Source organism: Arthrobacter sp. 01T425 (assembly GCF_056398725.1).
This window is the reverse complement of record NZ_JBFTPY010000013.1, coordinates 1-55,370: the sequence shown is the minus strand read 5'-3', so window position 1 is coordinate 55,370 and position 55,370 is coordinate 1. Positions and strand designations below refer to the sequence as shown.

Here is a 55,370-nt window from a genome sequence, read left to right as displayed (position 1 = left end):
GGGCCGCGAAGTCCTGGCCCCAGTGGAATTCGCCCGCGAATCCCGTCAGGGGGCTGGTGCGCAGCCCGAACGGGGACGAAGGCACCAGTGATTCAAGGGGGGCCATGAGGAAACCCACCGCGGGCCGGTGCAGCGACGCCGAGGCCACATTGAGCTCGCCCCGCACCCCTGCCCGGGTGGCCGTGTCCACCGTGCTCCGGCTAAAGGCCACGAGCGCCTGGGCATCGGCGGTGACAGCGCCGGCGCCGGGAGTCCCCGCTGGCGCGGTCGCGGCGGAGTGGGCCAGCGGGTCCAGGGCCTCCGGTCCCACGTCGCCGGAGGCAGGCATGGCGGCCGTCGGGACGGCGGTGGGCGCGCCGTAGGTCGCAAAGGCGCTCAGTCCCTGAAAGCCGCCGAATGCCAGCACGGCCAGAGACAGGCACAGGCCTCCGGACACGCAGCGCACGGCAATGGTCCGTGCCCTCGCTGACTGCTCACTCGATGAGTTTCCCCAGTGTTTTCCCACGAAATGACTCCCGCAATATGTCCGCCAGACCCCAATCTTCACGGACTTACCTCCCTATGTGACCACAGACGGCCGGGTCTGTGAACCGTCAGCGTGTTCCTTTTGCGGGACCAATCGGAGATCCGCGGATGTCCCCAGTAGCTTGCCAGCGGCGCCCCAGTAGTTCTCCGCACAATTGCAGGTGCCGCACGCCGCCGGGACGGGTAAGAATGAAGGATGCGAAATGTCCTCAGGGAATGGCAGGCGGAACTCAAACAGACGTTCACGGGGACGCGCGATTCGGTGCCCGAGTGGGTGCCGGGCCTGGCCGAGGGGGACGACGCCGGTTACCACTTGCCCGGCTCGGCCGTCTGGGCTGTGCACGGGGACATGCCAACCATCGTGGCGGGAATCCGGGCACTGCTGATGCAGGCGCTCCATCCCGGCGCGTTGGCCGGAGTCCACGATCACTCCCGTTTCCGCGAAGACCCGCTGGGCCGGCTGGCTGGCACGATCCGCTGGATCTTCACCGTGACGTATGGCTCCACGGATACGGCGAAGGCGGCGTCGGACTGGGTTCTTCGGCTGCACCGGACGGTGCGGGGAGAATTTGTGGACGGCCACGGCATCAGGCGCAGTTACGCGGCCAACGATCCCGAGCTGCTCCGGTGGGTTCACATTGCCTTTACAGACGCTTTCCTCTCTGCCCACAAGCTGTGGGGGCGGCCGATTCCTGGCGGACCTGATGCCTACGTCCGTGAGTGGGCCCAGGCCGGCCGGCTGATGGGCGTCGAGGCACCGCCGCTGAGCGAAGCGGAAATGCGGCAGCAGCTGGACCGCTGGTACGACGCCGGCGAGCTCCGCTGTGACGAACGGGTCACCGAAACGGTGGCGTTCATTCGCGACCCGCCCCTGCACCCCGCGCTCAGGCCTGGCTACCGGGTGCTGTTCGCGGCCGCAGTCGTCAGTCTTGAACCTAAGTACCGCGAGCTCCTGGGCCTGCGGACCGCGCGGCTGGGCCCGATACCGCTGCCGGTAACCCTGGCCACCCGGGTCACGCTCGGCGTGGTGCATGTGGCTCTCGGCCGGATGGGCCCGAGCGAGCAAGCTGCCCGGGCCCGGCTGCGCCGGCTGGGATACCGGGCCTGAGTCTGGGCCGGCAGGCGGCGGCGGCTTGCTGGTTCGGGGCGGGCTTGGGGGGCACGGGGCGGCTGGGGCACGGGCGGCTGGGGCACAGGGGGCTGGGGCACAGGGGGCTGGGGCACAGGGGGCTGGGGCACAGGCGGCTGGGCCTCCGAGCCGACTTGGCGGATAAAACGGTACCGGTACTGCCGGAGGACGCAGTCTTGGCCAGAACCTCACGAGAAGCTCACGAGGATAGAAATGCCCGAGACGCGAAAGGCCCGTAGACGCAAAAAGGCCCCGGTCCGAGGACCGGGGCCAACCGCGGAGAATGGGGGATTTGAACCCCCGAGGGCGTTAACCCAACACGCGTTCCAGGCGTGCGCCATAGGCCGCTAGGCGAATTCTCCAGTTGCTTCTGAATCAAAAGCAGATACTAGAATACCTGAACTTTCCGGCTTCGCCCAATTGAGCCTCCCCGCCCCGGCCTGCGGCTCCTCCGCGGGACATGCCCCGCGGCCCGCCCGAGGGCTGGACATAGCCCCAAATAGCCCACTCCTTCCCGCCAAGAATGGGCATGCCCCACACTGCCCACTCCCGCGACTGGACATGCCCCACAGCCCGCCCGAGGGCTGGACATAGCCCCAAATAGCCCACTCCTTCCCGCCAAGAATGGGCATGCCCCACGCTGCCCACTCCCGCCACTTGGACATGCCCACTGCGCCCGCCCGACCGCTGGACACAGTCCCACCGCGCCCACTCCTGCAGCCCGCAGCTGCCGCGAAAAATGGGCATGTCCCGCCGAGGATTAAGGGCCAAACCGGGCCAATTCGGGGCACACCCAATCGTCAGGTAAACTTGCTGACGGCCCCTCATGTGGCGTCATCCTGTTGAACTCCCCCAGGACCGGAAGGTAGCAAGGGTAAACGGGCTCTGGCGGGTGCATGAGGGGTCTTTTATGTCTGTGCCGATTGGTAGGGTTTATCTGTGACTGTTACTACCGCCCTCTACCGTCGATACCGCCCCGATTCGTTCGCGGACGTTATCGGGCAGGAGCACGTCACCGAGCCTCTCATGACGGCCCTGCGCAAGAACCGCGTCAACCACGCCTATCTCTTTTCGGGCCCCCGCGGCTGTGGCAAAACCACCTCCGCCCGCATCCTGGCCCGCTGCCTGAACTGCGCCGAGGGCCCCACAGACACCCCCTGCGGCAAGTGCCCCAGCTGCGTGGAACTCGCCCGCGGCGGCTCCGGCTCCCTGGACGTCATCGAGATCGACGCCGCCAGCCACGGCGGCGTGGACGACGCCCGCGACCTCCGGGAACGGGCCACCTACGCCCCCGTCCGGGACCGCTACAAGATCTTCATCATCGACGAAGCCCACATGGTCACGTCGGCCGGGTTCAACGCCCTGCTCAAGATCGTCGAAGAACCGCCGGAACACATCAAGTTCATCTTCGCCACCACGGAGCCGGACAAGGTCATCGGCACCATCCGTTCCCGCACGCACCACTACCCTTTCCGCTTGGTGCCGCCGGAGCCTCTCATGGCGTATCTGGAGCTGCTCTGCACCCAGGAGAACGTCCCCGTGGCGCCCGGGGTGCTCTCGCTCGTCATCCGCGCGGGCGGCGGTTCGGTCCGCGACTCCCTCTCCGTGCTCGACCAGCTCATGGCCGGCGCCGGACCAAACGGACTGGACTACGAACTCGCGGTCGCCCTCCTGGGCTACACGCACGCCTCCCTGCTCGATGACGTCGTCGAGGCCGTCGCGGCGTCGGATGCCGCCACGGTGTTCCGCGCTGTGGACCGCGTCATCCAGACCGGGCACGATCCCCGGCGTTTCGTCGAGGACCTGCTGGAACGCTTCCGCGACCTCATCATCGTCCAGGCCATGCCCGAAAGCGCCCAGTCCATCCTCCGCGGCATGCCGGCGGACCAGATTGCCCGGCTGCAGAACCAGGCCCACAACCTCGGGGCGGCCGAGCTCTCCCGCGCCGCTGACGTGACCAATACCGCGCTCACGGACATGACCGGGGCCACCTCTCCGCGCCTGCACCTGGAACTGCTGTGCGCCCGCATCCTGCTGCCCAGCTCCGAGCAGACCGAGCGCGGCATTGCGGCCCGGATCGACCGCGTCGAGCGGCGGTTGAACTACGCCGGGAACGACGTCGGGGCTCCCCTCGCCAGCGCCCCCGCACCTGCCACCGTTCCGCCTGCACGCACGGAGCAGGCAGCCGCGCCACAGTTGCCGGCAGCGCACGTGCCCGCCGCACCTTCGCACGCCGCGCCGGCTGCCCCGACCACCACCCCCTCCGCCCCGCGTCAGGGCGAGCAGCCGCCGGCCACAGTCTCCGCGCCCGCCCGGCAGGACGAACCCATCCGAGAACCGCTGACGGCACCACGGGTCAGCACCAGCGACTGGCCTGTGGACGAACCCGCGGCGGCCAGCCGGCCCGCCCCTGCCGCAGGTCCCGCCGCCGCGCCTCCGTCCCTGCCCGCGTCGGCGACTGCCCCAACGGTTGCCCCATCCGCCCCTGCACCGTCTGCCCCGGCGGCATCTACCCCAGCACCCTCCGTCCCCGCGCGTCCCGAGCCGGCCGAGCCCGGCCGGGCGCCTGCCGCTGTTCCCAGCCCCGCTCCCGGCTCCGCCGCCGGACCCGGAGCCGACGTGGAGGTTTTGCGCCGCGCCTGGCCCGAGATCCTGCAAACGCTCACCAAGATCAAACGCAGCACTTGGGCGCTGGTGGAACCCAACGCCCAGGTCGGCCACTTCGAAGACCACGTCCTGACCCTCGCGTTCACCACCGCCGGGCTGGCGGGCGCCTTCGGCCGGGCCGACCACGCCGAGAACCTCCGGCAGGCGATCCACAAGACCATCGGCATCGATTGCCAGATCCGGGCCGTGGCCGGCAGCAGCAACAGCCCAGCGAGCTCTGAGCCAAACCCAAAAGCGCCGCCGGCTAGCCCGGAGACCCCGGCATCGTCCGCAAGCCAGGCGACATCGGCCGACGTCGCCTGGGGCCTGAGCCCGGCTCCCCAGCAGGCCCCATCTCCGGCCAACGATGCCGCTGAAGCCGTCCCCTCGCGGGTGGCCCCGGCGCACGTTCCCGCCGCCTCAATGCCTTCGACGCAACCCACTCCGGCCCCCGCGGCCCCGGCTCAGGTCCGTGCCGCCGCGCCGGCAGCGGAACCGCAGTCACCCGCCCCCGCAGCCCAGGCGCCGGTCCGCGCAGCCGAGCCAGCAGCCGAATCGGACGGCCCTTCGGAGCCTTCCGGGTCCTACGCCGACGCCGATGACGACTGGGGACCGCCCCGGGACGAGGACGCCCCTCCGCTGGACGAGGAACCACCAATGGATTGGGACCCCTCGCCCGTAGCCACGCCGCGCCGCCCCGAGCCCGCGGCTGCCGCTACCGCTCCGGCCCGCAAGTCCCCTGCCGCGCCGGCGTCCAAAACCGTTGGTTCCCCGGCCCGGACACCGGGCGCAGACCCGGACGCGTCGGATGACGCGTGGGCCCGCGCCGTCGAGCAGTCACCCGGCGTCTGGACGGTCGGCACAGATTCGAACCTCGGCCGGTACACGAGCCCGGATGTCGAACCCGCTGCGCCCGAGCCCGAGCCGAAGCCTGTGCACTACGAGCCGGCGGCGGCACAGATCCCGGAGTACGCGGGTGTCGTGTCCGCGCCGTCCGGACTGGCCTCGGACCACCCGGCCCGGGCCGAAGTGGCTCCGGCGCCGGCGGTCGCGGAGTCTGTTGCGCCGCGTGTGGCCGCCGCTGCCGTAGCTGCCGTCGCGGAGGCTGTTGCGGTCACTGCCGCTCCCGAGGCCGCCGCCCCGGCAGGCCGGCAAAGCCTGTACCAGCGGCTGTCGAACAGTCCCGAGGCCGAGGCCGGGCGGGCGAAGGCCCCCACCCGAGCTGCCGCCGCGACCACCGTCTACGTACAGGACATCCCCAGCGCCGACGACGAAACGATCGAGGAATCGGGCGTCTTCGGCCGGGCCGCCGTCGAGCGTATTCTGGGCGGGAAACTGGTGGAGGAGCGCTCCCTGGATGGAAGCCCCCTGCCGCCCCGCTTCTAGCAGACCCCCTGCCGGCTGGCCCCGGCCCCACTCCAAAAGAACGAGGACATTGTGTACGAAGGCGCAGTTCAAGAGCTGATCGACGAGCTCGGACGCCTTCCCGGAGTGGGGCCGAAGTCAGCCCAGCGGCTGGCCTTCCACATCCTCGAGGCTGATCCCCAGGACATGAAGCGGCTTGTCGATGCCATCACCACCGTGAAGGAACGGGTCAAGTTCTGCACGGTTTGCGGGAACGTGACCGAGCAGGAACTGTGCAACATCTGCCGCGACCCGCGCCGGGATCCCACGGTGATCTGCGTCGTCGAAGAATCCAAGGACGTCCTGGCGGTGGAGCGCACGCGGTCCTTCCGCGGCAGGTACCACGTCCTGGGCGGCGCGATTAATCCGATCGCCGGGATCGGTCCGGAACAGCTCCGGATCCGTGAGCTGCTGACCCGGCTCAACGACGGTGCCATTCAGGAAATCATCATCGCCACCGACCCCAACCTCGAGGGCGAGGCCACGGCGACGTATCTGGCCCGGATGCTCAAGTCGATTGGCATCGCCGTCACCCGGCTGGCGTCCGGCCTGCCCGTGGGCGGGGACCTGGAATACGCCGACGAAGTCACGCTCGGCAGGGCCTTCGAGGGCCGCCGCAACGCCCTGAGCTGAGCTGACGGATTCGTGGCAACCACCGGCAGCGGCACCCCGGCGCCGCTCCTCACCGGGCGGTTGCTGTTGCGTCCGTTGACAGCGGACGACGCCGGCGCCCTGCTCCGGTTCCGGGCCCATCCGGCGGCCACGCGGTACCTGTCCCATGGTCCGCTCACCCCCGCGCAGAACAGCGCCCGGCTTGAGCAGACACTGTCCGCGGCGGCATCCTCCACGGCCGAGTGGTTTCACTTCGGCTGGGCGATCGAGCTCCGGGCCACCGGTGAAGTCGTTGGCGACGCCCGGACCTGGAACACGCAGGAACCCCCGGCGCCCGGCCGGATTCCCGCAGACTCAGCCAGCCTGGGCTACGTTCTTCACCCGGAGCACCACGGGCTCGGTCTCGGCCGGGAGGCCGCCGGCGCCCTGGTCGACTGGCTTTTCGGCGCCCGCGGCAGCGAGACCATTTTCGCGGGAGTCTACGAGCCCAATCTCCCGTCCCGAAGGCTACTCGAGGGCCTGGGCTTCCGGAAGGACCGCTTCTTCCCCGTCGCGGAGGACACAGCGGGAAAGCAGCTCCCGTCCTGGCGCTACCGGCTGGACCGCGGCTAGCGGACATGCCCCGCGCCCACGCCCACGCCCACGCCCACGCCCAGCGGACATGCCCCGCGCCCGCACCCAACAATGGACACAATGCCCTCACGCCCACTCCTGCCCGCCAAGAATGAGCATGTCCCGCGGCAGCACTGAGCATGTCCACTCCTGACCCGAGCTCCCCCACCCTGCCCCGGCGGACATGTCCAGCGCCCCTGCCCGGGAATGGACACAATGCCCTCATGCCCACTCCAGCCCGCCAAGAATGAGCATGTCCCGCGGAACGGGAGAGCATGTCCACTCCTGGCCCGAACTCCCCCACCCTGCCCCGGCGGACATGTCCAGCGTCCGCGCCCAGGACTGGACACAATGCCGTCAAGCCCACTCCAGGCCGCCAAGAATGAGCATGTCCCGCGGAACGGGAGAGCATGTCCACTCCTTGCCCGCAGCGATGGGCATGTCCGGTGGAGACAAAACCCGCCGTGTCTGCCATTCGGTCACAATTCAACGGCGCGGGCGGCACGGCGATAAACTGGGGTGAGAAGTTACGCCGTCGCGCCGTTTGGTTGCCTGGCCCAGAACCCCGATGATCCAGTGAGGGTGCGCGAATGAGTTTGCCCACTACCGAAGTCCAGCCCGGATCGCAGACGTTGCCCGTCTCGGCCGCCGCCACCAAGCACCTTGTCGTGAAGAAATTTGGCGGTTCCTCGGTGGCTGACGCAGAAGGCATCAAGCGCGTCGCCCGGCGGGTCGTGGATGCCCAAAACGCCGGCGACGAGGTCGTCGTGGTGGTTTCCGCCATGGGCGACACCACCGATGAGCTCCTTGACCTCGCCGGCCAGGTCACCGATTCCGCGCCCGCCCGCGAAATGGACATGCTCCTCTCCGCCGGCGAACGAATCTCCATGGCGCTGCTGGCCATGGCCATCAACAAGTTCGGCGCCTCGGCCCAGTCTTTCACCGGGTCCCAGGCCGGCATGATCACCGACGGCATCCACGGCAAGGCCCGGATCATCGACGTCGACCCGCACCGCATCCGCACCGCCCTGGACAAGGGGCACATCGCGATCGTGGCCGGGTTCCAGGGCATGAGCCACACGACGAACGAGATCACGACGCTCGGGCGCGGCGGGTCGGACACGACGGCGGTGGCCCTCGCCGCGGCGCTCGACGCCGATGTCTGCGAGATCTTCACCGACGTCGACGGCGTGTACACGGCCGATCCGCGCGTGGTCGCGTCCGCCCGAAAGATCGACCGCATCTCCAGCGAGGAAATGCTGGAACTGGCCGCGTCCGGCGCTAAGATTCTGCACCTGCGCTGTGTTGAATACGCCCGCCGCTTTGGGGTGCCCCTGCACGTCCGTTCCTCATTCAGCCAGAACGAAGGCACCTGGGTTCTGCCGGGCGCCGACGACAAGATCACGACTCAAGAGGGAGTTGCCTTGGAGCAGCCAATCATCTCCGGTGTGGCACACGATCGGTCCGAAGCCAAGGTCACGGTTGTCGGCGTACCTGACATCCCCGGCAAGGCAGCGGCGATCTTCCAGGTCATCGCGGACGCCCACTCGAACATCGACATGATCGTCCAGAACGTGTCCACCCACGGCACGGGCCGGACCGATATCTCCTTCACCCTCCCGATCGTTGAAGGCGCCGAGGCCCTGGCCGCCCTGCACGCCGCGCAGGACCGGATCGGCTTTGAGAGCATCGAATATAACGAGAAGATCGGCAAGCTTTCGCTGATCGGCGCCGGCATGCGCTCGCACCCGGGTGTGTCCGCCCGCTTCTTCGCGGCCCTCTCCGAGGCCGGCATCAACATCAACATGATCTCCACCTCGGAGATCCGGATCTCCGTGGTCACCCACGCGGATCTGCTCGACGACGCCGTCCGCGCCATCCACAGGGCCTTTGACCTCGACAGCGAGGACGAGGCCACGGTCTACGGCGGCACCGGCCGCTAGCCGCACCTGCGCATCCGGGCGGACCCCGGACCGCATAAAGACGGGGAAGGGAGCGGCACCTGCCGCTCCCTTCCCCGTCTCCGCCCGTCGTCGGCCGCTTCCCCACAACTCCGGCCGAATTCCCACGTTTCCGGCCGCGTACCACGCGGCCGCCCAGGACGCCCCCGGCACCCGGAACCGGCGAAGCGGGCCTAGTCAGACCTCTTCTTTCCCGAGATCCGTTTTCCGGACAGCGTAGTGGTGTCCGTGGTCGTCCGTCTCGACTTCGAAACCTGCCAGGTCGTCTTCCGAGGCGTGCTCGAAGTCGTCGTGCTTGTGAACTACAGGCGCCGCGGTGTCGCCTCGATTTGCGGGCCCGAACAGCAGCCTCAGTTTGTCGGTCTTTTCCATGAAAGCTCTGACAGCACGTGTCACTAGTCCCACCCCCTTTCCTCGTCCCGGATGGTTCAGGATGCTGCACAGCGGTGTGTCAGTGCCCTCATTTTACGCCCGGCAGCGGGAAATGGCCCGGGTGGGGTGGCGCTAAAAGGGACCTAGCGCAGGGATTTGTCGTCAGGGTTTCGGGGCACTACATAAGTGCTGCCGTCGGGCCGGTGCAAGGTCTCCCACTGTTCAGTTTCAGCCTGCCGCGCCGCCAGCAGCCGCCTGTTCTGGTCGGTCATCTCGTGGCCGAGTGAACTGCGGTTGGCCGGCCCGAACACCGCCCGGAACTTCCCGGTGGCCCGCATGAACCTCTCGACGGCGTTTTCCTTTGCCATGGCTATCCTTTCCTGGGAGCAAGACAATGCTCCCAGTGTACGCTAATCATTAGTGCACTAATCATTCGAAGGAGTCGGTGTGACCCAAGGAACCCCAGCAATTCAGGGCGGCCACGCCACGAACGGCCTGCCGGACGCCCAGGCAGCGCAGGACGACCTCCTGCTGGAACAGCAGCTCTGCTTCGCCCTGACGGTAGCCTCCCGCAGCGTCGTGGGCGCTTACAAGCCCGTCCTGGACAGGCTCGGCCTGACCCACCCGCAGTACCTCGTGATGTTGTGTCTGTGGGAAGCGAGCCCGCGGTCGGTCCGCGACATCAGCGACGCCCTGGCGCAGGAGCCGGCAACCATCTCGCCGCTGCTGCGCCGGCTCGAGACGGCCGGCTTCATCACCCGCCAGCGGATGGAAGGCAACGAGCGCACCCTGGATGTCCGGCTGACGCCGCGCGGCGCCGCCCTTCGGGAGCAGGCCACCGAAGTCCCGGGCATCATGATGGCCCGGCTGGGCCTGACCCGTGAACAGGTCGGTCAGCTTCACGCCACCATGATGGACCTGATCGCCGCCACACGGCCCGGCCCGGAGGACGCGCCCCGGCGGTAGACTGGGCAAAACAGAGGAGGACTGCTGATGCGCACGCAATCGGGCCGCCCGGCACTTGTCCTGGCGGCCGTCCTGATGGCCGTGGCCGGACTGGCCGCCTGCACGCCGAACGGCGGGCCCACACCTTCTCCCTCCCCCAGCACGACGTCGGGCACCCCCTCCAGCCCGTCACCCACAGCGCCGTCGGGCTCGCCGTCGCCGGAGACGGAGACGACCTCGCCGGCACCGTCCCCCTCCGCCGTCCCGCTGCCGTCCGGACCGGGCAAGGGCAACGCCGAACTCGCCATCATGGTCAAGCCGAACGAAACCGGCACCGCGGCCAACTTCACGCTGGTGTGCCAAAACGGGGTTCCGGCGGCCGAAAGTCAGCACCCCAACGCCGCCGCCGCGTGCATCGCCATCAAGAACAACCCGGCCATCCTCAGCCCCGCCCCGCCCGCCAAGAATCAGACCTGCACCCAGCAGTACGGCGGCCCGCAGGTGGCCACCGTCACCGGCGTCGTGGATGGCAGGGCGGTTCAGGCGAGCTTCAGCCTGACAAACGGCTGTGAAATCGCCGCCTGGAACGCAGCCAAAGATGTTCTGGGCTCATCCGGCGGGGCGAGCTAAGCCCTTGCACCTCCAGCAGGAAGAATGGCTGCCGCGCCAGACCGCCCACGTCCAACATGTCCGCCGCTACGCGGACCCCTACCTCGAGCGGCGCTCCGCCGGCCGGAAGCACCCGGTGGAGGACTTCCTCTTCACCTACTACACCCAGAAGCCCGGACAGCTGCTGCGCTGGCACCCGGGCGCCGGCGTCGTGCTCTCCGGCCCCGAGGCTGAGGCGCGGACCGGGTGGAAGTATTACCGCGCGGCCGACGCCGCAGAACTCGCGGCCGCCGGGCTGCCGGCGGAGTCGCCGGCGGTGACGGTCGACGTCGACGCCTTCCTGAGGGAGCGCCGGGAGGCACTGCAGTTCGCAGGGATCATCCTGGCCGGGACTGCCGCGCGGCCGGCCCAGTTCGGCTGCTTCGGGCTGCACGAGTGGGCCATGGTCTACCGGCAGGACAAGTTCGATCTCCGGCACGAGTACCTGCAGCTGCGGCTGGGGTCCGGGCGCACCGACGAGGTGGTGGAGGAGAACCGGATCCGGTGCTCGCACTTCGACGCCTTCCGCTTCTACACCCCGGACGCAGTTCCGCTGAACAGCATGGTTCCCAGCCGGGAGAACCAGCGCGCCATGGAGCAGCCGGGCTGCCTGCACGCCAACATGGACCTTTACAAGTGGGCCTACAAGCTGTCCCCGTTGCTGCCCAGCGAGCTCGTCATGGACTGTTTCGAACTCTCGTGGCGGATCCGGGCCATGGACATGCGGGCGTCGCCGTACGACTTGCAGGAGTGGGGCTATCCCGCCATCAGGATCGAAACGCCCGAGGGCAAAGCTGCGTACGTTGAGCACCAGCGGGCTTTTTCAGCCGAATCACAAGTACTGCGGCAGCGGCTGTTGCAGGAGCTCGCTCCCCTGCTCCAGTCGATGGGTTCCGGCCCTGCCCCCGAACACACGGAAGGACAGCAATGACCGCCACCCACGAGCGTCACAGCCACCACGAGATCGATCTCACCGTCCGGCTGACGGAGGCCCCGGAAGCGCCGGAGTACACCTTCCGACTGGCGGTCGACGGCGGCAGCGTCGCCCCGGCGTCCACGCTGCCGGATTCGGCGGCCGCCCTCGCGGCGGTCACGCAGCACGGCGAGGCGATCTTCTTTCCCAAGCCGGGGCCGCCGAAGATGTGCACGCAGCAGTACGGGGGTCCGCAGGTCGCCGTGGTGACCGGCTGGTTCCTGGGCCGGGAAGTCCACAGCACGTTCAGCCGCACCGATGGCTGCGAGATCGCCCGCTGGCGGGCGATGGCGCCGCTGCTGGGCGGGGTTGCGGGATCCACCGGGGCAATCTGAGCCTTCACGGCACGGACGCCCGCGGCCCCTGGGCTCTCCCGGCTCCGCCGGCCGGCCCGGGACCGGGTCCGCCCCGACCTTTCCCGCGCGCTCGGCTCTCCCGGCTCCGCCCCTGGCGGATTAAACGGCAACGGCCGGCGGTGTGAGCCGCCGGCCGATGCCGTATTTTGGTGCTGCTTCTGCCTAAATGGCGTCGCCTAGATGGCGTAGTTCGGGGCGAAGGACTGATCGCTGTTCTGCATCTTGCCCTGCTCCTCCTTCACCTTCTTGCCCTTGTCCTTCTTGTCCTTGTGGGAGTTGTCGCCATCGGCGTCGTCACCCGGACCGTCATTGGAATCCTGGTCCTCGGAGGTCGGCGGGACCACAACGGTCCCGGCCGGGGTCACCAGGACTGAGACGAACGTGGGATCGCTGGCACCGGCGAAGGTGACCCGGCCGATGTACGAACCGACCTGAAGCCCATCCCAGCTCAGCGTGACCTTGCCGGCCTTGCCGTTGGCGAGCCGGAGCGGGTTCGGGCTCAGCGAGGCCTTGCCCTCGACCTTGCCGAGCACGGCGGCGTCGACCGAGGCCTTGGTGGCCTGGTTGTTCGGGCTGGCGTACAGGTTGGCGTAGATCGTGTACTTACCCGGGGTCGGGTTGGGGATGGACACCGATTCGCTGGCCGACGACGTCGCGACCGTCAGCGGACCGTTCGGGGTCATGACGTACATGTCGAAGTCAGCCTTCGGATCCGCGGAAATGACCGAGAACTTGGCCAGCGGGGAGCCGGCCACGACTGTGACGTCCTTGACCACGTTGGAGGCATCCGGGGCGCCGGTGAACGGGCCCGGGACGAGCTCGGCGGCCGTGGAGTCGGCCTTCGAGAGACCGTCGAGGGTCATGTTGATCGGCGCGTTCGTGCCGGAGACCACCTTGATGGCACCGGAACCGCTGCCGCCCTCGGAGGTGAAGGCGACATCGGACAAGGCCACGACGGACTGCGGACGGACAGCGATCGGCGACGCCACATTCTTGTTGGCGCCCTGCCAGCTCAGCGAACCGGTCGCAAACTTGCCCAGGGGCGCGCCCTGGTTCTCAAAGGAGATCTTGAACGTGCGCTTCTCGCCGGCGGCGCGGAAGTTCAGAACAGCCGGGGTCACGCTGACCTTGATGCCGGGAACGTTGAACTGGGCCTTGTAGACCCCCGGGGTCAGGGCGGTCAGCGTGCGGGTGACCTCGATCTTCCCGGCCAGGTTGCCCAGGGCGAAGGAGGGCAGGTTCATGTCCCGCGCCTTGGTGGTTCCGTGGATGAACTCCAGGTAGTCTGCCTCGCTGGCGTCGTAGACGAGGCCCGGATCCAGCACGCGGGCCGGGTCCACCTGGCCTGCGCCGGTGGCAAAGACATCGGTGTTCTTGGATCCGTCGGCGTTCTTGACGTCGCTAGTGGTGGTCATCATCGCGGATTTGACCGCCGCCGGGGACCACGTGGGCTTCATGGCCAGGATCAGCGCGCCGAAGCCGGCTACGTGCGGGGAGGCCATTGAGGTGCCGGAAAGGAAACCGAAGTTGTCGCCTCCGGTGCCGATCGGCGAAACGCCGGCCAGCACGGCCACGCCGGGCGCCGCGACGTCGGGCTTGAGGAGGTCGGAGCCTTCAGCGAGCAGCGGGCCACGGGAAGAGAACCCGGCGATCTGCGGCTGCGCCTCGAGGGGCAGCCCGGTGGTGTCCTTGTTGACCAGGGAAACCGTGATGGCCGGATTGGCCGTGACCTTGGCCTTGATGGCCTCGGTGGCGGGCGGGTTCACGTGGACGGTGGGGACCGAGTGCTTGTCCGTGTCCAGTGAGGAGACGGACAGGTTGACGAGGATCATGCCGACGCCGCCTCCGCGCTTGACTTCGGCGCTCTTTGCGACGCGGTCCACGACGCCGCGGTCACAGACCACAACCTTGCCGGCGATTTTGGCCGGGTCAAGCGAATCGGGGCCGCACAGATTCGGGCTGGCTTTCCCTGCGGCTCCTGCGTTAGCTGCCAGCACGACGCCGGCATTGGAAACCTGGCCGTTCATGATGCTGGCGCCGCGGTATTTGCTGCCGTCGGAGAACTCGACCGTGCCCTGCAGTTCCTGCGAGAAGCTGGTGGCCGCGACCGTGGTCAGCCAGGGCGCGCCGTGGTTGACGGTGCTGGCGGTCGGGCCGGAGTTGCCGGCGGAGACCGCGACGAAGATCCCGGCCGAGGCGGCGGACAGGAATGCCAGGGAGACCGGATCGGTGGTGGTATCCGTGGCGCCGGAGATGGAGTAGTTCAGGACGTCCACGCCGTCCTCGATGGCCTTGTTGATGGCCTCGACGGACGCGGACGAGTAGCACCCACCGGAGTTGGGATCGTTGTCTTCCCAGCAGACCTTGTAAACGGAGAGCTTGGCGGCCGGCGCGATGCCGCTGGTCAGCCCGAAGCTCCTGCCGTCAACCATGGCCTCGACATTGGCGTTGCCGGCAGCCGTGCTGGCGGTGTGGGTTCCGTGGCTGGCGGCGTCGACCGGGGACAGCCGTTCGCCCGGAGCCCAGTCTTCCGGCGGGACAGTGGCCGCGAAGTCCTCGCCAAAGTAGCGGGCGCTCAGGACCTTGGAGTTGCAGGCGGTGCCGTCGAAGTCGGTGCCGACCTGGCATTCGCCCTTGAATGTTTCGCCGTCGGCTTTGAGCATCGCGATCTTGCCGTCCGGGGTGCGGTACGGCACGCCGACGACGGGATTTCCGGTGAGGGGCTTGACCTCCTGGCCGGCAAAGTAGGCGCTGGAGGGGGTGTAGCCGGTGTCAATGACGCCGACCACGACGCCCTTGCCGGCCGCGTCCTGGCCGCCGAACTTGGTGTTCCACGTGCCGTTGGGCCCGCTGAGCTTCAGGAAGTCGGCGGTGGAGTAATCGGGTGCGTTCTCCGTGTCCGGCGCGACGACGAGGACCGACGGGTCCCGGGCCAGTTTCACGGCCTGGTCCGCGGTCAGCTTGGCGCTGAAGCCGTTGAGGGCTGCGGTGAACTGGCGCTGCATCTTGACGCCCTGCTGGCCGGCCACCTGGGCCTGCTTCTGTTCCAGGTGGGCCTTGTACTGCTTGACTTCGGCCTTGGTGGCATCCAGTTTCTTGCCGGAGGCAGGCTTGGTGGCCGGCAGGCCGGCCGTCCCGCCGTCGTAAGTCGCGGAAGGCTTCTCCGCCATGACCACTATGTAGCGGCCGTCCTTGTAGTTGTTCGGATCAATATTCTTCTGTGCGACGCCGGCTACGCCCGGGCCTTGCGCCGGGGCCGCATTGGCGGGGGCGATCGCGATGCTGGACAGAAGAACCGGCAAGCCCAGGGTCAGTGCCGCGGCCCTCCGGAGTCCCCCGCTTCGAAGGAAGCTCTTTCCTGGTGATGTCACGAGTGTTTGAACCTTTCGTAAAGGAACGGCCCGACTCCAACGCCGGGCCCAACGGACTGGCGGGAACTCACCGGGCGGTCGCCCGGCCCGCCCCCACGGATACCAGCCGATTCATACAGTACAGACCGAGAGCGAGATATGACATAGACCACAAGGAGGTATTTAAAATTTGTCACGCAATACGACACGATGCGATGGCGAGGATGCTGAACTGCGTCAATTGGACTCCGGCGGGCACAGTGCCTACGCCGGCTCAGCGCCGGAGGCCGCGACGACTTACGATCTTCGGGCCCGCCGCCGGCCCGCTCGTGATCCGCCGGCCTATTTTCGGGGAGTCCGGACCACGTCGCTGATCCATGCGCGGGTCTTCTCATCCAGGGGGCCGGCCACCTTGGTCGCCTTCGCCGCACGGTCAGCCTTGATCTTCTGCAGAACCATCCGGCCCAGCCCGGCGAACACTGCGACGGCCACAACAGACAACACCACGGATTTCGGTTTCTCAGCCATGCGCACATCCTACTGACCCGCGGCAGCCCCGACCATAGGGCGCAGCCGCCCCCGCGACGCCATCTCCCCAGCTCAAGGACCTGCCGGGGAGGCCGCGTTCACACTCCCCGCCCGAATACGGCCGGACGCACGGTGGCCGGTAGAATGGGCATGCAAGCTCGCGGAGCGCCCTTTCACGCTGTATTCACCAGTCCAACACACAGCGGATCGGCGTGAGACGGCACCACTCCGCTGCGCCCTTACCCAACGCTCACGCACAGGAGTTACCGGATGCCCCGGATCGTTGTCGACGTCATGCCCAAGCCCGAGATTCTGGACCCGCAGGGGAAGGCCATCGTCGGTGCTCTGCCCCGGCTGGGCTTCACCGCTTTCAGCTCTGTCCGCCAGGGCAAGCGCTTTGAACTCACGGTCGACGGCGAGGTGACCGAGGAGATCCTGGCCCAGGCCCGCGACGCCGCGGAGACCCTGCTGTCCAACCCGGTCATCGAGGACGTCGTCAACGTCGAGGTCGTTGAGGCCTGAAATGACTGAACTCCCCCTGATCGGCGAGGCCGTCGCCGTCGCCGCCAACGCTCCTGGTGCTCGCAGGCTCGCGGGTGCGAAGATCGGCGTCGTCACCTTCCCCGGCACCCTGGACGACCGCGACGCCGCCCGTGCGGTCCGTCTGGCCGGCGCCACCCCGGTGGAGCTCTGGCACGCCGGCACCACCCTGGGTGACGTTGACGCCGTCGTGATTCCCGGCGGGTTCTCGTACGGCGATTACCTCCGCGCCGGCGCGATCGCCCGCTTCGCGCCGCTGATGTCCAGGATCATCGACGCCGCCAATTCCGAGGCCAAGCTGCCCGTGCTGGGCATCTGCAACGGCTTCCAGATCCTGACCGAGTCGCACCTGCTGCCCGGTTCCATGATCAAGAACGACCACCTGAAGTTCATGTGCCGCGACCAGGTCCTGCGCGTGGAAAACAACACCACCGCCTGGACCGGGGACTACGCCGCCGGCCAGGAAATCACCGTGCCGCTGAAGAACCAGGACGGCCAGTACATCGCCGACGAGAAGACCCTGGACGCGCTCGAGGCCGAAGGCCGCGTTGTGTTCCGCTACGTCGGCTTCAACCCGAACGGCTCTCGGCGCTACATCGCCGGCATTTCCAACGCCGCGGGCAACGTGGTGGGCCTCATGCCGCACCCCGAGCACGCTGTGGAGGCCGGCTTCGGTCCCGAGCTCGGCTCCGGCACCGAGGGCCTCGGGTTCTTCACCTCTGTCCTGAACAAGATCGTGGGAGACAACAAATGACGGAGACACCCGCAGTGGCGGCACCCGCGGAGACCGCCCGGAAGTTCAACATCGACACCGTCGAGAACGCGGCCAAGACCCCGGACACCGAACTCCCCTGGGCCGAACTGGGCCTGAAGCAGAACGAGTTCGACGAGGTGGTCAAGGTCCTGGGCCGCCGCCCCACCGGCGCGGAACTGGCCATGTACTCGGTGATGTGGAGCGAACACTGCTCCTACAAGTCCTCGAAGAACCACCTGCGCCAGTTCGGCGACAAGGTGACCGAGGAAATGAAGAAGGACATGCTCGTGGGAATCGGCGAAAACGCCGGTGTCACCAACCTGGGCGACGGCTGGGCCGTGACGTTCAAGATTGAGTCCCACAACTCGCCGTCGTTCGTGGAGCCCTACCAGGGCGCCGCAACCGGCATCGGCGGCATTGTCCGCGACATCATCTCCATGGGCGCCCGCCCGGTAGCGGTGATGGATCCGCTGCGCTTCGGCGCCATTGACCACCCGGACACCGCCCGCGTCATGCACGGCGCCGTGGCAGGGATCGGCGGCTACGGCAACTCGCTGGGCCTGCCCAACATCGGCGGCGAAATGGTCTTCGACTCCGTGTACCAGGGCAACCCGCTGGTGAACGCGCTGGCCGTCGGCGTGATGCGCCACGAGGACATCCGCCTCGCGAACGCCTCCGGCAAGGGCAACAAGGTGGTGCTGTTCGGTGCCCGCACCGGCGGCGACGGCATCGGCGGCGCCTCCGTGCTGGCCTCGGAGTCCTTCGATGACACCAAGCCGTCCAAGCGCCCCGCGGTCCAGGTGGGCGACCCGTTCGCCGAGAAGGTCCTGATCGAGTGCTGCCTGGAGCTGTTCAAGGGATCCCTGGTGGAGGGCATCCAGGACCTCGGCGCCGCCGGCATTTCCTGCGCCACCTCCGAGCTCGCCTCCAACGGCGACGGCGGCATGGAAGTCGAGCTGACCTCCGTGCTGCTCCGCGACCCCACCCTGACCCCGGGCGAAATCCTGATGTCCGAGTCGCAGGAACGCATGATGGCCGTGGTCACCCCGGAAAACATCGCCGCGTTTGAAGCGGTCATGGACAAGTGGGCGGTGGAGTACTCCTGGCTGGGCGAGGTGACCGACACCGGCCGCCTCATCATCACGTGGGAAGGCGAGGTCATTGTCGACGTCGACCCGCGCACCGTGGCCCACGACGGCCCGGTCTACGACCGACCCTATGCCCGCCCCGAATGGCAGGACGCCGTCCAGGCCGACTCCTTCACCGGGTCCGTCCAGGACGCCGGCCGCCCCTCCGCCCCCGCGGACCTGGCCGCCGCCATCACCGAGCTCGTCGCCTCCCCGAACATGTGCGACAAGTCCTGGATCACCAAGCAGTACGACCGCTATGTCGGCGGCAACACCGCCATGGCGTTCCCGGACGACGCCGGCGTGGTCCGGGTGGACGAGGAAACCGGCCTCGGCGTGGCCCTGGCCACCGACGCCAACGGCCGCTACACCTACCTGGACCCGTACCACGGCGCTCAGCTGGCCCTGGCCGAGGCCTACCGCAACGTCGCCACCTCAGGTGCCGTGCCGATGGCCGTCAGCGACTGCCTGAACTTCGGCTCCCCCGAGGATCCCGACGTCATGTGGCAGCTCGCCGAAGCCATCCGCGGCCTGTCCGACGCCTGCATGGTCCTCGGCATCCCGGTCACCGGCGGCAACGTCTCGCTGTACAACCAGACCGGCACCACCCCCATCCACCCCTCCCCCGTGGTGGCAGTGCTGGGCAAGTTCGACGACGTCGCCCGCCGCACGCCGTCGGGCTGGAAGGAAGACGGCCAGGCCATCTACCTCCTCGGCACGACGGCGGCAGAGCTGGACGGTTCGGAATGGTCGAACATGCGCGGACACCTCGGCGGCCTGCCGCCGAAAGTTGACCTCGAAGCCGAGCGCGAACTGGGCCAGATTCTGATCAACGCCTCCCGCGACGGCATGGTGGATTCCGCCCACGACCTCTCCGAAGGCGGCCTCGCCGCGGCCCTTGTGGAGTCGTCCCTGCGTTACGGCGTGGGCGCCCGGATCGCCCTGCAGGACGTCCTGGACCGCGACGGCGTGGACCTGTTCACGGCGCTGTTCTCCGAAACCCAGGGCCGCGCCGTCGTCGCTGTGCCCCGCTCGGAGGAAATCCGCTTCACGGACATGTGCACCGCCCGCGGCTTCGCGCACGTCCGGATCGGTGTGGTGGACGCCGAGGGCGGCACGCTGGAGATCAACGGTGTCGAGACCATGAGCCTCGACGCGCTCCGCGAAGCCCACGAGGCGACCCTGCCGAAGTACTTCGGCTAAGCCCCACCGCTCAAAGCAACGCGGGGTCACTTACCGCCCATAAATCCCCTCGGGATGGGCGCTAAGTGACCCCGCGTTGTTTACCCGCGTTGTTTAATCGTCGCTGCGGAGCTCCCGTTGCCGTGCGCTGAGGAGTTCGAGTTCGGGCCGGGCCGCCACGAAGCGTTCGACGGCGGTCAGTACCTCCACGACGTGTGCCCGGTCTGCTGCCACCAGGCCGGCGCCCAACTGCGTGCGCCGGTACTGTTCGTGGTCCCCGACCTCGGCCACGGAGACATCAAAGCGGCGCTTCAGCTCCGCAAGCAGCGGCCGCACCATGGAACGTTTCTCCTTCAGGCTGTGAACGTCGCCCAGAAGGATGTCGAATTCAATCCAGCCGATCCACATGCCATAAGCGTATCCATTGCCGGTTAGATGGTGAGCTCGCCCATCCGGTCCCAGCCGTCGCCGTCGAGCTGCCGGCTGATGATCCGGGGCGTCTCGGCCAGCGCCTGAGGCATGTCCGCCATAGCCTGCTTGAAGTGGGCGCTGTTCACGTGGGCCCCGGCGGCGTCATCCTTGAAGGCCTCAACCAGGACGAATTCATTGGGGTCCTCCACACTGCGGGACCAGTCGAACCACAGGTTGCCGGGCTCCTGGCGGGTGGCCTGGGTGAAATCGTTCACGAGTCCCAGCCAGCGCTCCGACCAGTCCGGCTTGACCTTGAATTTGACGACGATGAAGATCATGGGCTGAAGCCTTTCATTGGTTTTCCGGAGGTTCCATTCTTCCAGCATGACAATGCCGGGTCACATGGCCAGTTGGCGGGTCAACAGGTCTTGATGGCCTCGCGGGCCAGTTCCTGCTGCCGCGGGGTGCCGATCCGGTCGGCCCACTGTTCGGCGAGCTGGAACTCCACCATGGCCTCGGTGCACCGGCCGGCGTCATGCAGCGTCCAGCCGAGGTTGTTGTGCAGCGAAACCACCCACCGTTTGGTCCGCTCATCGTGAACCGTGGACGCGTACTCCAGGGCGCTCCGGGTCCAGGTCTCGGCGTGGGCGGAGTCGGCAATGGCGAGCATGTGCAGCGCGTCCACGGCCAGGAATTCCTCGACCAGGTAGTCAGCCAGTTCGGCCGCCTGTTCAAACAGCGGCACGGCCATCTCGGGGTGGCCGCTGGAATTGAGCACCCGGCCGCGTTCCAGCAGCACCCGCACCGCGACTGTGGGCTCGTCGGCATCGACCGCATCCAGCAGGGCGTCGGCTTCCTCGTAGCGGCCCTGCAGCCCGATGGCCCGGCCCAGCTGGGTGGTGAGTTCGGCGCGTTCGTCGGCGTCGTAGCGTTCATCTGCGGCCGCCGCCCGGAACCGGGCTTCGGACCCGGCGGGGTCGTCGAAGTTCCACAATTGGTCAAGGGTCTTCTGTTCCAGCATCCATCTGCTCCTGATCAGCTTTCACCTGCGGCCAGTTCGTGTGCACTCCCAATGTAGCGGGAAGTGACATGCCTTTGTGCCCGTCCCGTGAGGGCGCGGCCGGCCGCGTAGAACCAGTTGGACGGCCGGCTGAAGGCCGTGATTTTCAGGAACACGCGGCCGGCGGCGTCGATCTCCACTTCGAAGGCCTCCTCGCCCCGCACGGGATGACCGGGCAGTGTGCCGTACCCGAACCCGGCTCGTTGCGGCCCGTCGCCGGGCACCGGCCGGCGCACCCATACCACCTCGCAGGGCGCGTTGATCCGGAAGGGTCCGACGCCGAATCCGCTCACCACGCGCGCGCCGGGCACGACGGCGTCGGAGTCGGTGCGGACGCGCAGCCCGGAGCGTCTCTGCAGCTGCCAGGTCAGAATCCCCTGCGCCACCCTCCGGTACAGTGCCGGGCCGTCGCCGAGGTACGCCCGGGACACCAGGCAGGGAAAGCCTGCCGGAGCCTGGCCATGCTCAGTGGAGCCAATGCCCGGATAGTTCAGCCCGTCCCGCGCGCCGGCACCGGGATCACCGCTCATGTGTCCTCGCCCCTGGCCAGTCCCGCCCAGCCCAGCTGTTCCCGCTGCTTCCGGCTGAACGAGGCGACCACCAGGTCATAGGAATCCTCCACCATGTCCCGGATCATGCCGTCCGGCAACGATCCGTCCAGCCGGACCCCGTTCCAGTGCGTCTTGTTCATATGCCAGGCGCCGGTGATTTCCGGGTGGATGGCCCGCAGTTGTTCGGCCAGGGCCGGCTCGCATTTGAGGCTCACGGACCAGTCGGCCGGGTCCATGGCCGACGCCGCGAACATCTTGGCGTCCTGCCTCGTGCCGCCGGCGATCCCCGCCCGCACCTTGAAAACCGATGTCTCCGGGCCGAAAGGAAAGTCCTCAAACGCACCGGGGAATCTCAGGCAGATCTCGCGGAGGGTGGCAACGTCCATGGCACGAGCCTATCGGGCTGCGGCCTGCCCGGCTGTGCGGGCTATCCGGCTGCGGCCCGCCTCACCCTGCCTGCGCGGCGGTGCGGGCGTCGCCGATGCTGTGCAGCCCTTCCGGGGTGGTGCCGTTGACTTCGTAGTCGCCCACGGTGCGGGCCTTGAACACGGCGGGGTTGTGGGTGGAAACGGTCCTGGCGTTGCGCCAGTGCCGGTCCAGCGATTTCGACTTCGACGTGGCGGACGCCCCGGTGACGTCGAAGAGCTGCTGGGCCGCGGACTGGACGAGTTCGGGCACCAGAAGCTGCGCCTTTTCCACCGCGATCTCGCCGCGGACGTAGCGTTGTTCCGGGGTGAGATCCAGGTTCTGGTCCGCGCCGGCGTCGAGCTCCCGGGCGGCGGCCAGCACCACGGATTCCGCCGCGAAGACCTTGGCCGAGAGCTGGCCGATGAGCTGCAGGATCAGCGGGTCGTGGCGGAACAGTTCGCCGGAGCCGGTGTTGAAGGTGCGCTTGCGGTCGCGGACCAGCGCCCTCGCGTCGGCCAGCGCCGCCCGGCCGATGCCCGCCAGGACGGCGAGCAGGACCAGCTGGAAGAAGGCCGGCTCGTGCGTGGTGGATTCCGAGCGCCGGATGATGTTGGTGTCCGGCACCACGGCGTCACGGAAAATCGTGGTGCCGGTGCCGGTCAGCTGCTGGCCGAACCCGTCCCAGTCGTCGAGGATTTCCACTCCGGGCTGGGTGGTGCTGACCACGGCGTACTGCCGGCCCTCCACGCCCGCGGTGCTGGCCATGACGGCAATCCACTCGGCGAAGATGGTGCCGGTGGTGTAGTACTTCCTGCCGTTCAAGAGCCAGTCCCCGCCGTGGCGGGTCAGCTTGGTTCCGGTGGTGCCGAGGACATTGCCGGATTTCTCCGTGGCGGCGTTTCCAAAGATCTCGCCGGCCACCACTTTCGGGTACCAGCGGTTCCGGAAGTCCTCGGATTCCAGACCGACGGTTTCCACGAACGCGAAGTGCGAGCGGTAGAGGTGGGCCACGGAGGAATCCGCCTCGGCGAGTTCGATGAGCAGCCGGAAGAAGGGCTCAAAGCCGATGCCGTCGCCCCCGTGTTCCGTGGGCACCCGCAGCCGGCCGAAGCCTTCCTCGTTCAGCCAGCGGACCTGTTCGAAGGGCAGGACCCTGTCCTGCTCGCGGGCCAGCGCGCCCTCCGCGATCCGGGCAAACACGGGCCGGAAACGCTGCGCCAGCCTCTCGTAGGCGGCTTCGGCCGACGGCGCTGATGGTGCTGAATGTGCTGCGGGGGCTGTGGTCTCTGGTGCGTAGGACATGCGTTCCCTTGGTTGCTGGTGGCCGGGCTAGAGCTTGGCGGCGTCGGCGGCGGGATCCTGGTCCCAGGGGGTGGGCAGGATGCCCTTCTGGTAGCTGGCAAACCAGGCCCTGACCTCCGGGGACTGGAAGGCGGCCTTGAGGGCCGCGGCCTTCTCCGACCCGGCAAAATCCTTCCGCCCGGCAACCACGATCCGGAACGGGACCTGGTCCGCATCCGTTTCGAAGGCCAGCGCGTCGTCCTTGCTGTGCCCGGCATCCGCGGCCATCCGGGCGACCAGGAAACCGGCGTCGACATCGGGAAGGGTCTTGGCGAGGGACTGCTGGTCCACTTCCACGAACTGCAGCTTCTTCGGGTTGGCCGTGATGTTCTTTTGCGAGGTGTGGATCACGGTGGCGTCAGACAGCTCCAGCAGGCCGGCGTCGCGCAGCATGAACAGGGCACGGCCGTTATTCGCCGGGTCCACGGGAATGCCGATCTTGGCGCCGTCCGGGAGCTCGTTCAGGGACTTGTACTTGTCAGACCAGATGCCGCCCGGGGCGCTGTAGACGTAGAACAGTCCCACGTTCTCCAGGCCCTTGTCCTGGTTGAACTGCTTCAGGTAGGCGTTGTGCTGGAAGAAGTTGGCGTCGAATTCGCCGTTGGCCACGGCCAGGTTGGGCTGGATGATGTCCGTGACGTACGTGGGCTCCAGGGTCCAGCCCTGGGCCGCGAGCAGCTTCTGGGCCAGCTTGGTCGGTTCCTGGTACGGGGCGGACTCGGTGACGATAATCTTGATCGTCTTGCCGCCGCTGGCGCCGGCACCGCCGGGGTTGGTGAGGCCGCAGCCGGTCAGTGCCGCAGCGGAGACCGCACCGGCGCCGGCGAGGGCATATTTGAGGAAATTTCTACGCTGCATGGTCTTGGTCCTTTGTGGTGGTTCGCGCTGGGCTATGACTGGGCGGTAACGCTGGCGCGCTGGTTTTCGGCCGCCGCGGAGAAATCGGTGAAGGCTCCCCGGAAGGCCGCCGCGGGATGGCGTCCGTTGAGCCGCGGCCCGGCGCCGAAGAGCTTCTCGCGCAGGGTTCCCGGCGCGTAGCCGGTCTGGGCGAGGCCGCGGCTGCGCAGTTCCGGCAGCACACCGTCGATGAAGTCGGTGTAGGAGCCGGGGATGGTCTGGTTGATGATGTTGATGCCGTCGATTCCGGCGTCCTGCCACTGCTCGAGACGGTCGGCAATCTGGTCCGGCGTTCCCACCACCCGGTTGGCCCGGCTGCGGTAGAGCGCAATGTCGCGGAGGGTGGGGTTGCCGCCGCGGACGGAGGCGCGGATAGCCGTGAGATGTCCCTGGCTGCCTTCCGTTTCAAGGTCCCCGAGCGGGGTGTCCAGCGGCAGGCCGCCGAGGTCGACGCCGAACCCGCCGCCCACGTGGGCCAGCAGGGCCTCAATGTCCAGGCTGTCCTCGAGCTCTTCGGCCTTGCGGTGCGCCTCGGCTTCGGTGCCGCCCACCACGAAGTGCATGCCCTGGAGGAACTTCACGTCATCCGGATGGCGGCCGGCGGCAACGGCCTGTTCCCGGACGGCCGCGGTGTACTTCGCGGCCACCTCGGTGCTCGGCGCGAGGGTGAAGGTGGCCTCGGCGTTGGCGGCGCAGAACTGCTGGCCGCGGCCGGAGCTCCCGGCCTGGAAAAGCACCGGGGTGCGTTGCGGTGAAGGGGCCGCGAGGTGGGGTCCGTCGATCGAGTACCGGGGCCCGCGGTGGTAGATCTTGCTGACCTTCTCCGGGTCCGCGTGGACCCCGGTCGCCTTGTCCCGGAGCAGCGCGTCGTCTTCCCAGGACCCTTCCCACAATTTGTAGGCGGCCTCGACGTATTCGTCCGCCCAGTCGTAGCGTTCGTCATGCTTGGTCAGCTCGGTGGCGTTGAAGTTCCGGTGCGCGTTTTCCAGCACGCTGGTGACGATGTTCCAGGCCACGCGGCCGCCGCTGATGTGGTCCAGCGTGGACATCTGCCGGGCGAACTGGAACGGATGGCTTTGAATCACCGACGACGTCGCGGCCAGACCGATCTCCCGCGTTCCGGTGGCGAGCGCGGACAGCAGGATGAGGGGGTCGTTGGACGGCACCTGCAGGCCCTTTTTCAGCAGCGATGCCCACCCGCCGTCGTAGTCGCCGTAGAGACCGACGACGTCGGCGAAGAAGATCGCGTCAAACTTGGCGTCTTCGAGCTGGCGGGCCAGGTCGATCCAGAGCTGGAGTTCGTTGAACCGGTGCTGCTGGGCTTCCGGGCGCCGCCACTGGCCGCCCATGATGTGGCTGGACGTGTTCATCACGAAGGCGCTGATCAGCAGGCGCGGACGGGGTCCGTCGAAACGGATACTGGGTGTTGAAGTCATGGGATGCTTTCCGCTGTGGGAGGTGGGACGAGGGTGCTGCCGGCGCTCAGAGGCGCTTGTCCAGGCGCCGGGCAACATAGGATCCGCCCAGCTGAACGATGGTGACCAGCAGGATCATCAGGACAATGGCGGTGATCATGAGCGGCGTTTCGTAGCGGTAATAGCCGTACCGGATGGCGAAGTCGCCGATTCCGCCGCCGCCCACCAGTCCGGCCATCGCCGAGTAGGAGATGAAGCTGACGGTCATGATGGTGATGGAGCTGACGAGTCCGGGCTTCGCCTCCACAATCAGGACGTCCCGGACGATCTGGGACCGGCTGGCGCCCATGGACCGTGCCGCTTCGACCACTCCGCCGCCGAGCTGGCTCAGGTTCTGTTCCACGAAGCGGGCGAAATACGGAATGGCGTTGAGGGTCAGCGGGACAATGACGGCGGCCGTGCCGATGGTCGTGCCGACAATGAACCTGGTCACGGGAATGATCGCGATCAGCAGGATCAGGAACGGGAACGAGCGGAGCAGGTTGACCAGCCCGTCCAGGACCCGGTGCAGCTTTGGCCTGTGCTTGAGCCCGTTGGGACCGATGGTGTAGAGCAGGACACCCAGCGGTGTCCCGAGCAGCACCGCCAGCGGGATCGCCACCAGCAGCATGGTGAGGGTCTGTCCCATGGCGACGCCGATTTCGGGCAGGACTTCCAGGATGCGGTCAAACATTGATCAGGCCCTCCGACGCGGCTGTGGTGTGGGTGCCCCTCCCGGAGCGGTCCAGCTGGATCTCATCGGAGACCAGGTAGCGGCCGATCGACGTCGCCGGGTGGAAACCGGGGCGCTGGAGTTCGGCGAGGTCGAGCTGCTCCACCACCCGGCCTTCTTCCATGACCGCGACGTTGTCCGCGATGGCCTTGATGACATTCATCTCGTGGGTGACCACCACGATTGTGATGCCGAATTCGGCGTTGACGTCGGCCAGGTATTGCAGGACCGATGACGTCGTCCGGGGATCCACGGCCGACGTCGGCTCGTCACAGAGCAGCACTTTGGGCCCGGTGGCAAGGGCGCGGGCGATCGCCACCCGCTGTTTCTGGCCCCCGGAGAGTTTGGCCGGATACGTTCCCGCTTTGTCGGCGAGGTCCACGATTTCCAGGGTTTCGGCGGCCCGCCGCCGGCGTTCCGCCTTCCCGACGCCGGCGAACTTCAGGGACAGCTCCACATTTTCCTGGGCTGTGAGGTTGTTGAGGAGATTGAAGTGCTGGAAAATCATGCCGATGTCATGCCGCTTGGTCCGGAGCTCGGCGTCGGACAGGGTCACCAGGTCCACGCCGTCCACCAGGACGCGGCCCGACGTCGGGCGCTCGAGGAGGTTGATGTTGCGCAGCAGCGTGGATTTGCCGGCGCCGGAGAACCCGATGATGCCCTGGATGGTGCCCCGCCTGATGTGCAGGCTGACGTCATCGACGGCCGTGAAAGGTCCCGCGGCCGAAGCGAATGACGTGCTGACGTTCTGGATCTCGATCACAGGCCCCCACCTGCTCGGGGCCGCGGCGCTGCCGCTGTCTGCGTGTTCATGATTTCCTCCGGGCTCGCCCGAGGAAAGCCCTGGGTCCTGGCTTCCGGGCAGCGCTGAGCGAAGCCGGGGAGCCTCAGAACACAGTGGTTCTCCATCGGTCCTGGCGGTAGCACCGTCCTCAAAGGAGGGGGTTGCTGCGGCGTCACGGAGCCAGATCTCTCAGCCGCTCGGGATGGTTACGAGTCCATCTCACACGGCAGGAGGCCGGATACAGAAAAAGCCGGTCACATTTTGTAACCGACTCTTCCCGATCTGTTGATCGTCATTCCCGGGCCGTTAGATGCCCACGCGCCAGCCTTCGCGGGCGGGGCACGCGTTCACGACGACGTCCAGCCCGGCGGCCTTGGCCCGGTCCGTCGCGGCGTCGTCGAAGACGCCCAGCTGCAGCCAGACGGCCTTGGCGCCTACTGCGATGGCCTCGTCTATGACTGCGCCCACCCTGTGGGAGTTGACGAAGCAGTCCACGACGTCGATCGGGTGCTTCTCCGCCGGGATGTCAGACAGGGAACGGTACCCCTTCTCGCCGTGGACATCGTCGCCCGGAAGGTTGACCGGAATGATGGTCATGCCCATCCGGTCCCGGACATAGAGGGAGACCTCATACGCCGAGCGCCATTCGTTGGTGGTGAGGCCGACCACCGCCCACGTGCCTTTGGTTCGCATGAGGCGGTCAATGACTGCCGGATCGTTAACATGGGCCATGCATCAACCTTACTCCTGCGACCTTTCCGGGCAATTGTCGAATAAATGAATGATTTGGGCAGGACCCACGCCGGGTGAACGAATATTACGGCGCTCCCGGACGCCGATTTTGCGGAATCGTGCATCTGAAGTTCTAGTAGGTAGTGACCATCCCGAGCGGCCGAGAGACCTGGATCGATGACGCCGCAGCAACCCCCCGGTGACGTGAGACGACCATTCCCACGCAACCGCTCCGCCCTCCTTCGGTGAAATTCGAGGGAGCCGGAGCAACAAAGGGTGCTACTGCCAGGACCGATGGAGTGCAGCAATGACCCCTGAGAATTCTTCCGCCCTGCCCACCTTTGCCCGGACTGCGTCCGAGGCATTCCCACAAACCACTTCGGACGCGACGGCGAACGAAGCAGGGCTGCGTGACGCGCCCGGCTCCTCTCGCGGCTCTTCGGGATGGTCCCTGAACGAGTCCACGGACGGCGCAGTGCACGGCGTCCCCGCCGATGGGCCGGCGCGTCACCGCAGCACCACCTTCGGAAACCACCTTCCCCGGCACGGCGGCGCCGCGACCGCGGGAACTGTCCAGGCAGAGACGGTTGCGTTCTGGGAAACCCAGGCTCTCCGCCTCGACTGGGCGGACCTGCCCGGCGGCGCGACGGAGCAAACCAAGCCCTGGCACACCGCGCACCGCCGGATCCCGGCCGACGTCGAGGCCGGCACCGGACCGCAGATCACCTGGTTCGAAGGGGGCAGGCTCAATGTCGCCTACAACTGCGTCGACCGCCACGTAGCGGCGGGGCGCGGAGACAAGGTGGCCCTGCACTTTGAGGGCGAGCCCGGCGACCGCCGTGCCGTCACCTACGCCGAACTCCAGCGCGAGGTCTCCAAAGCCGCCAATGCCCTCCTGGATCTCGGTATCACCAAGGGCGACCGGGTGGTCATCTACCTCCCCGTCATCCCCGAAACCGTGATCATCACCCTCGCGGTGGCCCGGATCGGTGCCATCCATTCCCTGGTCTTCGGCGGATTCTCCGCCGAGGCCCTGAAGTTCCGGGTGGAGGACACCGGCGCCAAGCTCCTGGTCACCACCGACGGCCAGTTCCGCCGCGGCACCGCCGTGCCGGTCAAGGACAACGCGGACGCCGCCGTCTCCGGCGACAACGCCATCGAACACGTCCTGGTGGTCAACCGGACCACTCCCGCGGACGAACTGGACACCGTTCCGATGACCGCCGGCCGCGATGTGTGGTGGCACGACGCCGTCGGCACCGCCTCCGAGACTCACGAAGCCGAGGCGTTCGACGCCGAGACGCCGCTGTTCATCATGTACACCTCCGGCACCACCGGCAAGCCCAAGGGCCTGGTCCACACCTCCGGCGGCTACCTCACACAGGCGTCATGGAGCTTCGAGCACCTGTTCAGCAACCCCGACCCCGCGCTGCGGGAGGAGGACGTGCACTGGTGCACGGCCGACCTCGCCTGGGTCACCGCGCACACCTATGAGCTCTACGGCCCGCTCTCCAACGGCGCCACGCAGGTCATCTTCGAGGGCACGCCCAACACCCCGCACCCGGGCCGGCACTTTGAGATCATCGAACGCTACGCGGTCACGCAGTATTACACCGCGCCCACCCTGGTCCGCTCCCTCATGGGCTGGTTCCCGGACGGCGTCCCGGACACGTACGACCTCTCCTCTATCCGTCTTCTCGGCACGGTAGGCGAGGCCATCAACCCCGAGGCCTGGCGCTGGTTCCGGACCAACATCGGCGCCGGCACCGCCCCCGTGGTGGACACGTGGTGGCAGTCCGAAACCGGCGCCACCATCCTCTCCCCGGCACCGACGGACGCCGCGTTCAAGCCCGGCTGCGCGGCCCGCCCGCTGCCCGGCGTCAGCACGCGCATCGTGGACGACGCCGGCAACACGGTGCCGCCCGGCGTCCAGGGTTTCATCGTGGTGGACTCCCCCGGCCCGGCGATCGCCCGGACGGTCTGGGGCAACCCGCGCCGCTACTTCGATTCGTACTGGCGCCAATACGCCGAGCAGGGCTGGTTCCTCGCCGGTGACGGCGCCAAGTATGACGACGACGGCGACATCTGGATCCTCGGGCGGGTGGACGACACCCTCAACGTCTCCGGACACCTGCTCTCCACCATCGAGGTCGAATCGGCGCTCGTCGCCCACCCGGACGTGGTGGAGGCCGGCGTCTGCCCGGTCGCGGACCCAAAGACCGGCCACGCGATCGTCGCGTTCGTGGTGCTGAAGGATTCGGCGGCCGCCCCCGACATCCAGGGTGTGCTGAAGGCGCACGTCGCGAAGCAGATCGGCCCGATCGCCAAGCCGCGGGACGTCGTCGTCGTTCCCGACGTGCCGAAAACCCGCAGCGGCAAGATCATGCGCCGGCTGCTGACCCAGCTGTTCGAAGGCACAACGCTCGGCGACACCACCTCGCTGCAGAACGAACCATCCATCGCGGGCATCCAGGATGTGCTGCGCGACCGCGCCGCGGAATTCCTGGCACCAGCAAGCCCCACCCGGAAGTAAAGGAACACCCATGACTGAGATCAGCAACGTCGCCCGTCTTTCCGAACCGCTCAAGTTCGCCTACTGGGTCCCCAACGTCTCCGGCGGCCTGGTGGTGTCCACCATCGAACAGCGCACCGGCTGGGACTTCGAATACAACAAGAAGCTGGCCAGGATCGCGGAGAACTCCGGCTTCGAATACGCCCTGACCCAGACCCGGTACGCCGCCTCCTACGGTGCGGACAAGCAGCACGAGGCCACCTCGTTCAGCCTGGCGCTGCTGGCCGCCACCGAGCGCCTCAAGGTGATCTCCGCCGTCCATCCGGGCATGTGGCACCCCGGCGTGCTGGCGAAGTACATCATCACCGCGGACCACATCTCCAACGGCCGCGCCGCCGTGAACATCGTCTCCGGCTGGCTCAAGGACGAATTCACCAACTTCGGCCTCGAATGGCTCGAACACGACGAGCGCTACGTCCGCACCGAGGAATTCATCAAGGTCCTCCGCGGGCTCTGGACCGAGCAGGACTACAGCCAGTCCGGCAAGTACTACAACATCACCGACTTCACCCTGAACCCGGCACCGGTGGACGTGCCGGGCCGGGCGCACCCGGAGATCTTCTTCGGCGGCAACTCCACGGCCGCGCAGGCCACCGCCGGCCGGGTGGCTGACTGGTACTTCTCCAACGGCAAGGACCTCGACGGGTTCAAGGAGAACATCGCCGGCGTCGTGGCGGCGTCAGGTGCCGCCGGTCGCGGCACGGAAGGTGCGCTCCCCTCTCCCAAGTTTGGCCTCAACGGCTTCGTGATCGCCCGGGATTCCGAGAAGGAAGCCCGCGACACGCTCCGCGAGATCGTCGAGAAGGCGCACAAGCCCGCCGTCGAGGGGTTCCGCGCCGCCGTCCAGGAAGCCGGGGCGGCCACCAAGGACGGCAAGGGCATGTGGGCCGACTCGAGCTTCGAGGACCTGGTCCAGTACAACGACGGCTTCAAGACCCAGCTGATCGGCACCCCGGAACAGATCGCCGAGCGGATCGTGGAGTACAAGAAGATCGGCGTGAACCTGTTCCTGACCGGCTACCTCCACTTCCAGGAGGAAGTCGCCGCGTTCGGCCAGGACATCCTGCCGATCGTCCGCGAACTCGAGGCCGACCTCGCCCGCAAGAACGGCACCGAACTGGACCTGTCCCGGACCCCGGCGGCAAACGCCGGCACTACCAGCAAGCTGGTGAACGCGTAATGGCTGACCGCAAGTTCGGATTTCGCACCCGCGCGCTGCACGCCGGCGGCACCCCCGACGCCGAGCACGGCGCCCGCGCCGTGCCGATCTACCAGACCACCTCCTTCGTGTTCAAGGACACCCAGGACGCCGCGAACCTCTTCGCGCTGCAAAAATACGGCAACATCTATTCCCGGATCGGCAACCCCACCGTGGCCGCGTTCGAGGAGCGCATCGCCTCCCTGGAGGGCGGAATCGGCGCCGTGGCGACGTCGTCGGGCATGGCGGCGGAGTTCATCACCTTTGCCGCGCTGACCCAGGCCGGGGACCACATCGTGGCCGCCTCCCAGCTCTACGGCGGCACGGTGACCCAGCTGGACGTCACGCTGCGCCGCTTCGGCGTGGACACCACATTCGTCGCCGGCACCGACCCGGCGGACTACGCCGCCGCAGTCCGGGAAAACACGAAGGCGATCTTCGTGGAGGTGGTGGCCAACCCGTCCTCGGAGGTCCAGGACCTTGCGGCCCTCGCCAAGGTGGCGCACGACGCCGGCGTCCCGCTCGTCGTCGACGCCACCCTGAGCACGCCCTACCTCGTGCGGCCGATCGAGCACGGGGCGGACATCGTGATCCACTCCGCCACCAAATTCCTCGGCGGCCACGGCACCACCCTCGGCGGCGTGATCGTCGAAAGCGGCCGCTTCGACTGGGGCAACGGCAACTTCCCGACCATGACCGAGCCCGTGGCCTCCTACGGCAACGTCTCCTGGTGGGGGAACTTCGGCGAGTACGGGTTCCTCACCAAGCTGCGCTGCGAACAGCTGCGCGACATCGGACCCGCACTGTCCCCACAGTCGGCGTTCCAGCTGCTGCAGGGCGTGGAGACGCTCCCCCAGCGCCTCGACGAGCACCTGAAGAACGCCCAGGCCGTGGCCGAATGGCTCGAAGCGGACGAGCGCGTGGCCTACGTGAACTTCTCCGGCCTGCCCTCGCACCCGCACTTCGAGCGGGCGCAGAAGTACCTGCCGCTGGGTCCGGGCTCGGTGTTCTCCTTCGGCGTCAAGGGCGGCCGGGCCGCCGGGCAGAAGTTCATCGAGTCCCTGCAGCTGGCCTCACACCTGGCCAATGTGGGCGACTCCCGGACCCTGGTCATCCACCCCGGGTCCACCACCCACCAGCAACTGAGCCCCGAACAGCTCGAGGCGGCAGGTGTCCCCGAGGACCTGGTCCGCATCTCCGTGGGCCTCGAGGACATCGATGACATCCTCTGGGACCTGGACCAGGCACTGGACGCCGCCTCGGAAGCAGCAGCCCCGGATGCATCCGCAGAGGCTGAAGCCTGCACGATCGGAGCGAACTGATGAGTGTTGAAGAACGGACCTGGACCGGCCCCTCGGCGCCGGAGCGCCTGAACCTGCTGCGGCAGGCGAAGTCGATCGCGATTGTGGGCGCATCGGACAAGCCCTCGCGCGCGAGCTATTTCGTGGCCACCTATCTGCAGTCCTCCACCCGGTACAAGGTCTATTTCGTGAACCCGGTGGTGAAGGAAATCCTGGGTCAGCCGACGTATCCGTCGCTCGCGGACCTGCCGGAAAGCCCGGACATTGTGGACGTGTTCCGCAAGCACGGCGACTTGCCCGGCGTCCTGGACGAGGCCATTGCCGCCGGCGCCAAGACCCTCTGGCTGCAACTGGGCTCCTGGCACGAGGACGTTGCCAAGGAGGCCGAGGCCGCCGGACTCGACGTCGTGATGGACCGCTGCGTGAAGATTGAGCATGCCCGGTTCCACGGCGGCCTGCACCTTGCCGGATTCGACACCGGCGTCATCTCTTCGAAGCGGCAGGTCCTGGCCTAAACAGCAGGAACAGCCCAACTCGAGCCGCCGCGAACCAACCCCCCGCCAACCAACCACCCGCGAACCAACCCCCCGCCAACCAACCCGTTGCGCTATCACTTTGGGTCGTTCTGAGCGCTCAGAACAGCCCTAAGTGATAGCGCAACCGGGTTAACAAAGTGCTTTAAGGGCGGCTTATGGCTGGCCGGGCGCCTTGGTCGGAACGATGCCCGGCAGGGTTGGCGTGATGTGGCCCGGAACGCGCGGCAGATCCTTGCCTGCGTTTCCGCCGCCGCCCGGAAGGTCGGGTGATCCGGGCAGCCCCGGCGCTCCGGGCCGCTGCCCGGGGGTCGGCAGGATGCCGTCGCGGCCGACGGCGGGCGGCGTGGCGGGGGGCGCGTGTCCGGCCGCCGGGGCGCCCGGGGCGCTGGAGCTGCTGGGCGTCGATGCTCCGGACGGGTCAGCACCGGGCGTGCCGGGCGCGCCGTGACCCGGCGTGGCGACAGGCGCGGGAAGGGCGGGGATGGTGGACGGCGAGGGCTGGACATGCTCGGGGGCCGGTGCGCCGCCGTGGCCCGGAGTCTGGAAGATGACCCCGACGGTGTGGCTGACGCTGTGCCGGAAGTCCTCGCTGGATGCCGCCACGGCGCCGGCACCAAGGGTCATGGCACCCACGACGGCGCCACCGACGATTGCCAGCCGGCGCTTCCGGCCGCGGCGCTCGGCCAGGCTGGTGACCCCGACCGGCAGCGATTCATCGGCATCATTCTTCGCGGACACGACGGTGGGCAGCGCCGTCGTCGTGGCTGTGTCAGGGGCGGCGGCAAGACCGGTTGCTCCGGCTGTTCCGGCCGCGAGCAGGGCCGCGAGGTCGGCGCGGGGCGCGGGAGCGGCATCCGGGACCACGGCGCGGAGCTGTTCCAGCGCGCTCCGAAGCTCGGCCGCGGATTCGAGGCCGGAATCGCCCAGCATCGCCTGGATGGTGCCATCCTGCTGGGGGTCGCGGGTGCCGGTCATGATGCTGCGTGGTCCTTTTCGGTTACGAGTTCGCGCAGGGCACTGAGCCCGCGGCGCTGAAGCTGCTTGATGGCACCCGGCGTCTTGTCCATGATGCCGGCCACCTGTTCGATGGAAAGGTCCGCGACGATCCGCAGGACCAGAACTTCGCGCTGCTCCTCATTGAGCCTCGCGAGGGTGTCCGAGATACCGCCCAGGGATCCGAGCGCTTCGTCCTCGGCGGATGCCGAGTACCGGGCGTCGTTCAGGGGATCGTATTCGGCCAAATGCGGAGTGCGTTCTGCCCGCCTCCTGCAGTCGACCAGCCGCGCGTGGGCGACGGAGAAAATGAAGGTCCTCAGACCTGCGTGACCGCCGCTGACGCTGGCCAGCTTTGGCAGGACGTCTACGAACACATCCTGGGTCAGGGCCTCGGCGTCGTCCACGCCCCGGGCCCGGAAGTAGCCCAGCACGGCCGGGGAAATAACCGTGTACACCGCGCTGAAACCTGAAGGGTCACCAGCTAAGGCGGCTGACAATTCGTCATCGCTTAGCTGCTGTGCCAAGAGGCTGTCCTTCCGTTACTGCCGGGGTGCGGCCCCCGCAAGTCTAGCGGCCGCACCCCGGAGCCCTCCAAAGTGAGGGCTCCCTCCTTGCTTTCAGACCCGTGCCGGGTCCAGGCTAAACAGCCGAAATTTACTTGTCGTGCTGGGGCAGCTCGACCGACGGCTGGGCCGGAACAGCCGGGGTTGCCGGAATAGCGGGGGTTGCCGGAACGCCCTTGGCACCGGGGACGGCCGGTGTCGCCGGGGTGGCCGGAACTGCGGCGTGGATGTTGGCGTTGGCGCGTGCCTCGCCGGCAGCACCCTTGACGCTGGCGTCGCCCTTGACGGTGGCTCCGTCCTTTGCGTCGGCGGAGCCGTCGACGGCACCCTCGGTGCCGTCCACGTCGGCTTCGGCGTCGCCCTTGGCCTTGCCGTCAGTCGACGGCGCGGCCGGAACTGCGGGGACGGCCGGCTTTGCCGGGAGCGTAGGCGTGGCCGGGACAGCCGGCGTGGCGGGCGTAGCGTGGCTCACTTCAGCCTGCTCGGTGCCGGACATCTGAGCGGCATTGGCCAGTCCGATGCCGGAGAAACCTCCGACTGCCAGAATGGCGGCGCCGACAGCGATCTTGGTGGTCTTGCTAACACTCTTCATTACAGACGTACATCCTTTGTTTTTTTGGTTTGAAGGCGGGCTGAGGCCTCATGGGGGCAGTTGACAGCCCACTCTCGCCAGAAAAGGCTGGCCGGCGCCCATGGGGGCAGGCGCCGGCCGGCACTTACGGTGGAAGGCCAGCCGGGGTCTGGTGGGGGGTCCAAGACTCCGGCGGCGCTTACAAAGGAGTAATCGCTGGGCGGGCCCGAAAGGTTACGCACCAATCGGAAATTTCTTGATTTCTTTTTTGAACCGGCGCTGCAGGGGCTTAACGACGACGACGGCGGGCCCCCGCCAGGGAACCCGCCGCCGCAGGAGCTTAACGACGACGCCGCGTCAGGACCGGAAGAGCCCGCTGTAGGCATTCAGGGCGACCTGGCCGCCGAGGTGGGCGTAGAGGACATTGCTGCCGGCCGGAATTTCCCGGCTTTTCACAAGGTCGATCAGCCCGGCCAGGGACTTGCCCTCGTAGACGGGGTCGGTGATCATGGCCTCGAGCGAGGCGCCCAGCCGGATGGCCTCCAGGGTGGAATCGACGGGAATCCCATAGAGGTCCCCGGCCCAGCCCTCCATGACGTTGATTTCCTCGTCCCGGAGTTCTCTGCCCAGGCCGATCAGCTCGGCGGTGTTCCGGGCGATGCGTTCCACCTGGTCACGGGTCTTCGCCAGGGTTGCCGACGCGTCGATGCCGATCACGCGGCGCGGTTTGTCCTGGCCGGCAAAACCCGCGATCATCCCGGCGTGGGTGGAGCCCGTGACGGTGCAGACGACAATCGTGTCGAAAAAGATGCCGAGCTCGCGCTCCTGCTCTTCCACCTCGTAGGCCCAGTTGGCGAAGCCCAGACCGCCCAGCCTGTGGTCTGACCCGCCGGCCGGGATCGCGTAGGGCTTGCCGCCGGCGGCCTTGACCTCTTCGATGGCGGTTTCCCAGCTGCTGCGGATGCCGATGTCGAAGCCCGCACTGTCCAGCCGCACGTCGGCGCCCATGATCCGCGAGAGCAGGATGTTGCCTACCCGGTCGGACAACGGATCGGGCCAGTCGACCCAGTTTTCCTGGACCAGGCGTGCTTTGAGGCCGAGCTTCGCGGCCACCGCCGCGACCTGGCGGGTGTGGTTGGACTGGTAGCCGCCAATCGAGACGAGGGTGTCCGCACCCTGGGCCAAGGCCTCCGGGACGAAGTACTCCAGCTTGCGCGTCTTGTTGCCGCCAAACGCGAGGCCGCTGTTGACGTCCTCGCGTTTCGCCCAGATCTGCGCCCCGCCCAGGTGTGCGCTGAGCCGCGGCAGCGGATGGACGGGGCTCGGCCCAAACGTCAGGGGGTAGCGTTCGAAATCGGTGATGGCCATCGTCGGTCCTTCGCTCGCGGTGGGAAACGGTCACAGCAAATATGCAATATATTGCATTGTCGGATACGGGCTCCGGAAGGGCAAGAGGGATATACGATATGTTGCATGCCCGTACCCTCGCTCGCCGGAGTCCACAAGCGGCCGCTGCTGCGGGACAACGTCTTTGAATCGATCCGTAACGCGATCGTCGACGGCACCTTCGAGCCCGGCGAACGGCTGAAGGACGCCGAACTGGAAGCGTGGCTCGGCGTGAGCCGGACACCCATCCGCGAGGCGCTGCTGCGGCTGGAACGCGCCGGCCTGGTGGTTGCGCTGCCGGGCAAGGCGACCATCGTGGCCCCCTGCGACCCGGCGTCGACGCTCAGCACGCAGCAGGTGGTGGCGGGACTGCACGAGCTGGCCGCACGCCTGGCGGTCCCGCTCCTGGCGGAGGAGCACCTCGCCGCCATGGCCGGGGCCAACGCGCGCTTCGAACAGGCCCTGCAGGCGGCGGAGGTCGAGTCGGCGCTGCGGGCTGATGACGATTTCCACGCCGTCTTTGTCACGGTCAGCGGCAACCCGGTACTCCGGGAAATCCTGGAACAAACCACCCCCGTCCTGCGCCGGGTGGAGCGGATGCGCTTCGGCTCATTTGCCGCCCGGGAATCGGTGGCTCAGCACGCTGAAATCATCCGGCTCGCCCGCCTTGGCGACGCCGAGGCCGCCGCCAGGGCGTGCCGGGAGAACTGGCTCTCGCTGCGGTTCACGTCCGCGGAAGACCCCGCCTAGGACCGTTGTGGTCCCGCCTGCGCCAGGCGTGACTGCTGCCTTAACTGCGACGGCTGCGGCCTTAACCGCGACGGCGGCGGCCCGCCCCTGCAAGGGCGACCCGCCGCCGTCGTACGCCGGTTGGTGACACGTCAGTCGGTGCCGGCCAGTGTCAGTCGTTGATGAGGTCGTTGACCACGATCGTCTGGTCGCGGTCCGGGCCGACGCCGATCGCGGAGAACCGCGTGCCGGAGAGCTTTTCCAGGGCCAGGACGTAGTTCCGGGCGTTCTCCGGCAGGTCCTCCAGGGTACGGGCGCCGGTGATGTCCTCGGTCCAGCCTTCGAAGTATTCGAAGATCGGCTTGGCGTGGTGGAACTCGGTCTGGGTCATGGGCATTTCGTCGTGCCGCACGCCGTCGACGTCGTAGGCCACGCAGACCGGGATCTGTTCGATGCCCGTCAGCACGTCCAGCTTCGTGACGAAGTAGTCCGTGAAGCCGTTGACCCGGGAGGCGTGGCGTGCCAGCACGGCGTCGTACCAGCCGCAGCGGCGGGGACGGCCGGTGTTGACGCCGAACTCGCCGCCGGTCTTCTGCAGGTACATGCCCATCTCATCGAACAGTTCCGTCGGGAACGGCCCTGCGCCCACGCGGGTGGTGTAGGCCTTGATGATGCCGATGGAACGCGAGATCCGGGTGGGGCCGATGCCGGAGCCCACGGAGGCGCCGCCCGCGGTCGGGTTCGAGGACGTCACGAAGGGGTAGGTGCCGTGGTCAACGTCCAGGAAGGTGGCCTGGCCGCCCTCCATGAGGACCACCTTGCCCTCGTCCAGGGCGGTGTTCAGGACGTAGGTGCTGTCGATGACCAGCGGGCGGAGGCGCTCGGCGAAGGACAGGAAGTACTCCACGATCTCGTCCACCTCGATGTCCCGGCGGTTGTAGACCTTGACCAGGAGCTCGTTCTTCTGGCGCAGCGAACCCTCTACCTTCTGGCGCAGGATCGAGGCGTCAAAGACGTCCTGGACGCGGATGCCGAGGCGGGCCACCTTGTCCATGTAGGCCGGGCCGATGCCGCGGCCGGTGGTGCCGATGGCGCGGCTGCCGAGGAACCGCTCGGTGACCTTGTCCAGGACCTGGTGGTAGGGCGCCACGAGGTGCGCGTTGGCGGAGACGCGCAGCTTGGAGGTGTCCGCGCCGCGGGCCTCCAGTCCGTCGATCTCCTGGAACAGGGCTTCCAGGTTCACCACGCAGCCGTTGCCGATGATCGGAATCGCGTTCGGGCTCAGGATGCCGGCCGGAAGGAGCTTGAGCTCATACTTCTCACCGCCTACGACGACGGTGTGCCCGGCGTTGTTGCCGCCGTTGGGCTTGACGACATAGTCGACGCGGCCGCCAAGCAGGTCAGTGGCCTTACCTTTGCCTTCGTCGCCCCATTGGGCTCCGACGATCACGATTGCTGGCATGGGATCCTCCCCCATTCGTTCGGGCCGAACTGCGTTTAGTGACCAGGCGGTCACCGCAGTTCAGCGCCGTTCATGAGAATGCCCCGAATCTATCGCTGTGTTCGTATCCAACGCCAGAGTTCCGGGGCTCTTACCACCCAAGTTTAGCCGAAATCGGTGCCCGGCATCGCTTTGGGTCCTTGCTTGGACGCGCCGCCTAGGTGGTGAACGCCAGGGCGGCTTCCGCGAGGAGGGCCACGCGTCCGCCGCGGCGGACGAGCCGTTCTTTTTCCTGGCGTTCGTCGTAGCTGCATCATCCACCAGCTCAGGCCCGACACATAGCGGGCACCACTTGCGGGACGGCGCGAGGTGGAATTGAGTGGGAGTGAGAATCCCGAGCGGCCGAAAGGAAACCGCGCCATGCCCCGGACCACTGACCACATCCGTGTGACCCATGCCGGCTCATTGCCCCGCACGCCGGAGCTGATCGCCGCAAACGAGGCCAAGGAAACCGACGGCATCACGCCCGAATTCCTGGACCTGCTCGAAACCTCGGTAGTGGACGTCGTCCAGCGCCAGAAGGAGCTGGGCATCGACATACCCAATGACGGCGAGTACGGGCATACGATGTCCAGCTCCGTGGACTACGGCGCCTGGTGGAATTACTCCTTCTCACGGCTCGGCGGCCTGGAACCGACCGACGTGGACCGCTGGGCCGACGCCACGGTGCACCGCTCCTCGCCCGGCCACATCGTCCTGACCTCCTTCCCGGACCGCCGGGACCGGCAGAAGTTCGATGACGCCTACAACGACCCCTCCTCCGGGATCCTGGCCCACCGCAAGGCCGTCACGCAGCCCAAGGTCGCCGGGCCACTGACGTACACGGGCCAGGAGCTCGTGGCCTCGGACGTTGCCAACCTCAAGACCGGACTGGCCGCGGCCGGGCTCGCCGAGGGGTTCATCGCCTCCCTCTCGCCCGGTTCGTGCGCCCGGGTGGCCAACGATTACTACGGCAGCGACGAGGAACTCCTCTACGCCTGCGCCGACGCGATGCGCGAGGAATACAAGGCCATCATCGACGCCGGCCTGACAGTCCAGCTCGACGACCCCTCCCTGGCCGAGAGCTGGGACCAGATCAACCCCGAGCCGAGCCTGGCGGACTACCTGAAGTTCATCCAACTCCGGGTCGAAGCAACGAACTGGGCGCTGCGCGGTCTTCCCCAGGAGCAGATCCGGCTGCATGTCTGCTGGGGTTCCTGGCACGGCCCGCACACCACGGACATCCCGTTCGCGGACATCGTCGACTCAGTCCTGCAGGTCAATGCCGGCGGCTACTCCTTCGAGGCGGCCAACGTCCGGCACGAGCACGAATGGCGCGTCTGGGAGGATGCGAAGCTTCCCGAGGGGAAGGTCATCATCCCCGGCGTCGTCTCACACGCCACCAACGTCGTGGAGCATCCGGATCTCGTGGCCGACCGGATCGTGCGCTTCGCCGAGCTCGTGGGACGTGAAAACGTGATTGCGTCCACCGATTGCGGGCTGGGCGGCAGGGTGCATCCCCAAATCGCCTACGCCAAGCTGGAGGCCCTCGGCGAAGGCGCACGCCGCGCCACCCAGCGGCTCTGGTAGCAGCACCTGGCCGGCGGGGTCCAGCCCGGCGCCGCATTTCGCGGGGCTTGATAGACTGATAAGGATCGACCAGGAATCGGTCCACACCACATTTTCAAACCACACCATTGCTCCGCATGCCCGTATTCGGCGTGCCTGCATCCGGTGTGGCAGCTTTGCCAATCCCGCAGGAGACCCAGCAACATATGACAGCCCTGGCCACCGAAAATTTCCGCGAAGAGCTTCTGAGCCGCCGGTACGAACCTAACGTCGCCCCCGTCAACGAGCTCCTTGACGTCCTCCAGGCAACCAAAGCTGGCACCGCTGTCCCCTACGTGGACCCCATGCACGACGTCGACGAGTGCCGGATCATCAGCCTGTACTCCAACATCGGCACCGCTGACGCGTCAGGCTTCATCACCGCCGGCGACGACGAGGCCGCCACCCGCATGCTGGGCATCCAGTGGAAACTCGGCCTGCGCCCCGAGTTCGTCATGCCCTGGAACGTCCACCCGTGGCACGTCCCCGGCGAGCCGAACGGCAAGTTCACGCCGGACCAGATTTCCGCGGGCCTGAAGCCGCTGCTGAAGTTCCTGGCCCTCGTTCCCCGCGCCTCCGTGATCGTCGCCCACGGCACCGAGGCCAACCGCCTGGCCAACCTGCTGCTCAAGACCGAAGTGCCCATGATCTGGCGCCGCGGCCTGAAGACCTACAAGGTCCGCTCGCTCAGCGGCCGGGCGTTCGCCGGCACCCCGGCCCGGCAGGAAGAGTACCTGGCGGAGATGCACACCGCCTACGCGGACGCCATGGCCCGCACGGGCCTGGCCAAGGCCAGCTGACCCACCCACGCACAAACGACGGCGGGCTCCCACCTCAAGGCGGGAGCCCGCCGTCGCACGTTAACGCGTTAACACGTTAATCCGTCGCTTAAACCGCAACGCGGGGTCACTTACGGCCCATCCACCGTGGTGGGATGGACCGTAAGTGACCCCGCGTTGCGTCGTTTGGCGGCGCCTCAGCCCTCGGCTTCGATGGCCGCCTTCGCGCCGGGATCGGAATCCTTCAGGAACTTTTCGATCCGCTCCGGCTCCTCGGGCTCGCCGATCGCCGCGGACGCACGGCCAAGCGAGTAGAGGGAGCGCAGGAAGCCGCGGTTGGGTTCGTGCTCCCACGGGATCGGCCCGACGCCGCGCCACCCGTTGCGGCGCAGCGAATCCAGGCCGCGGTGGTAGCCGACCCGCGAGTACGCGTAGGAATCGATGGTGCGGCCCTCGTTCCAGGCCTCCTCGGCGAGGATGGCCCACAGGAGCGAGGAGGTGGGGTACTTCGCCACGAGGTCCACGGCTTCCTGGCCGAGCGCGAGATGCTGGTAGATCTCGCTCTCGGCAGGCAGGAGCGTGGGCTCGGGACCCATCAGGTTTTTCCGGAACTCGTCGGACATGGCTAGAAGGTCTTGCCGGTGGAGCCCAGCTGCTGGGCGGCCTCGACCACGCGGGCGGCCAGGCCGGCCTCAGCCGAAGCGCCCCAGACGCGGGGATCGTAAAGCTTCTTGTTGCCGACCTCGCCGTCGACCTTCAGCACGCCGTCGTAGTTGCGGAACATGTGGTCCACCACGGGGCGGGTGTAGGCGTACTGGGTGTCGGTGTCGATGTTCATCTTGATGACGCCGTAGGAGACGGCGTCCGCGATTTCCTTGTCCGAGGAGCCGGAGCCGCCGTGGAACACGAGGTCGAACGGGTTGGCCTTGCCGATCTTGGCGCCGACCTGCTCCTGGATGTCCTTGAGGATCTCGGGGCGGAGCTTGACGCCGCCCGGCTTGTAGACGCCGTGCACGTTGCCGAAGGTCAGCGCCGTGATGTAGCGGCCGTTTTCGCCGGAACCGAGCGCGTCGATGGTGGCCAGGGCGTCCTCGACCGTGGTGTAGAGCTTGTCGTTGATGGCGTTCTCGACGCCGTCTTCCTCGCCGCCCACGGTGCCGATCTCGACCTCGAGGATCATCTTGGCGGCGGCGGTGCGCTCGAGCAGTTCACGGGCGATCCGCAGGTTTTCCTGCAGGGTCTCGGCGGAGCCGTCCCACATGTGCGAGTTGAAGAGGGGGTTGCGGCCTGCCTTGACCTCGGCCTCGGAGGCGGCGAGCAGCGGGAGCACAAAGCCGTCGAGCTTGTCCTTGGGGCAGTGGTCCGTGTGCAGGGCGATGTTCACGCCGTAGTTCTTCGCGACTTCGCGGGCGAACGCGGCAAAACCGAGGGAGCCGGCAACCATGTCCTTGGTGGCGGCGCCGGACCAGTAAGCTGCGCCGCCGGTGGAGACCTGGACGATGCCGTCGGACTCGGCCTCGGCGAAGCCGCGCAGGGCGGCGTTCAGGGTCTGGGAGGACGTGACGTTGACCGCCGGGAAGGCGAAGCCGCCCGTCTTGGCGCGGTCGATCATCTCGGAGTAGATCTCTGGGGTTGCAATGGGCATGCTGACTCCTAATGTGAATTTCGTCTGCGGGCTGGTGATCCTGGAGGGAACCTCGTCGGCTAGGAACCATCCTAGCCATTCCTGCGCCGGGGCCGTGTCTCCGGTCACGTGGCCCCTGTAACACTCGCGGCCGGGCGCTTCGGTCATGGTTCCGGGCTGCCGGAGGACTGGCCGGCGCCGGCCCCGCCGCCGGCATTGCGCCGGCCGCTGGCGGTACGCGTGGCTCTGGCTTTACGCGTGGCGCGGGCTTTCCGGATCCGCCACGTGATGACGGCTGCCACGACGACTACCGCGACCACCGCGGTGACGCCGCGTCCGGCAGATGTGGCTGCCGCTTCGTAGGAGTTCCCGGCCAGGTAACCGAGCAGGACAAATCCTGCACCCCACACCAGGCCGCCGGCGGCGTTGAAGGCCAGAAACTTCAGGTAGGGCATCCGTGAGCTGCCGGCCAGTGCGGGCATGACGGCGCGGAAAAATGCCACAAACCGGCCCAGGAACACCGCCGAACCGCCTCGGAGGCGCAGGAAATCCTGGGCCTTTTCAAGTCTCGCCAGACGCCTGTTCATGACTTTCAGACCCAGAAGTCTCGGTCCCAGGTGTTTGCCGACCTCGTATCCGGCCGAGTCCCCGATGATCGCGGCCAGCACGACCACGACCATCACGGACCACAAGGGCAGGACCCCGCGGCCGGCCACGACCCCGCCCAGAACCGCGGCGGTCTCCCCGGGGACAACGAAGCCGACGAAGAGGGCGTCCTCGGCGAAGACCAGCAGGCCCACGATGATCAGGGCCAGCAGCGGGTCTACATTCAGGACGCTGTCCACAAACCCGCTCACCGGGTTTCCGCTCCCCTGCCGAAAGGGACGGCTTCATCCGACGTGCAACGGTGATGTCTTCGGTTCCGGTCCACATCCTTCTCCTCGCGCGTTCGCCTCGCACCGACAGCGTCTGCTGGTTTGCGATCCACGTCAACGGCTCGCTTGTCGGCACGGAACCCCCGGGGCCACGGACGCCTAAGAGTGGCTTTAGCCCGGGAGCTGGCCGAACACGTGGCGGCGGATCCAGGCGTGCATCGCGATCGCGGCGGCGGAGGCCGCGTTGATGGAACGGGTGGAGCCGAACTGCTCGATCGACAGGGTGTCCAGCGCCGCTTCGTGGACTTCAGGGGTCAGGCCCGGGCCTTCCTGGCCAAAGACCAGGACGCAGTCCTTGGGCAGTTCGTAGGTCTCCAGCGGCACCGAGTCCGGGAAGATGTCGATCCCGATGATCGCCAGCCCCTCCCCCTGCGCCCAGGCCACGAAGTCCTCAACGGTGGGGTGGTGGCGGACGTGCTGGTAGCGGTCGGTGACCATGGCCCCGCGGCGGTTCCACCGGCGTCGTCCGATGATGTGGACTTCCTTGGCGAGGAACGCGTTGGCGGTCCGGACCACGGTGCCGATGTTGAGGTCGTGCTGCCAGTTCTCGATCGCGATGTGGAAGTTGTGCCGCTTGGAGTCCAGGTCGGCCACGATCGCCTCGTGCTTCCAGTAGCGGTATTTGTCCACCACGTTGCGCCGGTCGCCGTCCGCCAGCAGGTCCGGGTCCCAGTGCCCGCCCTGGGGAACTTCGCCTTCCCAGGGTCCGACGCCGACCTCCGCCTTCGGTTCCGGCCCTTCCTCTGCGGCGGGGAGGGACGGGGCGGGGATCTCGGGTTCAGTCACGCCTCAACATTAGACTGGGTGACAGGAAGCGGCACACTTAGGCGGAGGACAGCATGGCAGATCAGCGCGAAGAGCATGGTACCGATTCAGACGAGGGCCGTTCGTACGCCTCGATGTACCGCAGCGGCCAGGAAATCGAGTGCTGGCTCACGGACATGGACGGCGTGCTGGTCCACGAGAACCAGCCCATCCCGGGCGCGGCGGAGCTGATCCAGCGCTGGGTGGACACCTCCAAGCGGTTCCTCGTGCTGACCAACAACTCGATCTTCACGCCCCGGGACCTCGCGGCCCGGCTGAGCTCTTCCGGGCTGGAAATCCCGGAGGAGAACATCTGGACCTCGGCCCTGGCCACGGCCCAGTTCCTCAAGGACCAGGTCCGCGGTTCGGAGTCGGGGAACCGCGCCTACACGATCGGCGAAGCAGGACTCACGACGGCGCTCCACGAGGCCGGCTTCATCCTCACCGACCAGAACCCCGACTTCGTGGTGCTCGGCGAGACCCGCACCTATTCGTTTGAAGCCATCACCATGGCCATCCGCCTGATCCTCGCCGGCGCGCGTTTCATCGCCACCAACCCGGACGCCACCGGGCCCTCGAAGGACGGACCCATGCCTGCCACCGGGGCCATCGCCGCCCTCATCACCAAGGCCACGGGGCGCGAACCGTACATTGTGGGCAAGCCCAACCCGATGATGTTCCGGTCGGCGATGAACCAGATCGACGCGCACTCGGAAACCACGGCCATGATCGGCGACCGCATGGACACCGACATCATCGCCGGCATGGAGGCGGGCCTGCACACGGTGCTGGTGCTCAGCGGCATCACCCACCGGGACGATATCGCCGCGTATCCGTTCCGGCCGAACCAGATCCTGAATTCCGTGGCGGACCTCAAGAACCAGATCTGAGCAACACCCCAGAACGCGATACCTCAGAACGCGGTCTTCTTCCCGCCGCCGCCCGGCAGCGGGAAGAGGTCGTCCTGGAGTTTTTCGATGATGGGCCGGTAGATGAACGGGCTCCAGCCAGGGCTCGCGTGCTCCGGCCTCGCCCCGTCGGTGCGCAGGTCATCCGAGACCATGTTGGTTTTGAAGGACAGTGACCAGGTGTCCCGGGCGGTCTCGTAATCCACCGTCTTGTCCCGGGGGTTGCCGATGAACGCCATCTTCGTTTCGCCCAGCTTCCCGACGAAACGGCTGGCCTCAAAGTGGAAGATATAGGCGGATTCGGACTGGATCAGCACGCTGGACGGCGCGATCGGGGACAGCTGTTCCAGTGTCTGGTCCACCACCTGACCCCAACTGCGTTCATTCTTGTGCAGCATCCTCTCGCCGAGCTCATAGCCGCCGCGCAGCACTGTGGGGAAGCGGAACCCGCTTTCGTAGAGCATCACCACACCCTCGAACCAGCTCTGGTCCAGCACGTCGTGCCGGCTCGCCGGGCTGGAGTCGAGCAGGATGAACGCCACTTCGACGCCGTGCAGTTCGCGCAGCCGGGCCGCCACCTGGGTTGCCACCATGCCGCCAAAACTATGGCCGTAGAAGTAGAGGGTGGTGAGATTGTGGGCGCGGACGTGCTCGATCACGGCGATGACCACCTCGTCGATGTCCAGGCCTTCGTTGGAATACCCGACGGCGGCGAGCTGGCCCCTCTTGTTCAGGGAGCCGCGCAGCGCGTTCAGGATCCACAGGGCTTCTTCCCAGCTCGTTTTGTAGCCGGGGAACAGGATCCAGCTGGCGTGGGGGTAATACCGTTCGGCAACGTCATCAGGTACTTCGAGGATCCGGCTGACACGCCGCTCGGCCTGCACGCGCTGAGTGAACAGCATGTCCGCCGCCAGCAGCGACGCGGACCCTGCGCCGATCAGGAACGATCGCCGGGAAACCCGTTTAAGCTCGACGGCGCGGCGGAGCATGCGGGCCTCGGAAGCACCGGGGCCTCGCGGATGGTTCGGATCCATCTCGGCCGGCACATCTCTACCGTATCCACGCTTCGGCGGGGATGAGAAACCGGACCATACAGCGGTTCCGAAGCTCAGCGTGGAAGCGCGGTTGGCGGGCCGCTGGCGCGGTTGGCGCCGCTGGCACGCCGTTGAAGCGCCGTTGCCGGTTACGCGGGTTCGGGCTCGCGGCCGACCTCGCGGCGGCTGATTTCCATGCCGATCTCGTCATAGGTCGCCAGGAGTTCCGAGCGGGCCATGTCAGCGGGATCATCGAGAAGGCCGAACACAGAGTCGCTCGCGGCGAAGAGTTCGTCGTCGGAGAACCGGTTCAGCTTCCGGGTGCCTGAGGGATCGATCGAGGCCGTAAATTCCCCGGCCATGTCCAGAGGTGGCAATGCAGCGGAATCGTCGCGGTGCGCGGTCAGTTCCAGGGAGACTCCACCGGGAGCCGGCATGCCGGCGACCTCCGAGCCGGAGGCCCCGCCGTCGATCGCGTTGAGGTCGTTGCGCAGGCCGGCCAGCGCCGCTGATTCCACGAATGCGGCCAGGCCGAGGTCGACGCGGATGTGCGAGATGATCCCCATGCGGCGGATGCGCTGGATAATTTGCATCAGGGAGGGGCGGGAGGCTTGTGTGAGGCTCCCCCGGACACTAATCCGGACGACGTCGGAAACGACATCGAGTTTGACGTGGGCTTGCAGTGTTTGGTCCATAGGTACTCCAAATAAGGATGTCTATGGCCGACGGCTCAACCTCATTCAGCGTATCCGCGCTTGTGGTCGCACACAAGTCATAGGCCGCTGCCGGTTCAGCCAGCCTGCCGCCGGTTCGGCTCTTCGTAGTGCGTCCTGGTAGCCGTTCCGCCGACAGATTGCACCAGTGAGGCGGCGATGTCGCGGAGTTTGACGTTGCCGTTGCTGGAGGCATCGGTGAGGATCCGGACCGCGGTTTCCTGGTCGCAACGGTTCTGGGCCATGACGATCCCGATGGCCATGTCGATCACGGTCCGGGATTCGAGCGTGGCGCGCAGGTTCGTGGCGCTGTCCGTGTGCAGCGAGAAGCGGACTGCCAGCCGCAGCGCCTGGGAGATTTCACGGGTGTACCCGCGGGCCCGGACCGCGACGTCGCCGTCGAACTTGTGCGGGACATCGGAGTAGAGGTTCAGGGCCGCCTGGGCTTCGCCCTGGAGGTGGAAAGGCACCGACAACACCGAGCGCAGGCCGTGCGAGGCGACGGCGGAGGCGTAGTCAGGGCCCCAGCGGTCCTCGTCGAAGAGGTCCGGGACGTAGACTTCCCGTTCCTCCTTGGCGGCGGTCAGGCAGGGGCCCTGGGACAGTGAGTACTGGATCTCGTCCACTTCGCGGGCGGAGTCGCTGCTCCACCCGATCGTGGCGGCCTTACGGTCCCGGAGCAGGGTGATTCCGCACAGCGCGTCGTCGCCGGAGCCGGCCACCTGGTGCGCGGAAAAACGCGCGAGTTCGTTCAGGAACGCTTCGAAGTCTGCGCTGTCCAGGATCAGGTTCTGGATCTGGTCGACAGTGTTGACGGAGTCAGCGGTCAAGTCTTCAGGGGGCGGGAGCATGTCGCGTTTCTCCAGATGCGGGTACGGACGGGGGGTATTTAAGAAATGATAAGTCACCCCCTAGGCACCGTCCACCCGCGTCAGCTGAGGGAGAAACGCTAGTTGAGGCCCAGTTCGTCCTTGCCGAAGGCGAAGAGGTACGGAACGCCGGCTTCGGCCTCGATCTTTTCCTTGGCTCCGGTGTCGCGGTCCACGATCACGGCGACGGCCACCACGTTGCCGCCGGCCTTGCGGACGCCTTCGACGGCGGTCAGCGCGGACCCGCCGGTTGTTGAGGTGTCCTCCAGGACCAGGACCTTGCGGCCCTCGACCGAGGGGCCTTCCACCTGGCGTCCCATGCCGTAGGACTTCTGCGCCTTGCGGACGACGAACGCGTCCACCGGGCGGCCGGCGTCGACGGCGGCATGCATGACGGCCGTGCCCACCGGGTCCGCCCCCATGGTGAGTCCCCCGGCGCACTCGAAATCGATCCCGGCGTCCTCCATCAGCGAGAGCATGACCTGCCCGACGAGTTTGGACGCCTCGTGGTGCAGGGTGATGCGGCGCAGGTCGATGTAGTAGTCGGCCTCGGCGCCGCTGGAGAGGATGACCTTGCCGCGGACTACGGCCAGTTCCTTGATCAGTTCCAGCAGTCGGGCACGGGCAGCGGCAGCGTCGGCTGCGAAGTCACGGGTGGCAGTCATGGCTCCCAGTTTAGTGGCTGGTCCGCCGCGGATTCCCAGCCGGGGTCTTGCACGTCGGTCCGGGACCTTTTGCTCTGGGCGGCACCGGCACACGGGAGTCGGATGGAACCATGACGGCAGGAACCGAACCATCCATCCGCTGGCCTGCGATCACCAAAGACATCGGCAGTTTCCGGGTCCGGCCGAACCTGGTGGATTATGACGCGGCGTGCGCGGCCTTCACCTGGGATGAGGCCCGGCGAGCCCTATCCGGACTCCCCGGTGGCCGCGGCCTCAACATCGCCTACGAGGCAGTGGACCGGCACGCGGCTGGCAGCACGGCAGGACATGAGGCCTTGCGGTTCGTCCGGGCCGATGGCAGCACCCACTCCTTGAGCTACGCCGAACTCGCCGAACAGACCAGCCGCTTCGCCGGCGTCCTGCGCAGCCTTGGCGTCGGCCGCGGGGAACGGGTCTTCTCCCTCACCGGCCGCGGCCCCGCCCTGTACATCGCGGTGCTCGGCACGTTCAAGAACGCGAGCGTGTTCTGCCCGCTGTTCTCCGCTTTCGGTCCCGAGCCGGTGCGGCAGCGCCTCACGCTGGGCTCCGGCCGGGCGCTGGTCACCACGCGGGCGCTGTACCGCAGGAAGATCGTCCAGCTGCGCGGGCAGCTCCCGGAGTTGCGCCACGTCCTGCTCATCGACGCCGACGGCGATCCCGAGCCCGGAACCCTCGACCTGGCCGCCCTCATGCGCCAAGCCCCGCCGGACGGGGAGATCGCGGCCACCCAGCCGGAGGACATGGCCCTGCTGCACTTCACGTCCGGCACCACCGGCACTCCCAAGGGCGCGATACACGTGCACGACGCCGTGACCGCCCACCACGCGACCGGAACCTTCGCCCTGGACCTGCAACCCGGAGACGTCTACTGGTGCACGGCCGACCCGGGCTGGGTCACGGGCACCTCGTACGGCGTGATCGCACCCCTGAGCCACGGCGTGACGGCCATCGTGGACGAGGAGGAAATGGACGCCGACCGGTGGTACCGGATCCTCGCCGAGCAAGGAGTCACGGTCTGGTACACAGCCCCGACGGCCTTGCGCATGCTCATGAAGGCCGGAGCCGACCGCGCCGCAGGACACGACCTCTCTGCCTTGCGCTTCGTCGCCAGCGTCGGCGAGCCGCTCAACCCGGAGGTTGTGGTGTGGGGGCAGGAGGCCTTCGGCCAGCCGGTGCACGACAACTGGTGGCAGACCGAAACAGGCGGCATCATGATCTCGAACTACGCCGCCACCGAGATCCGGCCCGGCTCGATGGGCCGTCCATTGCCCGGCGTCGAGGCCGCCGTCGTGGCCCGGGATGCGGACGGCAAGCCCGTCATCCGCGACGGCGAAGCGGTGCTGGTCACGGACCCCGACTCCATGGGGGAACTGGCCCTCCGGCCCGGCTGGCCCTCCATGTTCCGCGGCTATCTGCACGAAGAGGAGCGCTACCGCCGCTGCTTCGCCGGGGGCTGGTACCTGACCGGGGATCTCGCCAAACGCGACGCCGACGGCTACTACTGGTTTGTTGGCCGGGGCGACGACGTCATCAAGTCGTCGGGGCACCTGATCGGCCCGTTCGAGGTGGAGAGTTCCCTCATGGAGCACCCGGCCGTCGCCGAGGCCGGCGTGATCGGGGTCCCGGACCCGGTGGCCGGCGAGGTGGTCAAGGCCTTCGTTGAACTCCGGACCGGCTGGGAACCGTCCGGGGAGCTGGCCCTGGACATCATCGGCTTCGCCCGCAAGCGGCTGGGCCCCGCCGTCGCGCCGCGGCTGCTTGACTTCACCGCCGCACTGCCCAAGACCCGCAGCGGGAAGATCCTCCGGCGACTGCTCAAGGCCCGCGAGCTCGGCCTGCCCGAGGGCGACACCTCCACCATCGAGACGCCCCCGGTCCCGCCAAACCCGGCCCGCATAGAGCCGGCCAGCACCGAACAGGCACCGAAATGACCGGTACAGCGAGCCCACGCGGAGGCCCTTTGGACGCGGCCCACGGCCAGCACCTGCTGCTGCAGATGTTGCGCGTCCGCCAGCTCGAAGAGAAATGCGTCGAGCTGTACAGTGCAGCCAAGATCCGCGGCTTCCTGCACGTCTACATTGGCGAGGAGGCTGTCGCCGCCGGCGTCCTGGCGTCGTTGGGACCGGAGGACGCCGTCGTCGCGACGTACCGGGAGCACGGGCACGCGCTGTTGCGGGGCGTCTCGGCCGAGGCGATCCTCGCCGAAATGTACGGCTACGTTGAGGGGTGCTGCCGTGGCCGGGGCGGGTCAATGCACCTGTTCGATGCCCCCACCCGCTTCTTCGGCGGCAACGCGATAGTCGCCGGGGGCCTACCTCTCGCCGTCGGCCTGGCACTGGCCGACAAGATGGCGGGGCGCTCCAATGTCACGGTGTGCTTCTTCGGCGAAGGCGCGGTGGCCGAAGGCGCATTCCACGAGAGCCTGAATCTGGCGGCCCTGTGGCAGCTGCCCGTGCTGTTCTGCTGCGAGAACAACCTCTATGCCATGGGTACCGCCCTGGCCCGTTCCGAATCGCAGACTGACATCGCCCTCAAAGCTGCCGGCTACGAGATCCCCGCGTGGGCCGTGGACGGCATGGACGTCCTGGCCGTCGAGGAGGGTGCACGCCGCGCGGTGGACGCCGTCCGCTCAGGAGGCGGTCCGCACTTCCTGGAGTTGCGGACCTACCGTTTCCGGGCCCACTCGATGTTCGATCCCGAACGCTACCGGACGAAGGAGGAGGTGGCGCGGTGGATGGAACGGGACCCGATCACGCTGCTGCGGACCGCGCTGGAGTCCGCGGGCCACCTCTCGGCCGCCGAGTGGGAGCAGCTGCAGGCGGACGCGCAGGCGGAGATCGCGGCCGCCGTCGAGTTCGCCGAGGCCGGAACCCCGGAACCGGTGGAGGAACTGACCCGCTTTGTCTACAGCGAGCGCGGCGCCGAAGACGGCGCGGGCACAGCCACTGGCGCGGGCACAGCCGGGCAGCCTGCCGGGAAGGCCGCAGACACGCCATGAAATCGAGCTACCGAGAGGCGCTACGGGCGGGCATCCGCGACGCCATGATCCGCGACGAACGCGTATTCCTGATGGGCGAGGACGTGGGCGCCTATGGCGGCTCGTTCGCGGTCAGCCTGGGCCTGCTGGAGGAGTTCGGCCCGGACCGGATCCGCGACACCCCGCTCTCGGAATCCGGGTTCGTCGGTGCCGGGATCGGCGCGGCCCTGGGCGGCATGCGCCCGATCGTGGAAATCATGACCGTCAACTTCAGCCTCCTGGCGCTCGACCAGATCGTGAATAATGCCGCCACCTTGCTGCACATGTCCGGCGGGCAGTTCCACGTCCCGCTCGTGATCCGTATGACCACCGGTGCGGGCCGCCAGCTCGGCGCCCAGCACTCGCACAGCCTCGAAGGCTGGTACGCGCACATCCCGGGGCTGCGGATCCTGGCCCCGGCCACCCTCGAAGACGCCCGCGGCATGCTCTGGACGGCGCTGCAGGACCCGGACCCCGTGCTGATCTTCGAGCACGGCTCGCTGTACAACGTCCCCGGGGAACTGGCCGACGACGCCGGCCCGGTGGACATCGGCACGGCAGCCATCCGGCGCACCGGCAACGACATCTCGCTGATCACCTACGGCGGGACCCTGCCCGTGGTGCTCGACGCCGCGGAACAGCTCGCCGCCGAAGGGATCGACGCCGAGGTCCTGGACCTGCGCACGCTCCGCCCGCTCGACGACGCCGCCATCCTCTCCTCCGTGACCAGGACGCACCGGGCCGTCGTGGTCGATGAAGGCTGGCGCAGCGGCAGCCTGTCGGCCGAGGTGAGTGCGCGGATCACCGAGCAGGCGTTTTTCGACCTCGATGCGCCGGTGGCCAGGGTCTGCAGCGCCGAGGTGCCGATCCCCTATGCCAAGCACCTGGAACTCGCCGCCCTGCCGTCCGCGGAACGGATCGTGGCCGCGGCCAAAGCAACAGTAGGCGCCGGTGGGTGACTTCCTGATGCCCTCGCTCGGGGCCGACATGGAGCACGGCAAGATCGTCGAATGGCTGGTCAAGCGCGGTGACTATGTGCGCCGCGGCGATCTCGTGGCGGTCGTGGACACGGACAAGACGGTCATGGACGTGGAGTCCTTCCAGGAAGGCGTCGTGGCGGACCTCCTGGTGGGCATCGGCGAAACCGTTCCGGTGGGAACCCCGCTGGCCGTGATCACCCAGACCCCTGCCGAGGTCGGGGCTCCAGTTCGTGCGGCTCCCCCGGCGGGGGCGCCGTCGAAACCCGCTGCTCTCACGCCGCGGCCCCCTGAGCCGGTCGGGCCGACGGCGGGTCCCCCGATCGCCCCTCCCGTGCGGCACCTGGCGCACCGGCTGGGCGTGGACACCGGCAGGATCCAGGGCACCGGCAAGGACGGGGCCATCACCCGCGCCGACGTCGAACACGCGGTGGCGGCCCGGACCGGCGGGACGGGCAGGGTGCGTTCGTCGCCGCGGGCGCGGCGGCTCGCCGCGGAACTCGGGATCGGGCTTTCCACCGTGACCGGCACCGGCCCGGACGGCGCCGTGACGGTGGCCGACGTGCAGCGCGCAGCAGCCAGAGTTCCAACGCCGGGTCCCCCGGAGCCCGGTCGGGTTGCATCCGCGACGGAACCCCCAGCTCCGGAACGCGGCGCGGCCGTACTGGAAGCGCCGGAGACACCAGCTAGAGGGAGGCCGACGTCGGAAGCCCGCGAGCGCGTGGCCAGCCTGCGTCGGGCCATCGGCGCCCTGATGACGCGCTCGAAGCAGACCATCCCGCACTACTACCTCAGCACCACGCTGGATCTGCGCACCGCCGTCGGGTGGATGCAGTCGGTCAATGCGCACCGGCCCGTCGCCGGCCGGCTGGTGCCGTCGGCGCTCCTGCTAAAAGCCGCGGCTCTGGCGGCACGGGACGTCCCCGAGGTCAACGGCTTCTACGTTGACGGCGGTTTCCGTCCCAGTGCGGCAGTGCACCTGGGCGTCGCGGTGGCCCTGCGCCAAGGCGGTCTGGTGGCCCCGGCAATCCACGACGCCGACACCCTGCCCCTGGACGTGCTCATGGAGCAGCTGCGGGATCTTGTCAGCCGGGCACGTGCGGGGCGTCTCCAGCGCGCCGAAATGGCCGATCCAACCTTGACCGTGACCAACCTCGGAGACCTCGGCGTAGACAGTGTCTACGGCGTGATCTATCCGCCCCAGGTGGCCATGGTGGGCTTCGGCCGGGTGATGGAACAGCCCTGGGCCCAGGACGGGCTCCTCGGGGTCCGGCATGCCGCCATCGCTACGCTGTCCGCGGACCACCGGGTCAGCGACGGCCTGCGCGGCGCCCGTTACCTCGCCCGGATCAACGAGCTGTTGCAGGAACCGGAGCACCTGTGACACCCAAAGCCAGGAAACCGGAGGAACCATGAACGAACAGGACGCCCGCGCGGCGGTGCACGCCGCGATCGGCGCGGTGGCCCCTGACGTCGAACTCGACGACGTCGACGAGGACGCCCGGCTGCGCCAGGATTTGGAACTCGATTCGCTTGATTTCCTGCGGCTCGTGGAAACGATCGACACGGCCACCGGCGTGGACATTCCGGAGCGCGACTACCCGGCGGTGGCTACCGTCAAGGGCCTGATCGGCTACCTCACGGCGCACGGCTAACCGCATCGGTTGCTCCGTAAGCGCCCTTTTGGAGGCTCCAAGGGGCGGTTACGGAGCAATCGACGGGGCGCCGGCCGGCGGGGAAAGCACGGCTAGGTGTACTGCCCAGGGAGGTTGGTTAAGCGGCTGATGGGCGGGTGGCCACCGATTGCGGTGTGGGGCCTGTGGTGATTGTAGTGGTGCAGCCATGCCGGGAGGGCGTTTCTGCGGGCTGATTCCGTGGCGTATAAGCGTTTGAATGCCCACCCGTCGGCCAGGGTGCGGTGGAAGCGTTCGATTTTTCCGTTGGTCTGGGGGCGGTAGGGCCTGGTCTTCTTCGCCTTGATGTTCAGCTCCCGGCAGGTGTCCCGCCAGAGGTGGGATTTGTAGGCTGAGCC

55 protein-coding genes, 1 tRNA gene, 1 other RNA gene and 1 riboswitch (1 of these 58 running past the window's edge) are annotated in these 55,370 nt (G+C 67.6%); of the genes, 26 read left to right on the top strand and 31 right to left on the bottom strand.

Annotated elements, in window-relative coordinates; translation table 11 throughout:
• Positions 1-505: the start of a M23 family metallopeptidase gene (locus AC1DNG_RS15020; protein ID WP_476887666.1), read on the bottom strand. Its footprint begins 1,022 nt before the window's first position; 505 of the gene's 1,527 nt are visible here — the first part of the coding sequence; its start codon is at positions 503-505; the stop codon falls past the left edge of the window.
• A gap of 216 nt (positions 506-721) precedes the next feature.
• Here AC1DNG_RS15020 and AC1DNG_RS15015 point away from each other — a divergent pair, with 216 nt between their 5' ends.
• Positions 722-1,633 carry an oxygenase MpaB family protein gene (locus AC1DNG_RS15015; protein ID WP_476850517.1) on the top strand — a complete coding sequence of 304 codons (912 nt, stop codon included), beginning with the start codon at positions 722-724 and terminating at the stop codon, positions 1,631-1,633.
• Positions 1,634-1,931: 298 nt separating this feature from the next.
• Here the strand turns inward: AC1DNG_RS15015 and AC1DNG_RS15010 are convergent.
• A tRNA-Ser gene (locus tag AC1DNG_RS15010) sits at positions 1,932-2,016 on the bottom strand.
• 453 nt (positions 2,017-2,469) lie between these two features.
• Here AC1DNG_RS15010 and ffs point away from each other — a divergent pair.
• The 5 genes from ffs to AC1DNG_RS14985 all read left to right on the top strand — a co-directional run bounded on the left by ffs (position 2,470) and on the right by AC1DNG_RS14985 (position 8,871).
• Positions 2,470-2,566: signal recognition particle sRNA small type (gene ffs / locus AC1DNG_RS15005), an RNA gene on the top strand.
• 27 nt (positions 2,567-2,593) lie between these two features.
• Positions 2,594-5,686 carry a DNA polymerase III subunit gamma and tau gene (locus AC1DNG_RS15000; protein WP_476887665.1) on the top strand — a complete coding sequence of 1,031 codons (3,093 nt, stop codon included), beginning with the start codon at positions 2,594-2,596 and terminating at the stop codon, positions 5,684-5,686.
• Positions 5,687-5,737: 51 nt separating this feature from the next.
• Positions 5,738-6,337 carry a recombination mediator RecR gene (gene recR, locus AC1DNG_RS14995; RefSeq protein WP_018774392.1) on the top strand — a complete coding sequence of 200 codons (600 nt, stop codon included), beginning with the start codon at positions 5,738-5,740 and terminating at the stop codon, positions 6,335-6,337.
• Positions 6,338-6,349: 12 nt separating this feature from the next.
• Complete coding sequence (locus AC1DNG_RS14990; RefSeq protein WP_476850515.1) at positions 6,350-6,928, top strand: GNAT family N-acetyltransferase; 579 nt, start codon at positions 6,350-6,352, stop codon at positions 6,926-6,928.
• A gap of 590 nt (positions 6,929-7,518) precedes the next feature.
• The gene (locus AC1DNG_RS14985) at positions 7,519-8,871 is read left to right on the top strand and encodes an aspartate kinase (protein WP_018774393.1); all 1,353 of its coding nucleotides are present in this window, start codon (positions 7,519-7,521) and stop codon (positions 8,869-8,871) included.
• A 195-nt stretch (positions 8,872-9,066) separates the two neighbouring features.
• Here AC1DNG_RS14985 and AC1DNG_RS14980 read toward each other — a convergent pair whose 3' ends face one another.
• Together AC1DNG_RS14980 and AC1DNG_RS14975 are read right to left on the bottom strand one after the other, a co-directional pair.
• On the bottom strand, positions 9,067-9,261 hold the full coding sequence (locus AC1DNG_RS14980; RefSeq protein WP_043436631.1) for a hypothetical protein: 195 nt from the start codon (positions 9,259-9,261) through the stop codon (positions 9,067-9,069).
• A 143-nt stretch (positions 9,262-9,404) separates the two neighbouring features.
• A complete protein-coding gene (locus tag AC1DNG_RS14975) occupies positions 9,405-9,629 on the bottom strand; it encodes a hypothetical protein (protein ID WP_028278007.1) in 225 nt (74 codons plus the stop codon).
• A 127-nt stretch (positions 9,630-9,756) separates the two neighbouring features.
• On the opposite strand from AC1DNG_RS14975, the gene AC1DNG_RS14970 reads away from it, so the two are divergent.
• The 4 genes from AC1DNG_RS14970 to AC1DNG_RS14955 are packed head-to-tail and all read left to right on the top strand — an operon-like array spanning position 9,757 to position 12,162.
• Entirely contained in the window at positions 9,757-10,227 is a 471-nt protein-coding gene (locus tag AC1DNG_RS14970) for a MarR family winged helix-turn-helix transcriptional regulator (protein WP_476850579.1), read from the top strand.
• A gap of 27 nt (positions 10,228-10,254) precedes the next feature.
• Positions 10,255-10,836 carry an SSI family serine proteinase inhibitor gene (locus AC1DNG_RS14965; RefSeq protein ID WP_243181456.1) on the top strand — a complete coding sequence of 194 codons (582 nt, stop codon included), beginning with the start codon at positions 10,255-10,257 and terminating at the stop codon, positions 10,834-10,836.
• Positions 10,805-11,785 (top strand): 3-methyladenine DNA glycosylase, encoded by a 981-nt coding sequence (locus AC1DNG_RS14960; protein ID WP_476874079.1) that lies wholly within the window; start codon positions 10,805-10,807, stop codon positions 11,783-11,785. The genes AC1DNG_RS14965 and AC1DNG_RS14960 overlap by 32 nt, the downstream gene beginning before the upstream one ends.
• Entirely contained in the window at positions 11,782-12,162 is a 381-nt protein-coding gene (locus AC1DNG_RS14955; RefSeq protein ID WP_476871037.1) for a serine protease inhibitor, read from the top strand. Before AC1DNG_RS14960 ends, AC1DNG_RS14955 begins: the two co-directional genes overlap by 4 nt.
• Positions 12,163-12,359: 197 nt before the next feature.
• On the opposite strand, the gene AC1DNG_RS14950 is transcribed toward AC1DNG_RS14955, so the two are convergent.
• Entirely contained in the window at positions 12,360-15,554 is a 3,195-nt protein-coding gene (locus AC1DNG_RS14950; protein WP_476887664.1) for a S8 family serine peptidase, read from the bottom strand.
• Positions 15,555-15,875: 321 nt separating this feature from the next.
• Positions 15,876-16,061 carry a hypothetical protein gene (locus tag AC1DNG_RS14945; RefSeq protein WP_028278002.1) on the bottom strand — a complete coding sequence of 62 codons (186 nt, stop codon included), beginning with the start codon at positions 16,059-16,061 and terminating at the stop codon, positions 15,876-15,878.
• Positions 16,062-16,331: 270 nt separating this feature from the next.
• On the opposite strand from AC1DNG_RS14945, the gene purS reads away from it, so the two are divergent.
• From purS to purL, 3 genes are read left to right on the top strand one after another with little or no spacing between them, the layout of a single operon-like run.
• Positions 16,332-16,583 (top strand): phosphoribosylformylglycinamidine synthase subunit PurS, encoded by a 252-nt coding sequence (purS, locus tag AC1DNG_RS14940; protein ID WP_018776110.1) that lies wholly within the window; start codon positions 16,332-16,334, stop codon positions 16,581-16,583.
• A 1-nt stretch (position 16,584) separates the two neighbouring features.
• Complete coding sequence (purQ, locus tag AC1DNG_RS14935; RefSeq protein ID WP_476887663.1) at positions 16,585-17,355, top strand: phosphoribosylformylglycinamidine synthase subunit PurQ; 771 nt, start codon at positions 16,585-16,587, stop codon at positions 17,353-17,355.
• The gene (gene purL, locus AC1DNG_RS14930) at positions 17,352-19,685 is read left to right on the top strand and encodes a phosphoribosylformylglycinamidine synthase subunit PurL (protein ID WP_476857662.1); all 2,334 of its coding nucleotides are present in this window, start codon (positions 17,352-17,354) and stop codon (positions 19,683-19,685) included. The genes purQ and purL overlap by 4 nt, the downstream gene beginning before the upstream one ends.
• A 93-nt stretch (positions 19,686-19,778) precedes the next feature.
• Here purL and AC1DNG_RS14925 read toward each other — a convergent pair whose 3' ends face one another.
• The 11 genes from AC1DNG_RS14925 to AC1DNG_RS14875 form a co-directional block, all read right to left on the bottom strand.
• Positions 19,779-20,072 (bottom strand): DUF503 domain-containing protein, encoded by a 294-nt coding sequence (locus tag AC1DNG_RS14925; RefSeq protein WP_223914525.1) that lies wholly within the window; start codon positions 20,070-20,072, stop codon positions 19,779-19,781.
• A gap of 23 nt (positions 20,073-20,095) precedes the next feature.
• Positions 20,096-20,413: a putative quinol monooxygenase gene (locus AC1DNG_RS14920; protein ID WP_079555298.1), complete on the bottom strand. Its 318-nt coding sequence runs from the start codon at positions 20,411-20,413 to the stop codon at positions 20,096-20,098.
• An 80-nt stretch (positions 20,414-20,493) separates the two neighbouring features.
• On the bottom strand, positions 20,494-21,096 hold the full coding sequence (locus AC1DNG_RS14915; protein WP_476887662.1) for a hypothetical protein: 603 nt from the start codon (positions 21,094-21,096) through the stop codon (positions 20,494-20,496).
• A 14-nt stretch (positions 21,097-21,110) separates the two neighbouring features.
• Positions 21,111-21,665 carry a DUF1990 family protein gene (locus AC1DNG_RS14910; RefSeq protein WP_476860042.1) on the bottom strand — a complete coding sequence of 185 codons (555 nt, stop codon included), beginning with the start codon at positions 21,663-21,665 and terminating at the stop codon, positions 21,111-21,113.
• Complete coding sequence (locus AC1DNG_RS14905) at positions 21,662-22,072, bottom strand: MmcQ/YjbR family DNA-binding protein (protein ID WP_476887661.1); 411 nt, start codon at positions 22,070-22,072, stop codon at positions 21,662-21,664. The genes AC1DNG_RS14910 and AC1DNG_RS14905 overlap by 4 nt, the downstream gene beginning before the upstream one ends.
• A gap of 61 nt (positions 22,073-22,133) precedes the next feature.
• Positions 22,134-23,396 carry an acyl-CoA dehydrogenase family protein gene (locus AC1DNG_RS14900; RefSeq protein ID WP_476874074.1) on the bottom strand — a complete coding sequence of 421 codons (1,263 nt, stop codon included), beginning with the start codon at positions 23,394-23,396 and terminating at the stop codon, positions 22,134-22,136.
• A gap of 27 nt (positions 23,397-23,423) precedes the next feature.
• Positions 23,424-24,293 carry a MetQ/NlpA family ABC transporter substrate-binding protein gene (locus AC1DNG_RS14895; protein ID WP_476887660.1) on the bottom strand — a complete coding sequence of 290 codons (870 nt, stop codon included), beginning with the start codon at positions 24,291-24,293 and terminating at the stop codon, positions 23,424-23,426.
• Positions 24,294-24,325: 32 nt separating this feature from the next.
• Positions 24,326-25,768, bottom strand: a complete 1,443-nt coding sequence (locus AC1DNG_RS14890; RefSeq protein ID WP_476887659.1) for an LLM class flavin-dependent oxidoreductase — start codon at positions 25,766-25,768, stop codon at positions 24,326-24,328.
• Positions 25,769-25,814: 46 nt separating this feature from the next.
• Positions 25,815-26,480 (bottom strand): methionine ABC transporter permease, encoded by a 666-nt coding sequence (locus AC1DNG_RS14885; protein WP_018776122.1) that lies wholly within the window; start codon positions 26,478-26,480, stop codon positions 25,815-25,817.
• Positions 26,473-27,282, bottom strand: coding sequence for a methionine ABC transporter ATP-binding protein (locus AC1DNG_RS14880; RefSeq protein ID WP_476860038.1), 810 nt, complete (start codon positions 27,280-27,282; stop codon positions 26,473-26,475). The genes AC1DNG_RS14885 and AC1DNG_RS14880 overlap by 8 nt, the downstream gene beginning before the upstream one ends.
• 139 nt (positions 27,283-27,421) lie before the next feature.
• Positions 27,422-27,512: riboswitch (SAM riboswitch) on the bottom strand.
• Positions 27,513-27,609: 97 nt separating this feature from the next.
• Positions 27,610-28,035, bottom strand: coding sequence for a CoA-binding protein (locus AC1DNG_RS14875; protein ID WP_230008123.1), 426 nt, complete (start codon positions 28,033-28,035; stop codon positions 27,610-27,612).
• A 307-nt stretch (positions 28,036-28,342) separates the two neighbouring features.
• On the opposite strand from AC1DNG_RS14875, the gene acs reads away from it, so the two are divergent.
• The 4 genes from acs to AC1DNG_RS14855 are packed head-to-tail and all read left to right on the top strand — an operon-like array spanning position 28,343 to position 33,621.
• On the top strand, positions 28,343-30,568 hold the full coding sequence (gene acs / locus AC1DNG_RS14870; RefSeq protein WP_476887658.1) for an acetate--CoA ligase: 2,226 nt from the start codon (positions 28,343-28,345) through the stop codon (positions 30,566-30,568).
• A 10-nt stretch (positions 30,569-30,578) separates the two neighbouring features.
• Complete coding sequence (gene sfnG, locus AC1DNG_RS14865) at positions 30,579-31,787, top strand: dimethylsulfone monooxygenase SfnG (protein WP_476857654.1); 1,209 nt, start codon at positions 30,579-30,581, stop codon at positions 31,785-31,787.
• Complete coding sequence (locus AC1DNG_RS14860) at positions 31,787-33,127, top strand: O-acetylhomoserine aminocarboxypropyltransferase/cysteine synthase family protein (protein ID WP_476857653.1); 1,341 nt, start codon at positions 31,787-31,789, stop codon at positions 33,125-33,127. The genes sfnG and AC1DNG_RS14860 overlap by 1 nt, the downstream gene beginning before the upstream one ends.
• The gene (locus AC1DNG_RS14855) at positions 33,127-33,621 is read left to right on the top strand and encodes a CoA-binding protein (RefSeq protein ID WP_230011882.1); all 495 of its coding nucleotides are present in this window, start codon (positions 33,127-33,129) and stop codon (positions 33,619-33,621) included. The genes AC1DNG_RS14860 and AC1DNG_RS14855 overlap by 1 nt, the downstream gene beginning before the upstream one ends.
• 174 nt (positions 33,622-33,795) lie before the next feature.
• Here AC1DNG_RS14855 and AC1DNG_RS14850 read toward each other — a convergent pair whose 3' ends face one another.
• The 4 genes from AC1DNG_RS14850 to AC1DNG_RS14835 form a co-directional block, all read right to left on the bottom strand.
• Positions 33,796-34,617, bottom strand: a complete 822-nt coding sequence (locus tag AC1DNG_RS14850; RefSeq protein ID WP_476887657.1) for a hypothetical protein — start codon at positions 34,615-34,617, stop codon at positions 33,796-33,798.
• Positions 34,614-35,162, bottom strand: coding sequence for an RNA polymerase sigma factor (locus AC1DNG_RS14845; RefSeq protein ID WP_476887656.1), 549 nt, complete (start codon positions 35,160-35,162; stop codon positions 34,614-34,616). Before AC1DNG_RS14845 ends, AC1DNG_RS14850 begins: the two co-directional genes overlap by 4 nt.
• 130 nt (positions 35,163-35,292) lie before the next feature.
• The gene (locus AC1DNG_RS14840; RefSeq protein WP_476871049.1) at positions 35,293-35,793 is read right to left on the bottom strand and encodes a hypothetical protein; all 501 of its coding nucleotides are present in this window, start codon (positions 35,791-35,793) and stop codon (positions 35,293-35,295) included.
• Positions 35,794-36,129: 336 nt separating this feature from the next.
• Complete coding sequence (locus AC1DNG_RS14835) at positions 36,130-37,140, bottom strand: 1-aminocyclopropane-1-carboxylate deaminase (protein WP_476887655.1); 1,011 nt, start codon at positions 37,138-37,140, stop codon at positions 36,130-36,132.
• 105 nt (positions 37,141-37,245) lie between these two features.
• Here AC1DNG_RS14835 and AC1DNG_RS14830 point away from each other — a divergent pair, with 105 nt between their 5' ends.
• Entirely contained in the window at positions 37,246-37,908 is a 663-nt protein-coding gene (locus AC1DNG_RS14830) for a GntR family transcriptional regulator (protein ID WP_476860032.1), read from the top strand.
• 151 nt (positions 37,909-38,059) lie between these two features.
• Here AC1DNG_RS14830 and AC1DNG_RS14825 read toward each other — a convergent pair whose 3' ends face one another.
• The gene (locus AC1DNG_RS14825) at positions 38,060-39,349 is read right to left on the bottom strand and encodes an adenylosuccinate synthase (protein WP_018776133.1); all 1,290 of its coding nucleotides are present in this window, start codon (positions 39,347-39,349) and stop codon (positions 38,060-38,062) included.
• A gap of 399 nt (positions 39,350-39,748) precedes the next feature.
• Here AC1DNG_RS14825 and AC1DNG_RS14820 point away from each other — a divergent pair, with 399 nt between their 5' ends.
• Both AC1DNG_RS14820 and AC1DNG_RS14815 read left to right on the top strand, forming a co-directional pair.
• Positions 39,749-40,957: a cobalamin-independent methionine synthase II family protein gene (locus tag AC1DNG_RS14820; RefSeq protein WP_476857648.1), complete on the top strand. Its 1,209-nt coding sequence runs from the start codon at positions 39,749-39,751 to the stop codon at positions 40,955-40,957.
• 185 nt (positions 40,958-41,142) lie between these two features.
• Positions 41,143-41,775 carry a uracil-DNA glycosylase family protein gene (locus tag AC1DNG_RS14815; RefSeq protein WP_028277428.1) on the top strand — a complete coding sequence of 211 codons (633 nt, stop codon included), beginning with the start codon at positions 41,143-41,145 and terminating at the stop codon, positions 41,773-41,775.
• Positions 41,776-41,951: 176 nt separating this feature from the next.
• On the opposite strand, the gene AC1DNG_RS14810 is transcribed toward AC1DNG_RS14815, so the two are convergent.
• From AC1DNG_RS14810 to AC1DNG_RS14795, 4 genes are all read right to left on the bottom strand, one after another.
• Complete coding sequence (locus tag AC1DNG_RS14810; RefSeq protein WP_476857647.1) at positions 41,952-42,377, bottom strand: DUF3151 domain-containing protein; 426 nt, start codon at positions 42,375-42,377, stop codon at positions 41,952-41,954.
• 2 nt (positions 42,378-42,379) lie between these two features.
• Entirely contained in the window at positions 42,380-43,399 is a 1,020-nt protein-coding gene (gene fbaA / locus AC1DNG_RS14805; RefSeq protein WP_018776137.1) for a class II fructose-bisphosphate aldolase, read from the bottom strand.
• 143 nt (positions 43,400-43,542) lie between these two features.
• Positions 43,543-44,235 (bottom strand): DedA family protein, encoded by a 693-nt coding sequence (locus AC1DNG_RS14800; protein WP_476887654.1) that lies wholly within the window; start codon positions 44,233-44,235, stop codon positions 43,543-43,545.
• Positions 44,236-44,424: 189 nt separating this feature from the next.
• Positions 44,425-45,099 carry a TrmH family RNA methyltransferase gene (locus AC1DNG_RS14795; RefSeq protein WP_476857644.1) on the bottom strand — a complete coding sequence of 225 codons (675 nt, stop codon included), beginning with the start codon at positions 45,097-45,099 and terminating at the stop codon, positions 44,425-44,427.
• 53 nt (positions 45,100-45,152) lie between these two features.
• Between AC1DNG_RS14795 and AC1DNG_RS14790 the strand changes: the two genes are divergently transcribed.
• On the top strand, positions 45,153-46,007 hold the full coding sequence (locus AC1DNG_RS14790) for an HAD-IIA family hydrolase (protein ID WP_476850487.1): 855 nt from the start codon (positions 45,153-45,155) through the stop codon (positions 46,005-46,007).
• 23 nt (positions 46,008-46,030) lie between these two features.
• On the opposite strand, the gene AC1DNG_RS14785 is transcribed toward AC1DNG_RS14790, so the two are convergent.
• The 4 genes from AC1DNG_RS14785 to pyrE form a co-directional block, all read right to left on the bottom strand.
• Positions 46,031-47,059 carry a thioesterase domain-containing protein gene (locus AC1DNG_RS14785; protein WP_476857681.1) on the bottom strand — a complete coding sequence of 343 codons (1,029 nt, stop codon included), beginning with the start codon at positions 47,057-47,059 and terminating at the stop codon, positions 46,031-46,033.
• 149 nt (positions 47,060-47,208) lie between these two features.
• Entirely contained in the window at positions 47,209-47,754 is a 546-nt protein-coding gene (locus AC1DNG_RS14780) for a hypothetical protein (RefSeq protein ID WP_223914539.1), read from the bottom strand.
• Between the two features lie 95 nt (positions 47,755-47,849).
• Positions 47,850-48,623: a GAF and ANTAR domain-containing protein gene (locus AC1DNG_RS14775; protein ID WP_230012582.1), complete on the bottom strand. Its 774-nt coding sequence runs from the start codon at positions 48,621-48,623 to the stop codon at positions 47,850-47,852.
• Between the two features lie 98 nt (positions 48,624-48,721).
• Complete coding sequence (gene pyrE / locus AC1DNG_RS14770) at positions 48,722-49,306, bottom strand: orotate phosphoribosyltransferase (protein WP_277528120.1); 585 nt, start codon at positions 49,304-49,306, stop codon at positions 48,722-48,724.
• A gap of 110 nt (positions 49,307-49,416) precedes the next feature.
• On the opposite strand from pyrE, the gene acsA reads away from it, so the two are divergent.
• The 5 genes from acsA to AC1DNG_RS14745 are packed head-to-tail and all read left to right on the top strand — an operon-like array spanning position 49,417 to position 54,993.
• Entirely contained in the window at positions 49,417-51,276 is a 1,860-nt protein-coding gene (gene acsA, locus AC1DNG_RS14765) for an acetate--CoA ligase (protein ID WP_476857642.1), read from the top strand.
• Positions 51,273-52,343, top strand: a complete 1,071-nt coding sequence (gene pdhA, locus AC1DNG_RS14760; protein ID WP_476857641.1) for a pyruvate dehydrogenase (acetyl-transferring) E1 component subunit alpha — start codon at positions 51,273-51,275, stop codon at positions 52,341-52,343. The genes acsA and pdhA overlap by 4 nt, the downstream gene beginning before the upstream one ends.
• Positions 52,340-53,320 (top strand): alpha-ketoacid dehydrogenase subunit beta, encoded by a 981-nt coding sequence (locus tag AC1DNG_RS14755; protein ID WP_476850483.1) that lies wholly within the window; start codon positions 52,340-52,342, stop codon positions 53,318-53,320. Before pdhA ends, AC1DNG_RS14755 begins: the two co-directional genes overlap by 4 nt.
• Positions 53,313-54,722: a 2-oxo acid dehydrogenase subunit E2 gene (locus tag AC1DNG_RS14750; protein ID WP_476887653.1), complete on the top strand. Its 1,410-nt coding sequence runs from the start codon at positions 53,313-53,315 to the stop codon at positions 54,720-54,722. The genes AC1DNG_RS14755 and AC1DNG_RS14750 overlap by 8 nt, the downstream gene beginning before the upstream one ends.
• Positions 54,723-54,750: 28 nt before the next feature.
• Positions 54,751-54,993, top strand: coding sequence for an acyl carrier protein (locus AC1DNG_RS14745; protein WP_223914546.1), 243 nt, complete (start codon positions 54,751-54,753; stop codon positions 54,991-54,993).
• Between the two features lie 92 nt (positions 54,994-55,085).
• Here AC1DNG_RS14745 and AC1DNG_RS14740 read toward each other — a convergent pair.
• Positions 55,086-55,370, bottom strand: a 285-nt coding sequence (locus tag AC1DNG_RS14740; protein ID WP_476887652.1) for an integrase core domain-containing protein, incomplete at its 5' end; no start/stop codon positions are given.

Bases quoted from the DNA above. Each gene is read 5' to 3' on its own strand.
- AC1DNG_RS14910 (WP_476860042.1), bottom strand. From the start codon at position 21,665: ATGAGCGGTGATCCCGGTGCCGGCGCGCGGGACGGGCTGAACTATCCG.
- AC1DNG_RS14975 (WP_028278007.1), bottom strand. From the start codon at position 9,629: ATGGCAAAGGAAAACGCCGTCGAGAGGTTCATGCGGGCCACCGGGAAG.
- AC1DNG_RS14830 (WP_476860032.1), top strand. From the start codon at position 37,246: ATGCCCGTACCCTCGCTCGCCGGAGTCCACAAGCGGCCGCTGCTGCGG.
- sfnG (WP_476857654.1), top strand. From the start codon at position 30,579: ATGACTGAGATCAGCAACGTCGCCCGTCTTTCCGAACCGCTCAAGTTC.
- AC1DNG_RS14895 (WP_476887660.1), bottom strand. From the start codon at position 24,293: ATGCAGCGTAGAAATTTCCTCAAATATGCCCTCGCCGGCGCCGGTGCG.
- AC1DNG_RS14825 (WP_018776133.1), bottom strand. From the start codon at position 39,349: ATGCCAGCAATCGTGATCGTCGGAGCCCAATGGGGCGACGAAGGCAAA.
- AC1DNG_RS14780 (WP_223914539.1), bottom strand. From the start codon at position 47,754: ATGGACCAAACACTGCAAGCCCACGTCAAACTCGATGTCGTTTCCGAC.
- AC1DNG_RS14835 (WP_476887655.1), bottom strand. From the start codon at position 37,140: ATGGCCATCACCGATTTCGAACGCTACCCCCTGACGTTTGGGCCGAGC.
- AC1DNG_RS14915 (WP_476887662.1), bottom strand. From the start codon at position 21,096: ATGCTGGAACAGAAGACCCTTGACCAATTGTGGAACTTCGACGACCCC.
- purS (WP_018776110.1), top strand. From the start codon at position 16,332: ATGCCCCGGATCGTTGTCGACGTCATGCCCAAGCCCGAGATTCTGGAC.
- pyrE (WP_277528120.1), bottom strand. From the start codon at position 49,306: ATGACTGCCACCCGTGACTTCGCAGCCGACGCTGCCGCTGCCCGTGCC.
- AC1DNG_RS14745 (WP_223914546.1), top strand. From the start codon at position 54,751: ATGAACGAACAGGACGCCCGCGCGGCGGTGCACGCCGCGATCGGCGCG.
- AC1DNG_RS14890 (WP_476887659.1), bottom strand. From the start codon at position 25,768: ATGACTTCAACACCCAGTATCCGTTTCGACGGACCCCGTCCGCGCCTG.
- AC1DNG_RS14920 (WP_079555298.1), bottom strand. From the start codon at position 20,413: ATGATCTTCATCGTCGTCAAATTCAAGGTCAAGCCGGACTGGTCGGAG.
- AC1DNG_RS14755 (WP_476850483.1), top strand. From the start codon at position 52,340: ATGAAATCGAGCTACCGAGAGGCGCTACGGGCGGGCATCCGCGACGCC.
- AC1DNG_RS14885 (WP_018776122.1), bottom strand. From the start codon at position 26,480: ATGTTTGACCGCATCCTGGAAGTCCTGCCCGAAATCGGCGTCGCCATG.
- AC1DNG_RS14860 (WP_476857653.1), top strand. From the start codon at position 31,787: ATGGCTGACCGCAAGTTCGGATTTCGCACCCGCGCGCTGCACGCCGGC.
- AC1DNG_RS14820 (WP_476857648.1), top strand. From the start codon at position 39,749: ATGCCCCGGACCACTGACCACATCCGTGTGACCCATGCCGGCTCATTG.
- AC1DNG_RS14850 (WP_476887657.1), bottom strand. From the start codon at position 34,617: ATGACCGGCACCCGCGACCCCCAGCAGGATGGCACCATCCAGGCGATG.
- AC1DNG_RS14785 (WP_476857681.1), bottom strand. From the start codon at position 47,059: ATGGATCCGAACCATCCGCGAGGCCCCGGTGCTTCCGAGGCCCGCATG.
- AC1DNG_RS14985 (WP_018774393.1), top strand. From the start codon at position 7,519: ATGAGTTTGCCCACTACCGAAGTCCAGCCCGGATCGCAGACGTTGCCC.
- fbaA (WP_018776137.1), bottom strand. From the start codon at position 43,399: ATGCCCATTGCAACCCCAGAGATCTACTCCGAGATGATCGACCGCGCC.
- AC1DNG_RS14905 (WP_476887661.1), bottom strand. From the start codon at position 22,072: ATGGACGTTGCCACCCTCCGCGAGATCTGCCTGAGATTCCCCGGTGCG.
- AC1DNG_RS15015 (WP_476850517.1), top strand. From the start codon at position 722: ATGCGAAATGTCCTCAGGGAATGGCAGGCGGAACTCAAACAGACGTTC.
- AC1DNG_RS14900 (WP_476874074.1), bottom strand. From the start codon at position 23,396: ATGTCCTACGCACCAGAGACCACAGCCCCCGCAGCACATTCAGCACCA.
- AC1DNG_RS14965 (WP_243181456.1), top strand. From the start codon at position 10,255: ATGCGCACGCAATCGGGCCGCCCGGCACTTGTCCTGGCGGCCGTCCTG.
- pdhA (WP_476857641.1), top strand. From the start codon at position 51,273: ATGACCGGTACAGCGAGCCCACGCGGAGGCCCTTTGGACGCGGCCCAC.
- AC1DNG_RS14925 (WP_223914525.1), bottom strand. From the start codon at position 20,072: ATGTGGATCGGCTGGATTGAATTCGACATCCTTCTGGGCGACGTTCAC.
- purL (WP_476857662.1), top strand. From the start codon at position 17,352: ATGACGGAGACACCCGCAGTGGCGGCACCCGCGGAGACCGCCCGGAAG.
- AC1DNG_RS14840 (WP_476871049.1), bottom strand. From the start codon at position 35,793: ATGAAGAGTGTTAGCAAGACCACCAAGATCGCTGTCGGCGCCGCCATT.
- AC1DNG_RS14855 (WP_230011882.1), top strand. From the start codon at position 33,127: ATGAGTGTTGAAGAACGGACCTGGACCGGCCCCTCGGCGCCGGAGCGC.
- AC1DNG_RS14955 (WP_476871037.1), top strand. From the start codon at position 11,782: ATGACCGCCACCCACGAGCGTCACAGCCACCACGAGATCGATCTCACC.
- purQ (WP_476887663.1), top strand. From the start codon at position 16,585: ATGACTGAACTCCCCCTGATCGGCGAGGCCGTCGCCGTCGCCGCCAAC.
- acsA (WP_476857642.1), top strand. From the start codon at position 49,417: ATGACGGCAGGAACCGAACCATCCATCCGCTGGCCTGCGATCACCAAA.
- AC1DNG_RS14810 (WP_476857647.1), bottom strand. From the start codon at position 42,377: ATGTCCGACGAGTTCCGGAAAAACCTGATGGGTCCCGAGCCCACGCTC.
- AC1DNG_RS14960 (WP_476874079.1), top strand. From the start codon at position 10,805: ATGTTCTGGGCTCATCCGGCGGGGCGAGCTAAGCCCTTGCACCTCCAG.
- AC1DNG_RS14815 (WP_028277428.1), top strand. From the start codon at position 41,143: ATGACAGCCCTGGCCACCGAAAATTTCCGCGAAGAGCTTCTGAGCCGC.
- AC1DNG_RS14980 (WP_043436631.1), bottom strand. From the start codon at position 9,261: ATGGAAAAGACCGACAAACTGAGGCTGCTGTTCGGGCCCGCAAATCGA.
- acs (WP_476887658.1), top strand. From the start codon at position 28,343: ATGACCCCTGAGAATTCTTCCGCCCTGCCCACCTTTGCCCGGACTGCG.
- AC1DNG_RS14945 (WP_028278002.1), bottom strand. From the start codon at position 16,061: ATGGCTGAGAAACCGAAATCCGTGGTGTTGTCTGTTGTGGCCGTCGCA.
- AC1DNG_RS14875 (WP_230008123.1), bottom strand. From the start codon at position 28,035: ATGGCCCATGTTAACGATCCGGCAGTCATTGACCGCCTCATGCGAACC.
- AC1DNG_RS14775 (WP_230012582.1), bottom strand. From the start codon at position 48,623: ATGCTCCCGCCCCCTGAAGACTTGACCGCTGACTCCGTCAACACTGTC.
- AC1DNG_RS14790 (WP_476850487.1), top strand. From the start codon at position 45,153: ATGGCAGATCAGCGCGAAGAGCATGGTACCGATTCAGACGAGGGCCGT.